Origin of the sequence: Bradyrhizobium shewense (genome assembly GCF_900094605.1) — a bacterium.
In the GTDB taxonomy this organism is placed as follows: Bacteria; Pseudomonadota; Alphaproteobacteria; order Rhizobiales; family Xanthobacteraceae; genus Bradyrhizobium; species Bradyrhizobium shewense.
Genome location: NZ_FMAI01000012.1, coordinates 170,361 through 227,524 on the forward strand (window position 1 = coordinate 170,361; position 57,164 = coordinate 227,524).

General features: G+C 65.6%; 48 protein-coding genes and 1 other RNA gene (1 of these 49 only partly in view). 15 read left to right on the forward strand and 34 right to left on the reverse strand.

The genetic code is table 11. From position 1 onward, the window contains the following. Both GA0061098_RS23200 and GA0061098_RS23205 read right to left on the reverse strand, forming a co-directional pair. Positions 1–333: the 5' end (the start) of an aspartate dehydrogenase gene (locus GA0061098_RS23200; protein ID WP_091961606.1), read on the reverse strand. The gene continues 492 nt to the left of window position 1, outside the view; only the first 333 of its 825 coding nucleotides appear in the window; the start codon lies at positions 331–333; its stop codon lies beyond the left edge, outside the window. Between the two features lie 35 nt (positions 334–368). After that, positions 369–1,286, reverse strand: coding sequence for a LysR substrate-binding domain-containing protein (locus GA0061098_RS23205; protein ID WP_091961609.1), 918 nt, complete (start codon positions 1,284–1,286; stop codon positions 369–371). Between the two features lie 155 nt (positions 1,287–1,441). Between GA0061098_RS23205 and GA0061098_RS23210 the strand changes: the two genes are divergently transcribed. Beyond that, a complete protein-coding gene (locus tag GA0061098_RS23210) occupies positions 1,442–2,740 on the forward strand; it encodes an MFS transporter (protein ID WP_091961613.1) in 1,299 nt (432 codons plus the stop codon). A gap of 21 nt (positions 2,741–2,761) precedes the next feature. Further along, positions 2,762–3,835 (forward strand): tartrate dehydrogenase, encoded by a 1,074-nt coding sequence (locus tag GA0061098_RS23215; protein WP_091961617.1) that lies wholly within the window; start codon positions 2,762–2,764, stop codon positions 3,833–3,835. Positions 3,836–3,880: 45 nt separating this feature from the next. On the opposite strand, the gene GA0061098_RS23220 is transcribed toward GA0061098_RS23215, so the two are convergent. Then, positions 3,881–4,822 carry a LysM peptidoglycan-binding domain-containing protein gene (locus tag GA0061098_RS23220; protein WP_091961621.1) on the reverse strand — a complete coding sequence of 314 codons (942 nt, stop codon included), beginning with the start codon at positions 4,820–4,822 and terminating at the stop codon, positions 3,881–3,883. 179 nt (positions 4,823–5,001) lie between these two features. Further along, on the reverse strand, positions 5,002–5,496 hold the full coding sequence (locus GA0061098_RS23225; protein WP_091961624.1) for a MarR family winged helix-turn-helix transcriptional regulator: 495 nt from the start codon (positions 5,494–5,496) through the stop codon (positions 5,002–5,004). 100 nt (positions 5,497–5,596) lie between these two features. On the opposite strand from GA0061098_RS23225, the gene GA0061098_RS23230 reads away from it, so the two are divergent. Then, positions 5,597–6,805, forward strand: a complete 1,209-nt coding sequence (locus tag GA0061098_RS23230) for an ABC transporter substrate-binding protein (protein ID WP_091961627.1) — start codon at positions 5,597–5,599, stop codon at positions 6,803–6,805. 14 nt (positions 6,806–6,819) lie between these two features. Continuing rightward, positions 6,820–7,998, forward strand: coding sequence for a cytochrome P450 (locus GA0061098_RS23235; protein ID WP_091961916.1), 1,179 nt, complete (start codon positions 6,820–6,822; stop codon positions 7,996–7,998). 28 nt (positions 7,999–8,026) lie between these two features. Here the strand turns inward: GA0061098_RS23235 and GA0061098_RS23240 are convergent, their stop codons facing one another. Next, positions 8,027–8,746, reverse strand: a complete 720-nt coding sequence (locus GA0061098_RS23240) for a hypothetical protein (protein WP_091961630.1) — start codon at positions 8,744–8,746, stop codon at positions 8,027–8,029. A gap of 276 nt (positions 8,747–9,022) precedes the next feature. Between GA0061098_RS23240 and GA0061098_RS23245 the strand changes: the two genes are divergently transcribed. Beyond that, on the forward strand, positions 9,023–9,946 hold the full coding sequence (locus GA0061098_RS23245; RefSeq protein WP_091961634.1) for an ABC transporter ATP-binding protein: 924 nt from the start codon (positions 9,023–9,025) through the stop codon (positions 9,944–9,946). Next, positions 9,943–10,704 carry an ABC transporter permease gene (locus GA0061098_RS23250; protein ID WP_018322533.1) on the forward strand — a complete coding sequence of 254 codons (762 nt, stop codon included), beginning with the start codon at positions 9,943–9,945 and terminating at the stop codon, positions 10,702–10,704. Before GA0061098_RS23245 ends, GA0061098_RS23250 begins: the two co-directional genes overlap by 4 nt. Positions 10,705–10,807: 103 nt before the next feature. Here the strand turns inward: GA0061098_RS23250 and GA0061098_RS23255 are convergent, their stop codons facing one another. Further along, positions 10,808–11,134 (reverse strand): hypothetical protein, encoded by a 327-nt coding sequence (locus GA0061098_RS23255; protein WP_091961637.1) that lies wholly within the window; start codon positions 11,132–11,134, stop codon positions 10,808–10,810. 304 nt (positions 11,135–11,438) lie between these two features. Here GA0061098_RS23255 and GA0061098_RS23265 point away from each other — a divergent pair, with 304 nt between their 5' ends. Then, positions 11,439–12,233 (forward strand): L,D-transpeptidase, encoded by a 795-nt coding sequence (locus GA0061098_RS23265; protein WP_208610672.1) that lies wholly within the window; start codon positions 11,439–11,441, stop codon positions 12,231–12,233. 2 nt (positions 12,234–12,235) lie between these two features. Here GA0061098_RS23265 and GA0061098_RS23270 read toward each other — a convergent pair whose 3' ends face one another. Then, positions 12,236–13,498 (reverse strand): hypothetical protein, encoded by a 1,263-nt coding sequence (locus tag GA0061098_RS23270; protein WP_165637547.1) that lies wholly within the window; start codon positions 13,496–13,498, stop codon positions 12,236–12,238. 130 nt (positions 13,499–13,628) lie between these two features. Between GA0061098_RS23270 and GA0061098_RS23275 the strand changes: the two genes are divergently transcribed. Beyond that, the gene (locus GA0061098_RS23275; RefSeq protein WP_091961651.1) at positions 13,629–14,624 is read left to right on the forward strand and encodes a glycerophosphodiester phosphodiesterase; all 996 of its coding nucleotides are present in this window, start codon (positions 13,629–13,631) and stop codon (positions 14,622–14,624) included. A gap of 145 nt (positions 14,625–14,769) precedes the next feature. Here the strand turns inward: GA0061098_RS23275 and GA0061098_RS23280 are convergent, their stop codons facing one another. Beyond that, the gene (locus GA0061098_RS23280) at positions 14,770–17,049 is read right to left on the reverse strand and encodes a fused MFS/spermidine synthase (RefSeq protein ID WP_091961655.1); all 2,280 of its coding nucleotides are present in this window, start codon (positions 17,047–17,049) and stop codon (positions 14,770–14,772) included. Positions 17,050–17,277: 228 nt separating this feature from the next. Here GA0061098_RS23280 and GA0061098_RS23285 point away from each other — a divergent pair, with 228 nt between their 5' ends. Further along, the gene (locus tag GA0061098_RS23285; RefSeq protein ID WP_091961657.1) at positions 17,278–18,888 is read left to right on the forward strand and encodes a phytoene desaturase family protein; all 1,611 of its coding nucleotides are present in this window, start codon (positions 17,278–17,280) and stop codon (positions 18,886–18,888) included. A gap of 275 nt (positions 18,889–19,163) precedes the next feature. On the opposite strand, the gene GA0061098_RS23290 is transcribed toward GA0061098_RS23285, so the two are convergent. Further along, positions 19,164–19,319 (reverse strand): Flp family type IVb pilin, encoded by a 156-nt coding sequence (locus GA0061098_RS23290; protein ID WP_091961919.1) that lies wholly within the window; start codon positions 19,317–19,319, stop codon positions 19,164–19,166. Between the two features lie 162 nt (positions 19,320–19,481). Between GA0061098_RS23290 and GA0061098_RS23295 the strand changes: the two genes are divergently transcribed. Further along, the gene (locus GA0061098_RS23295) at positions 19,482–20,369 is read left to right on the forward strand and encodes a 50S ribosomal protein L11 methyltransferase (protein WP_091961660.1); all 888 of its coding nucleotides are present in this window, start codon (positions 19,482–19,484) and stop codon (positions 20,367–20,369) included. A 120-nt stretch (positions 20,370–20,489) separates the two neighbouring features. On the opposite strand, the gene GA0061098_RS23300 is transcribed toward GA0061098_RS23295, so the two are convergent. After that, positions 20,490–20,669 carry a hypothetical protein gene (locus GA0061098_RS23300; protein WP_091961663.1) on the reverse strand — a complete coding sequence of 60 codons (180 nt, stop codon included), beginning with the start codon at positions 20,667–20,669 and terminating at the stop codon, positions 20,490–20,492. 186 nt (positions 20,670–20,855) lie between these two features. On the opposite strand from GA0061098_RS23300, the gene GA0061098_RS23305 reads away from it, so the two are divergent. Next, a complete protein-coding gene (locus GA0061098_RS23305; RefSeq protein WP_091961666.1) occupies positions 20,856–22,685 on the forward strand; it encodes an aminopeptidase P family protein in 1,830 nt (609 codons plus the stop codon). A 319-nt stretch (positions 22,686–23,004) separates the two neighbouring features. Continuing rightward, positions 23,005–24,279: a multidrug effflux MFS transporter gene (locus GA0061098_RS23310; protein WP_091961670.1), complete on the forward strand. Its 1,275-nt coding sequence runs from the start codon at positions 23,005–23,007 to the stop codon at positions 24,277–24,279. 166 nt (positions 24,280–24,445) lie between these two features. Here the strand turns inward: GA0061098_RS23310 and ligA are convergent, their stop codons facing one another. The 20 genes from ligA to rsmH all read right to left on the reverse strand — a co-directional run bounded on the left by ligA (position 24,446) and on the right by rsmH (position 51,064). Continuing rightward, a complete protein-coding gene (gene ligA, locus GA0061098_RS23315) occupies positions 24,446–26,599 on the reverse strand; it encodes an NAD-dependent DNA ligase LigA (RefSeq protein WP_091961673.1) in 2,154 nt (717 codons plus the stop codon). Positions 26,600–26,791: 192 nt separating this feature from the next. Continuing rightward, positions 26,792–28,465, reverse strand: a complete 1,674-nt coding sequence (recN, locus tag GA0061098_RS23320) for a DNA repair protein RecN (RefSeq protein ID WP_091961676.1) — start codon at positions 28,463–28,465, stop codon at positions 26,792–26,794. Positions 28,466–28,478: 13 nt separating this feature from the next. Next, positions 28,479–29,369 carry an outer membrane protein assembly factor BamD gene (locus tag GA0061098_RS23325; RefSeq protein WP_091961679.1) on the reverse strand — a complete coding sequence of 297 codons (891 nt, stop codon included), beginning with the start codon at positions 29,367–29,369 and terminating at the stop codon, positions 28,479–28,481. Between the two features lie 245 nt (positions 29,370–29,614). Further along, positions 29,615–30,577, reverse strand: coding sequence for a UDP-3-O-acyl-N-acetylglucosamine deacetylase (gene lpxC, locus GA0061098_RS23330; protein WP_091961682.1), 963 nt, complete (start codon positions 30,575–30,577; stop codon positions 29,615–29,617). Positions 30,578–30,940: 363 nt separating this feature from the next. Continuing rightward, entirely contained in the window at positions 30,941–32,740 is a 1,800-nt protein-coding gene (ftsZ, locus tag GA0061098_RS23335) for a cell division protein FtsZ (protein ID WP_091961685.1), read from the reverse strand. A gap of 87 nt (positions 32,741–32,827) precedes the next feature. Further along, entirely contained in the window at positions 32,828–34,150 is a 1,323-nt protein-coding gene (gene ftsA, locus GA0061098_RS23340) for a cell division protein FtsA (protein WP_091961690.1), read from the reverse strand. Further along, entirely contained in the window at positions 34,147–35,169 is a 1,023-nt protein-coding gene (locus tag GA0061098_RS23345; protein ID WP_091961695.1) for a cell division protein FtsQ/DivIB, read from the reverse strand. The genes ftsA and GA0061098_RS23345 overlap by 4 nt, the downstream gene beginning before the upstream one ends. A 349-nt stretch (positions 35,170–35,518) precedes the next feature. Then, positions 35,519–36,505 (reverse strand): D-alanine--D-alanine ligase family protein, encoded by a 987-nt coding sequence (locus GA0061098_RS23350; protein ID WP_165637560.1) that lies wholly within the window; start codon positions 36,503–36,505, stop codon positions 35,519–35,521. Between the two features lie 128 nt (positions 36,506–36,633). Next, a complete protein-coding gene (murB, locus tag GA0061098_RS23355) occupies positions 36,634–37,554 on the reverse strand; it encodes a UDP-N-acetylmuramate dehydrogenase (RefSeq protein WP_091961701.1) in 921 nt (306 codons plus the stop codon). Positions 37,555–37,739: 185 nt separating this feature from the next. Next, positions 37,740–39,143: a UDP-N-acetylmuramate--L-alanine ligase gene (murC, locus tag GA0061098_RS23360; protein ID WP_091961706.1), complete on the reverse strand. Its 1,404-nt coding sequence runs from the start codon at positions 39,141–39,143 to the stop codon at positions 37,740–37,742. A gap of 166 nt (positions 39,144–39,309) precedes the next feature. Beyond that, positions 39,310–40,410, reverse strand: coding sequence for an undecaprenyldiphospho-muramoylpentapeptide beta-N-acetylglucosaminyltransferase (gene murG / locus GA0061098_RS23365; RefSeq protein WP_091961710.1), 1,101 nt, complete (start codon positions 40,408–40,410; stop codon positions 39,310–39,312). 178 nt (positions 40,411–40,588) lie between these two features. Continuing rightward, positions 40,589–41,740 carry a putative lipid II flippase FtsW gene (gene ftsW, locus GA0061098_RS23370; protein WP_091961714.1) on the reverse strand — a complete coding sequence of 384 codons (1,152 nt, stop codon included), beginning with the start codon at positions 41,738–41,740 and terminating at the stop codon, positions 40,589–40,591. 194 nt (positions 41,741–41,934) lie between these two features. Next, positions 41,935–42,336, reverse strand: a complete 402-nt coding sequence (locus tag GA0061098_RS23375) for a hypothetical protein (protein ID WP_091961717.1) — start codon at positions 42,334–42,336, stop codon at positions 41,935–41,937. A 1-nt stretch (position 42,337) separates the two neighbouring features. Next, the gene (gene murD, locus GA0061098_RS23380) at positions 42,338–43,738 is read right to left on the reverse strand and encodes a UDP-N-acetylmuramoyl-L-alanine--D-glutamate ligase (RefSeq protein ID WP_091961722.1); all 1,401 of its coding nucleotides are present in this window, start codon (positions 43,736–43,738) and stop codon (positions 42,338–42,340) included. A gap of 7 nt (positions 43,739–43,745) precedes the next feature. Next, positions 43,746–44,849, reverse strand: coding sequence for a phospho-N-acetylmuramoyl-pentapeptide-transferase (gene mraY, locus GA0061098_RS23385; RefSeq protein WP_018318673.1), 1,104 nt, complete (start codon positions 44,847–44,849; stop codon positions 43,746–43,748). 176 nt (positions 44,850–45,025) lie between these two features. Further along, positions 45,026–46,405, reverse strand: a complete 1,380-nt coding sequence (locus tag GA0061098_RS23390; protein ID WP_091961725.1) for a UDP-N-acetylmuramoyl-tripeptide--D-alanyl-D-alanine ligase — start codon at positions 46,403–46,405, stop codon at positions 45,026–45,028. Then, positions 46,402–47,859 (reverse strand): UDP-N-acetylmuramoyl-L-alanyl-D-glutamate--2,6-diaminopimelate ligase, encoded by a 1,458-nt coding sequence (locus GA0061098_RS23395; RefSeq protein ID WP_091961729.1) that lies wholly within the window; start codon positions 47,857–47,859, stop codon positions 46,402–46,404. The genes GA0061098_RS23390 and GA0061098_RS23395 overlap by 4 nt, the downstream gene beginning before the upstream one ends. An 80-nt stretch (positions 47,860–47,939) precedes the next feature. Then, positions 47,940–49,682, reverse strand: coding sequence for a peptidoglycan D,D-transpeptidase FtsI family protein (locus tag GA0061098_RS23400; protein ID WP_091961734.1), 1,743 nt, complete (start codon positions 49,680–49,682; stop codon positions 47,940–47,942). Further along, entirely contained in the window at positions 49,679–50,071 is a 393-nt protein-coding gene (gene ftsL / locus GA0061098_RS23405; protein WP_091961738.1) for a cell division protein FtsL, read from the reverse strand. Before ftsL ends, GA0061098_RS23400 begins: the two co-directional genes overlap by 4 nt. Positions 50,072–50,074: 3 nt before the next feature. Beyond that, a complete protein-coding gene (gene rsmH, locus GA0061098_RS23410; protein WP_165637549.1) occupies positions 50,075–51,064 on the reverse strand; it encodes a 16S rRNA (cytosine(1402)-N(4))-methyltransferase RsmH in 990 nt (329 codons plus the stop codon). A gap of 525 nt (positions 51,065–51,589) precedes the next feature. Here rsmH and GA0061098_RS23415 point away from each other — a divergent pair. Next, positions 51,590–52,372, forward strand: coding sequence for an N-acetylmuramoyl-L-alanine amidase (locus GA0061098_RS23415; RefSeq protein WP_091961747.1), 783 nt, complete (start codon positions 51,590–51,592; stop codon positions 52,370–52,372). Positions 52,373–52,483: 111 nt separating this feature from the next. Here GA0061098_RS23415 and GA0061098_RS23420 read toward each other — a convergent pair whose 3' ends face one another. Further along, on the reverse strand, positions 52,484–53,719 hold the full coding sequence (locus GA0061098_RS23420) for an RNA polymerase sigma factor (protein ID WP_091961753.1): 1,236 nt from the start codon (positions 53,717–53,719) through the stop codon (positions 52,484–52,486). A 22-nt stretch (positions 53,720–53,741) separates the two neighbouring features. Then, positions 53,742–54,095 carry a YciI family protein gene (locus GA0061098_RS23425; protein ID WP_026202052.1) on the reverse strand — a complete coding sequence of 118 codons (354 nt, stop codon included), beginning with the start codon at positions 54,093–54,095 and terminating at the stop codon, positions 53,742–53,744. A gap of 150 nt (positions 54,096–54,245) precedes the next feature. Here GA0061098_RS23425 and rnpB point away from each other — a divergent pair. After that, an RNA gene (gene rnpB, locus GA0061098_RS23430) (RNase P RNA component class A) lies at positions 54,246–54,725 on the forward strand. Positions 54,726–54,799: 74 nt separating this feature from the next. On the opposite strand, the gene GA0061098_RS23435 is transcribed toward rnpB, so the two are convergent. Continuing rightward, on the reverse strand, positions 54,800–55,264 hold the full coding sequence (locus GA0061098_RS23435) for a DUF983 domain-containing protein (RefSeq protein ID WP_165637550.1): 465 nt from the start codon (positions 55,262–55,264) through the stop codon (positions 54,800–54,802). Between the two features lie 48 nt (positions 55,265–55,312). Here GA0061098_RS23435 and GA0061098_RS23440 point away from each other — a divergent pair, with 48 nt between their 5' ends. After that, a complete protein-coding gene (locus GA0061098_RS23440; RefSeq protein ID WP_091961762.1) occupies positions 55,313–56,683 on the forward strand; it encodes an aminotransferase-like domain-containing protein in 1,371 nt (456 codons plus the stop codon). A 1-nt stretch (position 56,684) separates the two neighbouring features. On the opposite strand, the gene GA0061098_RS23445 is transcribed toward GA0061098_RS23440, so the two are convergent. Continuing rightward, positions 56,685–56,948: a hypothetical protein gene (locus tag GA0061098_RS23445; protein WP_165637551.1), complete on the reverse strand. Its 264-nt coding sequence runs from the start codon at positions 56,946–56,948 to the stop codon at positions 56,685–56,687. Positions 56,949–57,164: the final 216 nt, after the last annotated feature.

The following is a 57,164-nucleotide window of genomic DNA, read 5'->3' on the forward strand; positions in this document are numbered from 1 at the left end:
GAGATCGAAATTGTCGAGCAATCCGCCGACGCTGACGACGACCGCCGCCTTGCCGCGCTTCACCGCAGGCTCGACGATAGCGCGCAACTGGCTGCTCGGTGCGCACTCGACCACGATATCGGCGACCTCGCCGAGCTGATCGATCGGCAGGATCTTTGGCGGATGACGCAGACCGCCGATGAAGGTCTGATGCTTGGCGGGATCGCGCACGGCCACGGCCGACAGCGCCAGCCCCTCGATGCCCTGATCGAGCGCGGTCGCGATCTTCGTGCCGATAGAGCCCAGCCCGGCAATGGCGACCCGCAACTCGCTCGAAGCTCTCTGTTCAGTCATCGCACTCGCCTTTCCCGGGCTTCCGTCATAGCGCCTCACGCCTCACGCGCATAGCTGCGCAGCCGCGCCTCGAGCACCGCCAGCATGGCATCGCGGGCCGGATCGCGCGAGCCGCACAGCCACGCGGCGGCGAGCGGCAGCCGGCCGACCGGCCCGCTCTGCCTTGGCCGCAACGGCACAAAGCGCACGCCCGTGACCGCCATGCGCGTGGTCCAGCGCGGCACGATCGCAACGCCGAGCTTCGTGGCCACCAGGTTGATGATGGTCTGCTTCTCGTCGGCGACCTGCACGATGCGCGGCGTCAGGCCTGCCTGCTCGAACAGCTTGATCGTGAGATCATGGCTATGCGGCCGCGAGCGGCGGTCCGGCACCAGCATCGCCTCGTCGGCGATGTCGGCCAGCGTGACCCACTTGCGCGCCGCCAGCGCGTGCCGCTGCGGGAACGCCACGATCGCGGTCTCCTGGAGCAGATCGCGGAATTCGAGCCGCTTGTCCGCACGATCGGGCGGGCGAACGAAGGCGAGATCGAGCGCGCCGGTCAGGATCTTCGGCAGCAGCCGGACGGTCTTGTCCTCGAGCAGCTGCACCCCGATGTCAGGATGCTTGGCGCGTAAATCGCGCAAGAGCGTCGGCAGCAACCCGGCGGCTGCGCTGTCGATGGCGCCGATCCGGAGCCGCCGCGCGGTCCCCGACCGGGAGCGGTTGCGCAGATTGCTCTCGACCGCCTCGACCCGGGCAAGGATGGCGCGGGCATCACGCAGCAGGGTTGCGCCGTCCTCGGTGAGCGACACCGCACGCGTCGTCCGCGCGAACAGCCGCGTTCCCAGATCCTCCTCCAGCAGCCTGATCTGGCGGCCCAGCGCGGAAGGCAGCATCTGGAGCTGCTGCGCCGCGCGGCCGAAATGCAGCTGCTCGGCCGTCGCCACGAAGCATCGCAACTGATGCAATTCCATATACCGTCCTCTCGTCTCGCACCGACCTGATTATATCATTTTTTTGTATAAACCAGCGCCGATTGAGTATGCCTCCTCCCCCAACCTAGGCTCATGGCCGGCGTGGACCTTTCGGTCCGCCTCACAACAACAACCGGAACTCGAGGGAGGCAGGGATGACAAGCGAGATTCAGACGCGCGTGCTGCGCAAGATCACTTGGCGCATCGTTCCCTTCATCATGCTGCTGTACTTTGTGGCCTTCATCGACCGCGTCAACATCGGCTTCGCTTCGCTGACGATGAACAAAGACATCGGCCTGTCGCCCGCGGTCTACGGCTTCGGCGCCGGCATTTTCTTCTGGGGCTATTTCCTGTTCGAGGTGCCCTCCAACATCATCCTGCACAAGCTCGGCGCGCGGATCTGGATCGCGCGGGTCATGATCACCTGGGGCCTCGTCTCGGCCGCGATGGCCTTCGTGCAGGGCGCAACCAGTTTCTACATCCTTCGCTTCCTGCTCGGTGTCGCCGAAGCCGGTTTCTTCCCGGGCATCATCCTCTATCTCTCCTACTGGTTCCCGGCGCGCCAGCGCGCCGCGGTGACCGCACTGTTCATGGCGGCTGCGCCGCTTTCCACCGTGCTGGGCTCACCGATATCAGGTGCGCTGCTGGAGATGGACGGACTGCTCGGCTTCAAGGGCTGGCAATGGCTGTTCGTGCTGGAGGCGCTCCCGGCCGTGGTGCTCGGCTTCGTCGTGCTCGGCTTCCTCACCGACCGCCCCGAGAAGGCGAAATGGCTTGCCGAGGACGAGCGGCGCTGGCTGGTCGAGACCATGAATTTGGAGACCACCAGCAAGGCCGCGACCGCGAGCCACAGCATCTGGCGCGGGCTTGCCGATCCGCGCGTGCTGGCACTGTCGCTGATCTATTTCGGCACCTCGGCCGGGCTCTACACGCTCGGCGTCTGGGCGCCGCAAATCATCAAGCAGTTCGGCCTGTCCTCGCTCCAGGTTGGCTTCCTCAATGCGCTGCCGGCAACGGCAGCCGTCATCGCCATGATCCTGTGGGCGCGGCATTCGGATCGCACCGGCGAGCGCACCTGGCACGTGGTGTGGGCCTGCCTGATCGCTGCCGCGGGCCTTGCCTATGCCGGACTTGCGACCGGCGTGGTCGCGGTGCTGCTCGCGCTCGCTCTCGTCAATATCGGCATCTCCTCTGCCAAGCCGCCGCTCTGGAGCATGCCGACGCTGTTCCTGTCCGGCCCCGCCGCCGCGGCCGGCATCGCCACCATCAACTCGATCGGCAATCTCGGCGGTTTCGTCGGCCCCGCCATGATCGGCTGGATCAAGGACCAGACCGGCAGCTTCGTCGGCGGGCTTTACTTCGTTTCCGGCCTGCTCGTTCTCTCCGCGGCCCTCACTTTGCTATTGTCACGGGTGAAAATCGCGCCCGTCGAACCCGTCCCGCAAACCCACTGACATCCCAAACGGAGCATTCTCATGCGCACCCATTCGATCGCAGCCATTCCCGCCGACGGCATCGGCCCCGAGGTGATCTCGGCCGGCGTCCGCGTGCTGGAGGCGCTGGCCAAACGCAGCGGCGATCTTGCCTTCAACGTCAGGACGTTCGACTGGGGCTCGGACTATTACAAGAAGCACGGCGTGATGATGCCGGCGGACGGCCTCACCGAGCTGAAGAAGTTCGACGCGATCTATTTCGGTGCGGTCGGCGCGCCCGATGTGCCCGACCACATCACACTGTGGGGCCTGCGGCTGCCGATCTGCCAGGGCTTTGACCAATACGCCAATGTGCGCCCCACGAAGATCCTGCCCGGCGTCGCCTCGCCGCTGCGCAATGTCGGTGTCGGCGATCTCGACTGGGTGATCGTGCGCGAGAACTCGGAAGGCGAATATGCCGGCATGGGCGGCCGCGCCCACAAGGGCCTGCCGGAAGAGGTCGGCACCGAAGTCGCGGTCTTTACCCGCGTCGGCGTCACCAGGATCATGCGCTATGCGTTCCAGCTCGCACAATCGCGCCCGCGTAAATTCCTGACCGTCGTGACCAAGTCGAACGCGCAGCGCCACGGCATGGTGATGTGGGACGAGATCGCGGCCGAGGTCGCCGGCGAATACCCCGATGTGACCTGGGACAAGATGCTGGTCGATGCCATGACGGTGCGCATGACGCTGCATCCGAGGAGCCTCGACACCATCGTCGCGACCAATCTCCATGCCGACATCCTCTCCGACCTCGCCGGCGCGCTGGCCGGCAGCCTCGGCGTGGCGCCGACCGGCAACATCGATCCGCAGCGCCGCTTCCCCTCGATGTTCGAGCCGATCCACGGCTCGGCCTTCGACATCACCGGCAAGGGCATCGCCAATCCGGTCGCGACGTTCTGGACCGGCGCGCAGATGCTCGAGCATCTCGGCGAGAAGGACGCCGCTTCAAGGCTGATGGCGGCGGTCGAGCGCGTCTGCGCAGCGGGCGTGCTGACGCCTGATGTCGGCGGCAAGGCGACGACGAAGGAAGTGACGGACGCCGTGATCGACGCGATCAACGGGTCGAACCTGTAGCTCTCCCCCTCTCTCCCCGCACGCGGGGAGAGGCGGAGAACGTCCCTACTTCCGCTTCGCCGGAGCCGGCGGCGGCGTCACCATCGCGGCCGCAGGCTCGGGCGGTGTCAGATGCCGGGGCACGATGATGGTCTGGCCGGGCGTAAGCTGCGCGTTCTCTGCAAGCGAGTTGCTCTGCGCGAGCGTCCACAGCGGCACGCGATTGGCTGCAGCGATGCTCTCCATGGTGTCGCCGCGGCGCACCGGCACCCGCACGCCGCTATCCCACAATTCGACCAGCGTATCCGGAGGCACCAGATAACGCAGCGGCACGGCACCGGCCTGGGTCTGCGGCGGAATGCGCGGCAACTGCGTCACCATCTCGACGATCTGGCGATGGATATCGTCGGACTTCTCGATGTTGATGTGGGAGACGCGCGCGTTTTCCTTGAGGTCGTAGCTCGCATAATGGCCGCGAAAGCCGGGGACCGCGACGACGTCGCCGCCGCCGAGCACGCTATCGGACAGGAAGATGTTGATGAAGCGCTCGACATTGAGCGGCACGTCGCCGGTCGCATGCGCGGGATCGATGGCGATGACGAGGCTGATCGGGATGCTCTCCTTGGCCGCCATCTCGGAGATGACGATCGAGCACAGACCACCCATGGAGTGCCCGATCAGCACGATCGGCGCCGCCTTCTCCTTGTAGCTGGCGATGACGCGGCTGCCGATGAACCGGCATAGGGTGAATTCATAGACATCGGCGGAAAAGCCGGCTTGTGTCAGCTTCTCGCCGAGCCGGTCCATGCCGGTCGAGAAGATAGGCCCCATGGCGCCGCGGAACAGGTAGATTTTCGGCGGCGGCAACGGCTCGAACGGCGGCGGCGGCGGCGCGGCGGGTGCGGCCGCGGTGGCCTTGGACTTGGCAGGTGAGGCGGCGGCCATGCCGGGGCTCAGGACGAGCAGCGCAACGGCTGCCAGCGCGACTAGTCGCCTCAAATCAATCATCAGTCCAGCAGTCCCGCCACGGGAGGCGATCACCTCCCTCGCGGGCTTAGTGACGGCCGATTGGGTGGAATTTGGGGCACGGAACCGGCCTCCATCCCCTCCGGGCGCGATCTCCCACCGCACGCCTGCCGGCGCGACCGGGCTTTGCGACGATTGGCCTCATCCTCGCTCGCGAATGGCTAAAATGGCAGCATCCGGTTCAACAATTCGAGCAGCGTGCGCTGCTCGGCCTCGCTGAGCGGCGCCAGCATCTTCCGATTATAGGGCTCCGTCAGCCTTGCACCCTCCGCAATGAGCTTTGCGCCCTTTGGCGTGAGCATGAGCTCGACGGCGCGGCGATCGGACTTCGAGCGGTTGCGCCTGATGAAGCCGGATGATTCCAGCTCGTTCAGGATCTTGATCAGGTTCGGCAGCCGCAGCCGCAGCAGGCTGGCGAGGCTGCTCGGCGGCACGCCGGGGTTGTCACGAATGACGGCGAAGATCGCATAGGTCGCGGGCGTCAGGCCCAAGGCGGCGAACTCCTCGTAGAAACCCTCGAAGAATTTCAGCTGCGCCAGGCGCAGCATGAAGCCGGGGGTGCGCTGGAGCGCGCGCAGGTCCAGGGATTTCTCCGTCTGCTGAGCGGACTTTTGCGGAGCGGATTTGGCCCCGGGTCTTAGAGGCTTCGGGCTCATGATTCTCAATCCCAGGGACGGCCGAATTGACACTCTCAAAAATAGCTATAAAATATAACTATTATTCAGCGGCACCAAGACCGCCTATCGGAGGGACACAATGAACAGCAAATTCCTGCACAAATTGTGCATTTTGGCCGCAACGCTCGCCACGGCGCCGGCGTTTGCCCAGGACGTCGTGAAGATCGGCATCCTGAACGACCAGTCCGGTCCGTTCGCGAGCTACCAGGGCATCGGCTCGGTCGTTGCCGCCAAAATGGCCGTCGAAGACTACGGCGGAAAAGCCGCGGGCAAGCCGGTGGAGGTCGTCGCAGCCGATCACCAGAACAAGACCGACATCGGGATCGGCATCGCTCGCCGCTGGTACGAGAACGAGAGCGTCGATGCGATCTTCGACCTTCCGAACTCCTCGATCGCGCTCGCGGTGGCCGGCATGAGCGCCGAGAAGAACAAGGTGTTCGTCGGATCGGGTGCCGGAACGGTGCTGCTGACCGGCGAGAAGTGCACGCCGAACACCGTGCACTGGACCTACGACACCTATGCCTACGGACGCGGTCTCGGCAAAGCGATCGTGCAGCAGGGCGGCAAGAAATGGTTCTTCATCACCGCCGACTACGCCTTCGGTCACGATCTGGAAAAGCAGGCTGCGGAGGCGGTGAAAGCGTCCGGCGGCGAGGTGCTCGGCAGCGTGAGGCATCCGCTGGGAACGGCCGATTACGCCTCCTTCCTGCTACAGGCCCAGGCGTCGGGCGCGAACGTCGTCGGCTTCGCCAATGCCGGTGACGACACCATCACGTCGATGAAGCAAGCCGCCGAGTTCGGGCTGACCAAGGACCACAAGCTGGTCGGATTGATCCTCGGCATGAACGGGCTTCCCGCCCTCGGCCTGAAATTCGCGCAAGGCGCGCAGATCATGAACCCGTTCTACTGGGATCTGAACGACGGCACGCGCGCTTTCGCCAAACGCTTCGCCGAGCGCATTCCGTCAAAAGCCTATCCGAACGACATGCAGGCCGGCGTCTATGCCTCGGTCATTCACTATCTCAAGGCGGTCGACAAGGTCGGAGGCGCCAAGGATGGCAAGACCGTCGTCGCCGCGATGAAGGAGATGCCGACCGACGATGTTCTGTTCGGCAAAGGCTATATCCGCAAGGACGGTCGCAAGATCCACCCGCTCTACCTGTTGCAGGTCAAGTCGCCGGAGGAATCGACCTCGGCGTGGGATCTGCTGAAGGTCGTCGCCACCATCAAGGGCGAGGACGCGTTCCGCTCGGAGAGCGATGGCCAGTGCCCGCTCAGCAAGCCATAGAAGCGGAGCTGACCATGAGCGGCATCGCCTCCAGTCAGGTCGACCCGTTTGCACCTGACTTCCTGTTGAACCCCTATCCTGCCTATGAGGCGCTCCGCGCGCTCGGGCCCGTGTTCGCGCTGGAGCGTTACGGCGTGTGGGCGATGGCCGGCTATGGCGAGGTCGAGCCGGCCTTGAAGGACTGGAAGACGTTCATCAGTGGCGAGGGCGTCGGGCTCAACGGGATGAACCCTGCGCTGCCAAAGCCGCTGACGCTCCAGATCGATCCGCCCGATCACGACAAAGGCCGGCGGGTCCTCGGCCGCACGCTGTCTCCGGGTATCGCGAGGAAGCTGCGCGAGACGTTTCAGCAGGAGGCGGAGAAGAAAGTCTCGGAGTTGATCGACAAAGGCACGTTCGATGCCGTCACCGATCTTGCCGAAGCCTATCCGATGAAGGTGTTTCCCGATGCGATCGGCATCCGGCCGGACGGCCGCGAGAAGCTCTTGGCCTGGAGCACATTCGTGTTCGACAGCTTTGGCCCCGAGAACGAGATGCTGGCGGCATCGCGCAAGGCCGGCCTCGCCGCCCAGAGCTGGATCATGGACTGCTGCGCACGCGATGCGTTGCGGCCCGACAGCCTCGGCATGATGATCTACCAGGCGGCCGACGACGGCGAGATTACCGAGCACGAGGCGACGCATCTGGTGCGGCCGTTCCTCACCGCCGGGATCGACACCACCGTCAACGGCATCGGCAACACCCTGCTCGCGCTCGCCACCCATCCGGATGAATACCGCAAGCTCCACCACAGGCCGGAGTTGGCGCGCAACGCTTTCGAGGAAGGCCTGCGCTACGATTCACCGGTGCAGACGTTCTTTCGCACCACCTCGCGCGACGTCGAGATCGGCGGCGGCGTGATCCCGGCACAACGCAAGGTGCTGCTGTTCATGGCCTCCGCCAACCGCGATCCGGCCCGATGGGACGGAGCCGATCGCTTCGAGGTCGAACGGACCGCGACCGGCCATGTCGGCTTCGGCGCAGGCATCCACGCCTGCGTCGGTCAGATGATCGCGCGTCTGGAAGGCGAATTGATCTTCAGCGAGCTTGCGAGGCGCGTGAAGACCATCGAGCTCACCGCGGAGCCGAAACGCAGGCTCAACAATTCCCTGCGCGGGCTGGAGAGCATGCCGGTCCGCGTGACGCCCGCTTAGGCGGCATCACGCGGGAGGATGCGACGGCTCAGTTCCTTGCCGGCGCCGTTGCGGCCGCCGAGCGCGCCTGCCGCGGTGCGCCGGGTTCGGCGACCGGGACCGCCGGCGCGCGCGAGCGCATGATGGCGGCGTCGATTTCGGCGATGACGCGGCGCTGGATCGCCTCGTTCTTGTCGATCGAGATGTGGCCGACGCCGGTGCCGCGCACGTCGACATTGTCGAGCTTGCCGCGGAAACCATCGGCACGCTTGACCGGCTCGCCGGGGCCGTCGCCGATATAGATGTTGATGTAACGCTCGGCGCCGGTCGAGAGCTTGGTCTTGAACACGGAATCGAGGCCGATCGCGAGCTTCACGGGCACGCCGAGCCGGTTGAGTTTCGCGATCATGTCCGGCAGCGCGGTCGCGCCGGAGGAATGGCCGACCAGGACGATGGTCTTGAGCCGGCCGGCCCTGTAGGCGGTCGCGGCTTCATCGGCGAGCGAGGACCACGAGACGAAGTTGGCGACCGTCACCGGGATGCCCTGCGCCTGGAGCCGCGCGCCGATCGTGTCGAGGCCGAGCGAGAAGATGTTGAGCACGCCGCGGAGCAGATAGACATGCGTGGTCGCGACCTGGGCCTGGCTCGGGGCCGCCCGTGCCGTGGTCGGGCTGATGGCAACAGCTGACAGCAGGAGCAGGCAGATCGCCCATACACGGAGGGCGGACAACTGGCTGGCGCCGGCGGTGTGACGGCCGTTCGGTCTCATCGGTGTTTTCCCTGGGGACAATACGCTTTGCGATTGGCCGGAATCGTAGCCATGGCCTGCTCGCAGACGCAACAAAGAGCCGCGTGAATGGCAATCTTAGCCACAGTCCGTGACCATCGCGCAACACCTGCCCGAAACCTGCCACCGAAGGGCCTGTTTTGAGACCATTTTTCTCTCGCCAATTGCGGCCCGGCAAAGGCATCCCTATCTCAGGGCTCCGCTGACCCGCCGTTCCCGGCAGGTTCCAGCCTCCCCTCCCCAGCCCTACCGGCCCTCATGTCCTCCATCATTTCCGTCGCCAACCTGTCGAAAACCTATGGGTCCGGCTTCAAGGCGCTCAAGAACGTCAATCTCGACATCAAGCGGGGCGAGATCTTCGCGTTGCTCGGCCCGAACGGTGCCGGCAAGACCACGCTGATCTCGATCATCTGCGGCATCGCCAACCCGAGCGAAGGCAAGGTTCTGGTCGGCGGCGAGAACATCCAGACCTCCTACCGCAAGGCGCGCTCGCTGATCGGCCTCGTGCCGCAGGAGCTGCATACCGACGCCTTCGAGAGCGTGTGGGCGACCGTGAGCTTCTCCCGCGGCCTGTTCGGCAAGCCGAAGAATCCTGACCATATCGAGAAGGTGCTGAAGGACCTCTCGCTGTGGGACAAGAAGGACAACAAGATCATCACGCTCTCCGGCGGGATGAAGCGCCGCGTGATGATCGCGAAAGCGCTATCGCACGAGCCGCAGATCCTGTTCCTGGACGAGCCCACTGCCGGCGTCGACGTCGAGCTGCGCAAGGGCATGTGGGAAGTGGTGCGCACCCTCCAGCAGTCCGGCGTCACCATCATCCTCACCACGCATTACATCGAGGAAGCCGAGGAGATGGCCGACCGCATCGGCGTCATCAACAAGGGCGAGATCGTGCTGATCGAGGACAAGGCGACGTTGATGCAGAAGCTCGGCAAGAAGCGGCTGACGCTGCATCTGCAGGGCAAGCTCGACGCGCTGCCGGAGAGCCTTGGGCATTACGAGCTGGAGCTCTGCGATGCCGGCGCGACGCTGGTCTACGATTACGACACCAAGGGCGAGCGCACCGGCATCACCAGCCTGCTCGGCGATCTCCGCACCGCCGGCATCCGCTTCAACGATCTCGACACGACACAATCGTCGCTCGAGGACATCTTCGTCGATCTCGTGAGGACGTCATGAACCACCGCGCCATCCGCGCCATCTATCTGTTCGAAATGGCACGCACCTGGCGCACGCTGCTGCAAAGCATCGTCTCGCCGGTCGTCTCGACCTCACTTTATTTCGTGGTGTTCGGCGCCGCGATCGGCTCGCGCATCAGCCAGGTCGAGGGCGTCAGCTACGGCACCTTCATCGTGCCGGGCCTGATCATGCTCTCGGTGCTGACCCAGAGCATCGCTAACGCCTCGTTCGGCATCTACTTCCCGAAATTTACCGGCACGATCTACGAGATCCTGTCGGCACCGATCTCCTATTTCGAGATTGTGCTCGGCTATGTCGGCGCCGCCGCGACCAAGTCGATCATTTTGGGCCTGATCATCCTCGCGACAGCCGGATTATTCGTGCCGCTGCATATCCATCATCCGGTCTGGATGTTGGCCTTCCTGGTGCTGACGGCGGTGACGTTCAGCCTGTTCGGCTTCATCATCGGCATCTGGGCCGACGGCTTCGAGAAGCTGCAGATGATCCCGATGCTGGTGGTGACGCCGCTGACTTTCCTCGGCGGCAGCTTCTATTCTATCGACATGCTGCCGCCCACCTGGCGCACGGTGGCGATGCTCAACCCGGTCGTCTATCTGATCTCCGGCTTCCGCTGGAGCTTTTACGAGATCGCCGACGTCAGCATGTCCGTCAGCGTCGGCATGACGCTGGCGTTCCTGGTGATTTGTCTCGTCGTGATCTGGTGGATTTTTCGGACGGGGTATCGGCTGAAGAATTGATTGGCTTTCGTAGCCCGGATGGAGCGCAAGCGTAATCCGGGACGGCCTTTCCGCAGCATGAAAGGCCCCGGATTGCGCTGCGCTCCATCCGGGCTACGGCACGTTACCGATAGCAATGGAATCGGTGATAGCCGTCGTAATAGCCGTGGCAGCGGTGACGGTAGTGACGATGGGGAATGCCGAGCACGCCCTCGACTGCACCAACGGCGCCGCCGACGCCGGCACCGACGACGCCTCCGACCGCACCGCCCACGGGGCCGGCAATCCGATTGCCCTCGTACGAGCCTTCCTGGGCACCGCGGACGATGCCCTGGGCGTGGCCGGCTTGCGGCAGCGCCAACAGCGCGAGCAGGATGGCGGCGATTGCGAACGCCAGGCGGACGGCTGAACCGGCCGGCGACGGCGCGGCGGCGATGCGGGCTTTGTTCATCTTCGATCCCAAAGGGTGAATGGCGGCGAACGCCGCCTGTCGCGGTAGGTGATCGTCAACGCACCGGAGGGCCAAATGGTTGCGCCTTTGTGACGAATTGTCGGCGTTGTGAACGGCGCACCGCTCGCGAAAATGTCAGCGCCACCGCGCGCGGCGCGGCACAAAGCGGCCTTGCTTACGCCCGGCGCCGCGTTAACGATGGGCAGGCAGGCCGCTGGAACGAAAGCCGGATTCCAGGCATATTGCACGCCGGGGACGGAGAGCCGCGGCGCCTAGCGTGAACAGGCCGGAGGCCAAGATTCAAATGCGTTTCCAGATGCGTTCATTTTTTATCGCTTTCACCTCACTGATGCTTTTGAGCGCAGGCAGCGCGGAGGCCAAGGTCGAGATCACCGTCGACAAGGACAATCAGCAGATGACCGTCGCAGTCGACGGCGTCGCGCGGTATCACTGGCCGGTGTCGACCGGCATCCCCTCGCGCGAAACGCCGAACGGCGCATTCCGCACCTTCCGGATGGAAGAGGATCACTACTCCAAGGAATTCGACGACGCGCCGATGCCGCACGCGATCTTCTTCACCAAGGTCGGCCACGCCATCCACGGCACCGATTCGGTCGGCCGTCTCGGCTCGCCGGCGTCCCATGGCTGCGTGCGGCTGTCGCGCCAGAATGCCACGACGCTCTACGCGCTGGTGCAGCAGCAGGGCGTGCTCAACACCACGGTGACGCTGACCGGCTCGGCGCAGGTGGCGCTGGCGCGCAATCCGCGCGGCCGCACCAACAATGCAGTCGCCCGCGCGCCGCAGCAGCCAGCCGAAGAGCAGTACGCGACCACGGGCGATCCCGTGAACCTGACGCCGCCGGCGCAGCCCGCCCGCCGCTACATGCCGCAGGACGACAATTACATCTATCCGGCCGACGGCAGCGACACCGGCGCACGGTATCCGGCACCGCGCGGCACACGCCCGCTCTATGATGCGCAGGTTTACCAGCAGCAGCCGCGTCCCTATTACGACCAAGGCTCCGGCCAGCAGGGCTATTCCTATCAGCCGCAGCCGCGGCAGGTTTACCAGCCGCGCGGCTATTACTACCAGAACTGACGCTATCTGAACGCGGCGTCGCCGCGTTCCACGATCTTTCGCGCAGCATCGACGAAGGCGCGTGCGACCGGCTCGAGAATCTCGGGCCCGGTCGCTGCGAGATCGTCCGAGGGCGTGTGGAAGGTGCGATGGCGGCCGGCCATGCCGAGGAAGTTGGCGTAGCCCGCCGCGTGCACGTCACGCAGCTCGCCGACCGCCTGCTTCTCCGTCACTAGGCGTTTTGCCGCGACCTTGGCAAAGGCCTCATCGGTGAGCGCAACCGCGGATTTGCTGAGCACGAGATAGCGTTCTTCCTCGGGCCGATCGGTGCGCGCACCTTCCGCAAAGCCGTAGCACGCATTCGACGAGCCGAAGTGGATCCACGCCAGCGTGTCCTTCGGCGCCGGCGCGCCGTGCTTCAGGAACAACTCCATGCCGCCATGGCCGATCTCGTGGCCGGCGGTGGCGACGAAGACGAAATGCGCCGGCCATTTCTCGGCGGCGACGGTGCGCGCCAGCGCGAGGAAGTTGGCAATGCCGGGGCCGCGCTCGCAGACGCAGCTATACCAGCCGGTCATCGGCGTGGAGACCACGACGGTCGGCCCGCGGCCGGCGCCGGTCTCGGCGATGACGTTGCGGCCGGTGACATCGCGTTCGTAGTGGCCCTTGACGTCGAAGCTGACGGCCGCGCCATCGGCGAGCGCGCGCCCGAACGTCGCTTTCGACCTGGCGCCGACCACGATCACGGGCATCGGCCAGGGCACATCCTCCTGCGTGACGTTGTAAGCGAAGCGATCGTCGGCGGGATTGCCGATCATCAGCAGGATCGCTGCCGGCTTCTTCGCCGCCGCTTCAGCGATGGCCGCGCGATGGGCCGGCCCCAGATAGGCGCCGCGATCGAATGGCAGCTCCAACCAGAGGATATTGCCGGCGACATCGCCATCGCGTGCGAGCGGCGCCGACAGGTGGAAGCTCGCCCGGTCCTCCGGCGGCCACCAGAATGGCGTTGCCTCGACAATCGTGCCGACGGCTTCGGCGCTGGCCTGCTCGACGACATATTGCCGGCCTAGCACGACGGGCTGGAAGCTGACATCGAAACCCGCCTGTTTCATCTCGCCGGCAATCCAGTCGGCGGTCGCGTGATCGCCGGTAGAGCCGAAACGGTGCAGACCGAAGGAGGCATAGCGCGCCACGTCTTCATAGAGACTCGCGCCCGAAAGCACATCCTTGGCTGCCGCCTGACCGACCATGAGAACCACCATCGCTCCGATGAAGACAAGCCGCATGTGAGTGGCTCCCGTATCATTGCTTTTTGAGGCGCAGTTTCCGCCTTCCGCAGCCGCCGTCAACCGCGAGACTGGACGAAACGCGCAAAGATTTCATAAGCTCCTGTTTTCACGAGCGCTGTGATCCCCGATGCCGTCACGTGCCGCGACGATCCTGACCGTGCTCTCGGTTCTCACCGCAGGACAAGCCATGGCTCTTGATATGGCCTTTGATATCGAGGCGCATCGCGGCGGGCGAGCGCTGGTGCCGGAAAACACCCTGCCCGCCTTCGCCAACGCGCTGTCGATGGGCGTGGACACGCTGGAGCTCGACGTCGGCGTAACAGCGGACGGCGAGGTCGTCGTCTCGCATGAACGCGGGCTCAATCCGGATCTCGCGCGCAGTGCTGGCGGGACTTACATTACCCCGCCCGGCACGCCCTTGGTAAAACTGCGGCTGGACGAGGTCAGGACCTATGACGTCGGCCAGATCCGGCCGGACAGTGCCTATGCGAAACAATTCCCCGACCAGCGCGCCGTGCCGGGGACACGCATTCCCACCCTGAGCGAGCTGTTCGCGCTGGTACGGAAATCCGGCAACTCGCGTGTGCGCTTTAACATCGAGACCAAGATCGATCCGAATCGCCCGGACGAGACGCTCGATCCGCAAGCCTTTGTCACGAAGCTGCTGGGACTGATCGAGGCCGAAACCTTTTCCGACAGGGTTATGATCCAGTCCTTCGACTGGAGAACCCTGCAGCTCGTCCAGCAGCAGGCGCCGAAGATACCGACGGTGTACCTGACGCTCCAGCGCGGCACAGGCCAGACAGTCGTGCTGGACAAAGCCACCAACTGGACGGCAGGCTTCAGCCCGGCCGATCACGGCAGCTCGCTGCCACGGACGATCAAGGCGGCGGGCGGCGCAGTCTGGTCGCCCTATTTCGGCGATGTCACCGCCGCACTCATCGCCGAAGCCCACGAGCTCGGATTACGCGTCGTGGTGTGGACGGTCAACAAGCGCGAAGACATGGCGCGGATGATGGAGCTCGGCGTCGACGGGATCATTTCCGACAGGCCCGATCTGCTGCGCGAGGTTGCCGGCGAGAAGGGAATTACGCTACCGGCGGGGACGCCGGTCGCGCCGTAACTCCAGTCTCGTGTCCCGGATGTGGCGCAGCGTGCAAACGCTGCTCCGCAGAGCCGGGCCCCAAAGTTTGGGCCCCGGCTCTGCAGCGCACTGCTGAAGAAGCGCTGCGCTGCGTCCGGGGCACGGAGACGGTTGTCGTGTCGCCCTACTCTCCATTCTTCAAACGCCGGTACAACGCGCCCAGGATGTTGGAATAGTCGTCGGTCCAGACCCGCACCCTGTCGTCGGCTTCGGTCTGCTCCCAGACCTTCGAGGACGCGAGCCTGCCGACATCGGCCTCCTCGCGCGCTGAGATGACGACGTCGGTCGAGAAGATGTAGTCGCCATCGCGCCCCGAATCCTCGTTGAAGACCCAGCTCTTGAGATCGTTGGCGTCGGCAATGCCGACCACGACGGTCTCGAGATCGAGATGCCGGTTGGAGACGTGCATCACCACGGCACCGTGCGGGGCGAGCTTGTCCTTGTAGATCTTCATTGCCTCTTCGGTGGCGAGATGGATCGGGATCGCATCCGACGAATAGGCATCGACGATGATGAGGTCGTAGGCGCCGTCGGGCTCCTTTGCGAAGGTGAGGCGCGCATCGCCGATCACCGGCGTCATGTCCGGCAGGCAGCTCGAGATGTAGCGGAAATTTTTGGGGTCACGCGCGGCGTCCACCATCGACTGGTCGATCTCGAAGAATTTCCAGTCCTCGCCAGGTTCGGCGGCGCAGGCGAGCGTGCCCGATCCGACGCCGATCGCGGCGACCTTGAGCGGCCCGCCCTTGCGCTCGCGGATCGCGCTGACGGCCTGACCGATGCCGCCGTCCTTGTGATAGTAGGTGATCGGCTCGGGCCGGCCGGTGACCGGCGTGCCGTCATTGTTGCGGAACCGCTCGGCGCCGTGGATGGTGGTGCCGTGCATCAGCACATGGAAATAACCGCCGGGCGTCACCACGATCTTGTGCACGCCAAAGAAGCTGCGCACCGTCGTGACCCGGCCCTCGTCTGCCGGATAGACACGGATCAATGCCAGCGCGAGCGCGACGGTGGCAAAGATCTTCCAGCGGCCGGCATTGAGCGCCAGCGCCAGCAGCGCGGCGAGCACGCCGACGGCGCCGGCGACCCAGACGCGGTGATCCTCAAGCCAGGTCGAGGGGCTGCCGGTGGTAAAGGACGGCGCGACGAGCGCCACCGCGAGCGCGGCGAGCACCAGCCAATACCATTTGACGATGCCGGCGAGACGCTCGTTCGCGGACGGCCGGCACAGCGCGGCAAACGCGATCAGGATCGGGTATTCGGCGATCCACGAGAAGGTGAAGGGAGCAACGAGGCCAGCAAAGAGACCGCCGACCATGCCGCCGAACGACAGCGCGACATAGAAACCGGTGAGATATTTGGCCGCCGGCCGCGTCCGCGCCAGTTCGCCGTGGCAGGCCATGGCGATGACGAAGAAGCAGAGTTGATGGCCGCCGAGAGTCAGCAGCAAATTCTGCTCGCCGCCGAAGGCGAGCAGGACGATGACGCCCGCGATCGCGACCGGCTGCAGCATCAACATCCATTTGTGCGGCAGCAGCGGCCGCGACTGGAACACCACGACCCAGGTGAGCAGGTACAGCGACAGCGGCAGCACCCACAGCAACGGCGCCGCGGCGACGTCGGTCGAGATGTGCGCGGTGACCGCGATGAGCAGACCCGAAGGCACCGCGGCGAGGAAGATCCAGCGCAGCCGCGTCACGATATCAGGCGCCGGCGCATTGGCATCCTCGGTCCGCGCATCGGCCATCGCGAGCTTCGGCGAGCGCAACAACAGCACGCCGCAGGCGGCGATCAGGAGGATCAACAGGCCATAGCCACCGGTCCAGAACCGATTCTGCGCATGCAGCGTGAACATCGGCTCCAGCAGAAACGGATAGGACAGCAGCGCCAGGAAGCTGCCGATGTTGGAGGAGGCGTAGAGGAAATAGGGATCGTGCCCAGCGGGATGGCCGGTGCGAACGAACCAGGCCTGCAGCAGCGGATTGTTGGCGGCGAGCGCAAAGAACGGCAGGCCGATCGAGACCACGAACAGTCCGAGCAGCCAGAACGCATAGCCGGATGCCGGCGGATCGCCATAGGCCGAGGCAATGCCGAGCGGCAGCGTCACGAAGGCCGCGATCAGCAGCACCAGATGCACCGCCACCGGCACGATGCGGTTCTTCGTCTGCATCAACAGATGCGCATAGGCGTAGCCCGCCAGCAGCAGCGACTGGAAGAACACCATCGCCACCGACCACACCGCCGGCGAGCCGCCGAGCCGCGGCAGCACCATCTTCGTGAACAGCGGCTGCACCGAGAACAGCAGCAGCGCGCTGACGAAGATCGCAGCGGTGTAGACCGTCAGCAGCAGCCGGTTGCGCGAGGACGACGGCTGCTCCGTGGCGGCAGGTTGCACGATCGAATCCATGGAAGCTCCAGCCTACATTCCCCGGCGGGCGCCGGGCGCGCGCAATGGAGCACAAGGCGCCTGAACGGGCAATAAAGGCACTCGTGATGTTGCAGCTAGGAATGCCTGATATAGAGATGTCATTCCGGGGCGCGCGAAGCGCGAACCCGGAACCTCGAAATTCTCCGGTGCGGAGCCCGCACCTTAGTTCGATGCTGCGCATCGCCCCGGAATGACGCCAGGGAAATCATGAACGAAACCGACGTCGTCATCATTGGCGCTGGCCATAACGGCCTCACTTGCGCGGCCTATCTCGCGGGCGCGGGCCTGCGCGTGCGCGTGGTCGAGCGCCGCAAGGTGGTCGGCGGCGCCGCGGTCACCGAAGAGTTTCACCCCGGATTCCGCAATTCGGTCGCGGCCTACACTGTGAGCCTGCTCAATCCGCAGGTGATCCGTGACCTCAAGCTCACCGAGCAGGGCCTGCGGATCGTCGAACGGCGCGCCCAGAACTTTCTGCCCGCGCCTGATGGAAGCTATCTCCTGACCGGCGAGGGACGGACGAAGGCATCAGTCGCGCGGCTGAGCGCGCATGACGCAGGCGCGCTCGACGGATTTTCGCGCGAGCTGGAGGACATCGCCGACGTGCTCAGGCAGTTCGTGCTCCGCGCGCCGCCGAACCTCGTCGACGGCTTTGGCACAGCAGCCGTCCGTGAAGGCGTCAACGCCTGGAAGACCGCCAACATCCTGCGCGGCCTCACGCTGGAACAGAGCCGCAGCCTGCTCGATCTCTTCACCCGCTCGGCCGGCGAGATGCTGGACGAGCGCTTCGAGCATGATCTGGTCAAGGCCCTGTTCGGCTTCGACGCCATCGTCGGCAACTATGCGAGCCCCTACGCCGCCGGCTCCGCCTATGTGATGCTGCATCACGCCTTCGGCGAGGTGAACGGCAAGAAGGGGGTCTGGGGTCACGCCATCGGCGGCATGGGCGCGATCACGCAGGCGATGGCGGGCGCGGCACGCGACCGCGGCGTCGTGATCGAAACGGATGCCGGCGTCCGTGAGATCATCGTCGAGCGCGACCGCGCCGTCGGCGTCGTGCTGGAGAACGGCACGGCCATCCGCGCCAAATATGTCGCAGCCAATGTCAATCCAAAGCTGCTCTACACGCGGCTGGTCGCAGCCGACGCTCTTCCTGCGGACTTCCTCGCCCGCATCCGGCACTGGAAGAACGGCTCCGGCACCTTCCGCATGAACGTTGCGCTGGACCGCCTGCCCTCCTTCATGGCGCTGCCGGGCGAGGGCGATCATCTCAGCTCCGGCATCATCCTGGCGCCAAGCCTCGGCTATATGGACCGCGCTTATCTCGATGCGCGGGCGCAGGGCTGGAGCCGGGAGCCAGTCGTCGAGATGCTGATCCCCTCCACGCTCGACGACACGCTGGCCCCAGCGGGAAAGCACGTCGCCAGCCTGTTCTGCCAGCACGTCGCACCGGAGCTTCCCGACGGACAATCGTGGGACGACCATCGCGACGAGGTCGCCGATCTCATGATCGCGACGGTGGACAAATACGCGCCGGGTTTTGCGACGAGCGTGCTGGGCCGCCAGATCCTGTCCCCTCTCGATCTCGAACGGCAGTTCGGCCTCCTCGGCGGCGATATCTTCCATGGCGCGCTGACGCTGAACCAGCTGTTCTCGGCGCGGCCGATGCTGGGCCATGCCGATTATCGCGGGCCGTTGAAGGGCCTCTATCATTGCGGCTCCGGCGCCCATCCCGGCGGCGGCGTCACCGGCGCGCCCGGCCATAACGCCGCGCAGGCGATCTTGAGAGATCACCGGTCGCTGTTCGGAAACCGTGGATAGGTCTGTGGATGAGCTGTGGACTGGCTGTTGAATGGCCTGTGGTCAGACCGAGGATACATGGGCCAGAACGTCGGGACCGAACTTGGGGAAAGCCGGTGGACAATCGCGGGACAAGCGGGTGGACGGCGTCCCGGCAGGCGGTGGACAATTTGTGAAGATCACTGAGAACGCTCGCCCGAAAACGACCTCGCCCGCCAGGGGGTATCCCCTCGCGGGCGGTGATCAGGAAAAACCTCAAAAGAAAAATAGCCCCCGCTGGGAAATGGAGGCGGAAATTACTTCAAGGAGCTGCTAATCGAAGTGAACTTGTCGTTCAGGGTGACGCCCAGGCTGTTCACCACGGTGATGATCGCCAGAGCGATACCTGCGGCAATCAGGCCGTACTCGATCGCGGTTGCACCGGACTCGTCCGACCAGAACTTTTGAATCATGCGCTTCAAAACTCGCCTCCGTTTCAATTCCAAGCTGTGTTGGTTGGTTTCGACATCCGCAAAGATACGGGGCGCAACCTACAGCCCGGTTAACCGGGAACCGCAACTTATGCGGAAAAATGGCGACGAAAGTTCCAAAAATTGAACTCAACGGAACCCTGAATGCAGCCTTCTCCTACCCATCGCGCCAGCTTTTCGATCGGCAGCGAGGCCGACGCCCGACGCGTCGTCGACGTGCTCACCGAGGTGTTTTTTGACGGCGATGCGGCGGTTGCCGCCTTCGAGCGGCCGGACGGACCGTGGGACGTCACGCTCCATTTCGCCGAGGCGCCCGATCAGGCTTGGCTGCGTGAACTCGTTGCAACTTCAGCAGGAAATGCGATCGCCGCGACTCTTCTCTTCGACACGGTCGAGGCAAAGGACTGGGTCAAGGCCAGCCTGGAAGATCTCGTCCCGGTCCCGGCCGGGCGCTTCGTCGTGCACGGCAGCCATGACCGCGACCGCGTGGCGCCGAACAAGCTCGCCATCGAAATCGAGGCGGCGCTTGCCTTCGGCACCGGCCACCACGGCACCACCCGTGGCTGTTTACTGCTGCTTGACCATGTCCTTAAGAGTTCCCGCCCGAGGAACCTGCTCGACCTCGGCACCGGAACCGGCGTACTCGGCATCGCGGCCGCCAAGGCGCTGCATCGCGCGGTGCTCGCCTCCGACATCGACCCTCCGTCGGTGCGGGTGGCGGCGGAGAACGCGGTGCTGAACGAGGTCGGCAACCAGGTGCGGGTGATTCGCGCCACCGGCTTCGCCGCGCCGGATTTCGAAAAGGCCGGTCAGTTCGACCTGGTGCTCGCCAACATCCTCGCCAACCCGCTCAGGCAATTGGCGGGCCCGATGGCGCGGCATCTTGCGCCCGGCGGACGCGTCATCCTCTCCGGCCTGTTGACGCACCAGGCCCCCGCCGTGATCGCCGCCTACCGCGCGCGCGGTCTCATGCCGTTGAAGCATCTGCGGATCGAGGGGTGGAGCAGCCTGTTGTTGCGGAAGATGGGGTGAGCGAGGTGTCGCAGGGTGGGCAAAGCGCAAGCGTGCCCACCATGCGTCCGCGAAAAAAGGAAAGATGGTGGGCACGGCGCTTTGCGCCTTTGCCCACCCTACGGCATTATCGATGCTGCCCTACTCCGCGGGCTTCTCGTCCCGCCGCATCGGAGGCTCGTCCTGCAAGGTACGCCTCGCGCGGCGCTCGGCGATACGATCGATCATCTGGCGCATGACGCCGCGCGGCTTCTTCGCTGCAGCCGCAGTCGGGACGCGACGCACCGGCGGCGAAATCTTCTCAAACGTGAATGCTGGCATCGTGTGTCCCCTCGCCGTTGAGATGAACCACCTGCTCGAATTTCCCTGTCATCCGGACGAAGCGCAACTGCCGCATCCTTTACTCCACTCAATTCGAATGGAACCATTCAAGCACAGTCCATGCCAGATGCGACGCGAATGCGTCCAGATTGCGGACTCGTCCCCATGATCCTAAAGTGATCCACCATGTTCGAAGCACACTTCCAGACATTCGAGGAGCCGGAAGCCGGCGTCGCATTGACGGCGCGGCTCGCCGCCCTTCGCGAAGAACTCGCCCGCCGCAAGCTGACCGGCTTCGTGATCCCGCGCGCCGATCAGCAGCAGAACGAATATGTGCCGCCCTCGGAAGAACGGCTGGCCTGGCTGACCGGTTTCACGGGGTCGGCGGGACTCTCGGTGGTGCTGACCCAGGAGGCCGCTCTGTTCGTCGATGGCCGCTACACGCTTCAGGCCGCCAAGCAGGTCGATGCAAAGGCCTGGGCCGTGGAATCGCTGATCGACCCGCCGCCGGAGAGCTGGGTGTCCGCGCATCTGAAGGCCGGTGACCGCCTCGGATTTGATCCGTGGCTGCACACTTTTGCGGCAGCCGAGCGCCTGTCTGCCGCCTGCGCCAAGGCCGGCGCCGAGCTGGTCGCCGTCGACAGCAATCCAATCGACGCAATCTGGCAGGACCGCCCGCAGCCGCCGCTCGCCCCCGTCACCGTGCACAGCCCGCAGAATGCCGGCGTCACTGAAGCCGAGAAGCTGACGCAGATCAGGGCCGAGATCGTCAAGCTCGGCGCCGACGCGCTGGTGCTGTCGGACAGCCACGCGGTGGCCTGGACCTTCAACATCCGCGGTGCCGACGTTGCGCACACGCCGCTGCCGTTGTCCTATGCGCTGGTGCCGAAGGACGGTCGCCCCACCATCTTCATCGACCATCGAAAACTCTCCAACCTCACGCGCGACCACCTCGAGCAGTCCGCCGACGTGCGCGAGCCCGATGCGATGGCGCCGACGCTGATGGCGCTGGCCAAAAGCGGCGCTGCGATCGCGCTCGACGGTGCCACAGCCGCCGATGCGCTCAGCCGCCTGATCGCGGGAGCCGGCGGCAAGCCGGTACGCGGCAGCGATCCGATTGCACTGCTCAAGGCGGTCAAGAACGCGACCGAGATCAAGGGCACGCAGACGGCGCATCGGCGCGACGCCGTGGCGCTGGCGCGCTTCCTCGCCTTCATCGACCGCGAGGCCGCAAGCGGCAAGCTCACGGAGATCGACGCGGTCGAGGCGCTGGAGACGTTCCGCCGCGACACCGGCGCGCTGAAGGACGTGTCGTTTCCCACCATCTCGGGCACCGGCCCGAACGGCGCCATCGTGCACTACCGCGTCACCCGCAAGAGCAACCGTCGGATCGCACCCGGCGATCTGCTGCTGATTGATTCCGGCGCGCAGTACGAAGACGGCACCACCGACGTCACGCGCACCATGGCGGTGGGCGAACCCACCGCTGAGATGCGCGACCGCTTCACCCGCGTGCTGCGCGGCCATATCGCGATCGCGCGCGCCGTCTTTCCGGACGGCACCACGGGCGCGCAGCTCGACACGCTGGCACGGCAATATCTCTGGGCCGCCGGCGTCGATTTCGAGCACGGCACCGGTCACGGCGTCGGCAGCTATCTCTCGGTGCACGAAGGGCCGGCGCGGATCTCGAAGCTCGGCACCACGCCGCTGAAGCGCGGCATGATCCTCTCCAACGAGCCCGGCTACTACAAGACCGACGGTTTCGGCATCCGCATCGAGAACCTCGAGCTGGTGGTGGCCGCCGACATCAAGGGCGCCGAGAAGCCGATGAATGCGTTCGAGACGCTGACGTTGGCACCGATCGACCGGCGGCTGATCGATGTGGCGATGCTGAGCCGCGACGAACTCGGCTGGCTCAATGCCTACCACGCGCGTGTAAGGGCCGAGGTGCGGCCGGCGCTGGACGAGGCGACGCAGGCCTGGCTCGATCAGGCGACGGCGGAGCTGAAGGCGTAGCGAGCGAGCCGGAGCGGCGCTGCATGGCGCTAGGCGATTTGCGCAACGCTGCTTCCTCACCTCAGCTGTCATGCCCCGCGCAGGCGGGGCATCCAGTACGCCGCGGCTCCTCGATTCAACCACAACTGCCTCTGGAATACTGGATCGTCCGCCTTCGCGGACGATGACACCACCATTGGGCACGAGCAACGCGGCCAATCGGGCGCCATCGCGCCCTCACCATAACCATCCCGGAATCCGTATAGCCGCATTCCGAAACGCCGATATCCGTCTTGCGCGGGCGCGCTACAGTCGATTCGAACTCGAAAGACGGACACCAATGCACGGCATGATCAGCAAGCCGCCGCGAGCGGCGGCCAACCTCGCGACGTCGCGCCTGGTGCTGCTGTTGCTGGTCGTGATGACCGGGATCGCGCCGATCTCGCTTTATATCCTGGTTCCGGCACTGCCGGTGCTGGCGACGAATTTCGGCAGCGACATCTCGATCGCGCAGATGACGGTGTCGCTCTACATGGTCGGCATCGCGCTGTCGCAGCTCATCATGGGACCGCTGTCGGACCGGTTCGGACGGCGTCCGGTGCTGCTCGGAGGGCTGGCGCTGATGATCGTGGCCAGCGTCGCGTGCATTTTCGCCGAGACCTTGCCGCAATTGATCGCCGCACGCTTTTTCCAGGCGCTCGGCGGCGCCTCCGGCATGGTGATCAGCCGCGCCATCATCCGCGACATCTACGAGCGCGACCGCGTCGCCTCGATGATCAGCCTCGTGGTCGCCGCGCTGATGATCGGGCAGATGGTTTCGCCGCTGACCGGCGGCCTGATCGAGACTGCGTTCGGCTGGCGCGCGATCTTCTACGCCATCACCATCGCCGCGATCATTGTCGCCGTCGGCATCGCGGTGGCGCTGCCCGAAACGCGGCGCAGCCGCGCCGCCGGCAGCGGCTTCCGCGGCGACGTCGGCATCCTGATCCGCAACCGCGCCTTCGTCGGCTATGTGATGTGCCAGGTGCTGGCCTCTCAGATCATCTTCACCTTCGCGGGCGGCGGCCCCTACATCGTGGTGACGCAGATGGGCCGCAGCAGCGCCGAATACGGCGCCTGGTTCGCGACCTCGGGCTTTGCGTTTCTCGTCGGAAATCTGCTCTGCGTACGCTTTGCGCCGCGGCATTCGCTGGAAAAATTGATCTGGTTCGGGCTCGCCCTCCAGCTCGCCGGCAGCCTTGCGAACCTGCTGTGGAGTATCATCGGCTGGAACGAGGCCCCGGCCTGGCTGTTCGGCACGCAGATGATCGTGATGGCCGGCAATGCCTTCGTGATGGCGAATTCGGCCGCCGGCGCCATCAGCATCCGCCCCGAGGCCGCCGGCACCGCCTCCGGCACGATGGGCTTCCTCCAACAGGGCATCGGCGCACTGATGTCGCAATTCGGCGCCTATCTCGGCGGCCACTCCGTAACGACGCTGCCACTCACCGCCGCAGTCCTCGCGATCTCGCTGCTCTGTGCCTGCGTGATGATCTTCGTCGTCCCCCGCCGCGAAGTGGTGGTGAGCGAGGCACTGATCGAGCAGGCGGAAGAGGAAGAGAGCGGGATGATGTAGCTGTCGCTGGGCGCGACGGCGTCACCCTGCATTCGGTGTCATCCCCCGCGAAGGCGGGGGATCCAGTATTCCAGAGACGCTGCGGGGGATACGGATAGGCTGGGGCGTACTGGATTCCCCGCCTTCGCGGGGAATGACGGCGGAGTGGGTGGTACCAGCGTGCCCCTCACTCCCCGATCAGCGTCAGCCACTCGTCCTCGGTCAGCACCTTGACGCCGTGCTTGTTGGCCTCGGCCAGCTTCGAGCCCGCGCCAGGACCGGCAACGACGAGATCGGTCTTCTTCGACACCGAGCCTGAGACCTTGGCGCCCAACCGCTCCGCTGTGGCCTTGGCCTCGTCGCGCGTCATCTTCTCCAGCGAGCCCGTGAACACCACCGTCTTGCCGGCGACGGCCGAGTTGCTCTTCGGCTTCTCGGCGTCGACGATCTCGACTTCCTTGGTCAGCCGCTCAACGATGCCGCGGTTGTGGCTCTCGCCGAAATAATCGGCGATGCTCTTGATCACGGTGTCGCCGATCTGGTCGAGCGCGTCCATCTCGGCCATCGCCTCTTCGTCGCCCTTGGCGACCTTGAGGCAGGCATCGTGGAAGGCGTCCCACGAGCCGTAGCCGCGTGCCAGCGCCAGCGCCGTGGTCTCGCCGACATGACGCATGCCGAGCGCATAAATGAAGCGTTCGAGCGCGATTGTGCGCCGACTCTCGATGGCGCCGAACAGGTTGCGCACCGAGGTGGCACCGTAGCCCTCGATTTCCTCGAGCTTGAGCTTCGCGTTGCGCTTCTCCAGCGTGAAGATGTCGGCGGGCTCCTTGACCCATCCCTCGTCGAAGAAATACTGCAGCTGCTTCTCCCCTAAACCGTCGATGTCGAAAGCACGGCGCGAAACGAACAGCTTGAGGTGTTCGATCTTCTGATAGGGGCAGGCGAACTCGCCGCTGCAGCGAGCACGGGATTCCTCTTCGCCGGCGGCGGTTGCGCCGCGGACAACGTCGGTGTGCAGCGGGCACGGGCACTTCTTCGGGAAGGAGAATTCCTTGGCGCTCTTCGGCCGCTTGTCGAGGACGACGTCGACGATCTGCGGGATCACGTCGCCGGCGCGCTGGACCACGACGGTGTCGCCGATCCTGATATCACGCCCCTCGCGCAGCACCTCGCCCTTGTTGCCGATGCCCTTGATATAGTCCTCGTTATGCAGCGTGACGTTCTGCACGATCACGCCGCCGACGCCGATCGGCTCGAGCTTGCCGACCGGCGTGAACGAGCCGGTGCGACCAACCTGGATCTCGATGTCGCGCAGCAAGGTCATGGCCCGCTCGGCCGGGAACTTGTGCGCGATGCCCCAGCGCGGCGTGCGCGAGACGAAGCCGAGACGCTCCTGCCAGTCGATGCGGTCGACCTTGTAGACGACGCCATCGATATCGTAGTCGAGCTCGGCGCGCTCTTCCTCGATGCTCCGGTGGAACGCGACCAACTCCTCGACGGAGTGGCACAGCTTGGTCAACGGATTGGTCTTGAAGCCGCAGCGCTCGAACCAGCCGATCATGCCGCTCTGCGTCCCTTCAGGCATCGCGCTCATCTGCCCCCACGCATAGGCGAAGAAGCCGAGGGGACGCGAGGCGGTGATGGTCGGGTCCTTCTGCCGGAGCGAACCGGCCGCCGAATTGCGTGGATTGGCAAAGATGGTGTCGCCGGCCGCCTTCTGCCGCTCGTTGAGCGCGAGGAACGCCTTCTTGGTCATGTAGACCTCGCCGCGCACCTCGCAGATATCGGGGATGTTCCGGCCCTTCAGCTTCTGCGGCACGTCTTCGAGGGTGCGGATGTTGGCGGTGACATCCTCGCCGACTGCACCGTCCCCGCGCGTCGCCGCGGTGACCAGCTCGCCGCCCTCGTAGCGCAGCGACATCGAGAGGCCGTCGATCTTCGGCTCGGCGGAGAAATTGACCTTGTCGTCGTCGAGCTTCAGGAAGCGCACGATGCGGCCGACGAAGTCGCGCACGTCCTCTTCGGCAAAGGCGTTGTCGAGCGACAGCATCGGAACGGAATGCCGGACCTTCTTGAAGCGGCCTGACGGCGCCGCGCCGACCTTTTGCGAGGGCGAGTCCGAGGTGACGAATTCAGGAAAGCGCTTCTCGATCGCGTTGAAGCGCTGGCGTAGCGCGTCGTACTCGGCGTCGGTGACGGTGGGCGCGTCCTCCTGATAGTAGCGCTCGTTGTGCCCCTCGATCTCCAGCGCCAGCCGCATGTGCTCGACCTTGGCCTGGGCCTTGGTGAGGTCGGCGAGGTCGCGAGGCGGTGTTGCTTTGGATTTTGCTGCTCTGGCCATGGTGCTTGGATACGACGGAGCGGGTAGCACGGTAAAGGCGTGTAGAAAGCTCGTGCCCCGGACGCAGCGCAGCGCTCCCGGCGATGCGGAGCATTGTCCCGTGCGCTGCAGAGCCGGGGCCCACGTGGCAGAAATCTGGGTCCCGGCTCTGCGGAGCAGCGCTGCGCGCTGCGCCGCGTCCGGGACACACAATCAAGCCGTGGCCGCCTTGAGCAGCCGTTCCGCGGCCGCCCTCGCCTCGGCCGTGATCTCGGCGCCGGCCAGCATGCGGGCGATTTCCTCGCGGCGGTGGTCGGCCGCCAGCGCATTGACGCGGGTGGCGACACGCTTGCCCTTGTCGAGGGCATCCTTGGAGATCAGCAGGTGCTGGTCGGCGCGGGCGGCGACCTGCGGGGCGTGGGTCACGGCCATCACCTGCACCTTGCCGGCAAGCCGCGCCAGGCGCCCGCCGATGGCGTCGGCGACCGCACCGCCCACGCCGGTGTCGATTTCGTCGAACACCAGCGTCGGCGCCGAGCCGCGGTCGGACAGCACGACCTTGAGCGCGAGCAGGAAGCGCGACAGCTCGCCGCCGGAGGCGACCTTCATCATCGGTCCTGGCTTGGTGCCCGGATTGGTCTGCACCCAGAACTCGACGCGGTCGAAGCCTTGCGGGCCTGGAGCTGCCTCATCGGTCGCGACCTGGGTCATGAACTTGGCGCGTTCGAGCTTCAGCGGCGCGAGCTCGGCATTGACCGCCTTGTTGAGCTTCTCCGCCGATTTCTGCCGCACCAGCGACAGCTTCTTGGCGGCGGCGGCATAGCGGCTATCTGCCTCGATCGCGGCCTGCTCCAGCTTCTTCAGCCGCGAGGCGCCGGCATCGATCAGCACGACGTCGGCGGCGTATTTGGCGGCCAGCGCGGCGAGCCCGTCGACCGGCGTCGAATATTTGCGCGAGGCGGCCCTCAGCGCGAACAGGCGCTCCTCGATGCGTTCGAGCTCGGCCGGATCGAAATCGGTCGCGGCGAGCGCCGCCTGCAGATGCTGGTCGGCTTCCTCCAGCGCGTTGATCGCCGCGTCGATCGCCTTCACGGCGGGCTCGACCAGCGCGGGCGAATTGACGGCGCGGCGTTCCAGCCGGCGTACCGCCGCCGACAGAGTCGAGACCGGCGAATGGTGGCCACCGACAGCCTCCTGCGCCTCGCGCAAATCGGAGGCGATCTTCTCGCCCTGCATCATGGTGGTGCGGCGGCTGGCGAGCGAGGTTTCCTCGCCGTCCTTGGGCGCGAGCTGCTTCAGCTCGGCGGAGGCGTGGCGCAGATAGTCGGCTTCCCGCGCGGCGCGCTCCATGGCGGCGCGATGCTCCTCCAGCGCGGTATTGGCGGTGCGGCGTGCGTCCCAGAGCGTTTCGACCGCGGCAACGTCCTTCTCCAGGCCGGCGAACGCGTCGAGCAGGCGGCGGTGGGTGGCGGCATCGACCAGCGCACGCTCGTCATGCTGGCCGTGGATCTCGACCAGGGCGGCGCCGACCGCCTTCAGTGTCTGCACGCTGATCGACTGGTCGTTGATGAAGGCCCGGGTGCGGCCGTCGGCGAGCTGCACGCGGCGGAGAATCATCTCGCCGGTGTCCTCCAGGCCATTCTCGGCAAGGATCTTCGTCGCGGGGTGATTCTTGGGGACATCGAACACGGCAGTCACCTGCCCCTGCTCCACGCCGTGGCGCACGAGGCCGGCGTCGCCGCGGCCGCCGAGTGCCAGCGCAAAGGCATCGAGCAGGATGGATTTGCCCGCACCGGTCTCGCCGGTCAAAACCGCGAGGCCGGTGGCGAATTCGATATCGAGCCGTTCGATCAGGACGATGTCACGGATCGACAGACGCGCCAGCATGGAACCAAATTTCCTAGCCGAGACCCATCTTCTTGAAAGTCCGGCTGATCCAGGACCCCTGATTCTCGCTCGGTTCGAGACCGCCGGATTTTACAAGATTATAGGCGTCCTTGTACCAGCGGCTGTCAGGAAAATTGTGCCCAAGCACGGCCGCCGCGGTCTGCGCCTCGCCGACGATGCCGATCGCCATATAGGCCTCGGTCAGCCGGAACAGCGCCTCCTCGACATGGCGGGTGGTCTGATACTGCGTGACAACGGTCTTGTAGCGGTTGATCGCCGCCGTGTAGTCGCGCTTCTGCGCGTAATAGCGGCCGACATTCATTTCCTTGCCGGCAAGCTGGTCGCGCGCACCCTCGATCTTGGCCTTGGCGGATGTCGCGTATTCCGAGCTCGGATATTTGCGCACCACCTCTTCAAGGGCGGCGATCGCCTTCTCGGTGCGGGCCTGGTCGCGGCTGGTGTCCGGGATCTGGTCGTAATGGGAGGCGGCGATCAGATATTGCGCATAGGCTGCATCCGGGCTGCCGGGATGCAGCGTGACGTAGCGGGTGGCGGCGCCGATGCAGCCGTCGAAGTCGCCGCCCTGGTAGGACGCATAGGCCGACATCAGCAGCGATTTGCGGGCCCAGTCGGAATAAGGATGCTGGCGGTCGACCTCTTCGAACTTCTTGTTCGCCGCCTTCATGTCCTTCTTCTCGTTCATGAGGTACAGGCCCTCATTGTAGATCTTGTCGGCGGGCTCCTCGACGAAGGTGTCGTCCTTGGCGGTGAACTTGTCCCAGAGCGAACCGGTGCCGCAGCCGGCCAGCGGCAGTGCGAGCATCATGAAGGTGACGGCCTGCAGCAGCCCACGGGCCCGCGACGAGACCGAGAAATATCCGCGCGTCGTACGCTGTGCCGACATGAGTTTAAGCCCTGACGCCCTGTGATGCGGTGCCGCCAGCCCATGAACCCCGTCATGGGCGCGAAATGTAACCGTGGTGCCTGCCATGCGACCACGCCGATGTATCCGAAAAGCGATCTTTAACCAACCGGATAGGCAGGCATTTCGCCCGGATTAAGGCGAACGTGCCGCAATCCTAGCCGATCGTGGTTACCAGGAGTTTCCCGGGGTAAGCCGCTGCCTGAGGCCGGCGGCAACAGCTTTGTTCAGGACACGTCCGGCCCGTAGGCCGCAGCGATCCGGCCGCCGACGATACCGCGACCGACCTCGCCCACAGGACGCGTGGTGCGGCGGGCCGCCTCGCCCTCGACCACCCGCCAGGCGGTACGGTCGGCGAGCAGCGCGGTCAGGACAGCGTGGTTGAGCTTGTGGCCGCCACGCACCGAGCGGTAGGCGCCGAGCAGCGGCAGGCCGGCCAGCGACAGGTCGCCGATCACGTCCAGCACCTTGTGGCGGGCGCATTCATCGGCGTAGCGCAGGCCCTCGGTGTTGAGCAGCCGCTCGTCGTCGAACACGACGGTGTTGTCGAAGGAGGCGCCGAGGGCATAGCCCGCGCTCCAGAGCCGCGCCACGTCGCTCATCAGACCGAAGGTCCGGGCCCGGCCGACTTCGCGGCGGAAACGCTCCGGGTTGAGGTCGAAGGCGTAGCTCTGCTGGCCGATGACGGGATTGGTGAAATCGATCTCGACCTCGACGCAGAACCCGTTGGCGTAGGGCCTGATCTCGCCGAAGGAGTCGCCGATCTTGACCGAGATCGGCTTCAAAATCTGAATGAAGCGGCGCTGTGCCGGCTGGGTCACGATGCCGGCCTGGTCGATCGCCGCAATGAAGGCCGCGGCGCTGCCGTCCATGATCGGCACTTCGGGACCATCGATCTCGATGGTGGCGTTGTCGACACCCATACCCCGCAGTGCAGCAAGCACGTGCTCCGCGGTGGACACCAGCGGACCGTTGCGATCGCCGAGGACGGTGGCGAAGTCGGTCGCGATCACCTGCTCGGCGGTCGCCTGAACTTCGCGATCACTTCCCTCGAGGCCGGTGCGGACAAAAATAAAACCGGCGTCGACAGGCGCAGGCCCAAGGGTGAGAGTGACGGGAAGACCGGAATGAACGCCCACGCCTGCCACGGAGGCTTGCGCACGAAGCGTTGTTTGCCGGCTAAATTTCATCAGGAACCCGCCCCACTACGACCCACTGCGACTTATACTGGACTCACTTGGCCGGCCAGTGCCGAGCTCCTGCGAATCCGTATCCCCAAGTCACGGCAAACCATAGTCACTGCCTCAAACAGCGCCAACTCACGCTTTTTTACCGATTGTTACCCCAAACCTGCCGTATTCGCGCCAAGGCTTAACCAAATTGCGCCGAGGTTTTGGGTCGCTTTCGGCAGTTTGACTGAACACCCAAACACGTAATTAATTATTTAAAATCAGTTGCTTGTCTGCGCAATCCGGATATGCACGGGACAAAAGGAAAGGTCCCGGCAAGCTTGTTGCCGGGACCTTTTTTCGTCTGCCTTATTGTAACAATCCTCAGGTCGCCTGCCGCCGCAGGAAGGCCGGGATATCAAGATGGTCGTCACCCTGTGGCGCCGGCGCAACAGGCGCCGGACGGCCGTGCATGTCCAGCCCCTGCGGCGCGGGACGGCGGGCGTACTCAGATACCGGCTCGGTCGACGCGATCTGCTGCGCCACGGTCTTCTGCTGGCGGCGCTCGGGCAGCGGCGGCATCGCGGGACCGGCGGTGCGGGCCGCGACCGGCGGCTCGCTTTCCTCGTCGCGACGGCCGAGGCCGACATTGGCGAGGCGCTGCAGCAGCGACAGGCGGGTCTTCTGCGGGGTCTCCTCCTCGACCTCGCCACGGGCCTGGCGAATCTCGGCCTGGGCCGGCATCGGCAGCTCATCGAGGCGCGGCATCCGCGGCGCACGGGCCGGCGCACGCTCGGCTTGCGGCGGAATGAAGTTTTCCGGCGTCATCGGCTCCTGCATCGCGACCGGGGCCATGTCGGGCTCCGGAAACAGCGTCGGCTTCTGCGCAATCGGGCGCACGGTGACGTCGCCATAGGTCTGCATCGGCGCGGGCGCCTGCGGGACCTCCGCAACGGCGGCGGCGATGGCGGCGAGCGCGGCGCGCTCGACATTCGGACGGGGCGCCATCGGCGCGGCAGCGACCGGGGCTGCGGCCGGAATCTGGCCTTCTAGCTTCTGGGCGCGCTCAGCCATACGCTGATTGTCGGCGCGGAGCCGCGCGGTCAGGTCGGCAAGACGGCTCTCGGCGGCGACGGCCGGAGCTGCGGGAGCTTGCTGCGCCTGCGGCGCCGCATTCGCAACCGGAGCGGAGGTCGCCTGGCTGTTGCGGGCGATCGCGGCCTGCTCGATGCCGGTGGCAACGACGGAGACGCGGATCAGACCGTCGAGGGCTTCGTCGAAGGTGGCGCCGACGATGATGTTGGCGTCCTGGTCGACTTCCTCGCGGATACGGGTCGCGGCTTCGTCGACCTCGAACAGGGTGAGATCCTTGCCGCCGGTGATGGAGATGAGGAGGCCCTTGGCGCCCTTCATCGAGCTGTCGTCGATCAGCGGGTTGGCGATCGCGGCTTCGGCGGCGGTCAGCGCGCGCTTGTCGCCGGAGGCTTCGCCGGTGCCCATCATCGCCTTGCCCATCTCACGCATGACGGCGCGGACGTCGGCGAAGTCGAGGTTGATCAGTCCTTCCTTGACCATCAGGTCGGTGATGCAGGCAACGCCCGAGTACAGCACCTGGTCGGCCATCGCGAAGGCGTCGGCGAAGGTGGTCTTCTCGTTGGCGACCCGGAACAGGTTCTGGTTCGGGATGATCAGCAGCGTATCCACGACCTTGTGAAGCTCGTTGATGCCGGCTTCGGCCGTGCGCATGCGGCGGCCGCCCTCGAAGTGGAAGGGCTTTGTCACGACGCCGACGGTGAGGATGCCCATGTCGCGCGCGGTCTTGGCGATCACGGGAGCTGCACCGGTTCCGGTGCCACCGCCCATGCCCGCGGTGACGAACACCATGTTGGCGCCCGAGAGATGGTCGCGCAGCTCGTCGATCACTTCTTCCGCCGCCGCCGCGCCGACGTTCGGCTGCGAGCCGGCGCCGAGGCCTTGCGTGACCGCCGTGCCCATCTGCACGATGCGCTGCGCCTTCGACATCGTCAGCGCTTGCGCATCGGTGTTGGCGACGACGAAGTCGACGCCCTGAAGGCCCGCCGTGATCATGTTGTTGACGGCGTTGCCACCGGCGCCGCCGACGCCGAACACGGTGATCCGGGGCTTCAACTCGTGAATATCAGGAACGTTGATGCTGATGGTCATGTTTGCCTCTCGATCACGTGCGCGTGGGTTCGCCCCGGCCGGCGGCCGCGGGAGTTGGTGAAAGTCGGGAATTGCGGAAATGAATCATCAGAAGCCCTCGCGTAGCCATCGTCCGACCTTTCCGAAATAACCGCCGGTCCCTGTCTTGACCTGCTGCCGCGTATGCCGCGGTTCGACATGTTCGTGGTGAACATATTGCGGGTAGACGAGAAGTCCGGCCGGCACCGCGAACGCGGCGTTCTTCGCCTCGTTGGGCAGCCGGCCGAAGCCGAGCGGACGTCCGACCCGCACGGGCCGGCCGAGAATCTGGGTGCCGAGTTCGACGAGGCCGGTCAGCTGCGAGGCGCCGCCCGAGAGCACGACCCGGCCGTTGGGCTCTGAGGCGAAGGGCGAATCCTTCAGCTTGTCCCGAACCATTTCGAAGACTTCCTCGGCACGGTGCTTGACGATGTTGGCGATGGTGGCGCGGGAGACGATCTGCGGCAGATCCTGCTCGTCACCGGCTGTCGGCACAGACATCAGCTCACGCGAGTCCGATCCGCCGGTGATGACGGTCCCGTATAACGTCTTGATTCGCTCGGCATCGGCAATGGTCGCGGAGAGTCCGCGCGCCAGATCCATCGTGATGTGTTGCCCGCCGACCGCAAAACCCGCCGCATGAACGAAACGGCCGCCGGAATAGACCGCGATCGTGGTGGTGCCGGCGCCCATCTCGACGACGGCAGCTCCCAGATCGGCCTCGTCGTCGGTCAGCACCGACAATCCGGCGACATAGGGGCTCGCCGCCATGGCTTCGACATTGATGTGGCAGCGTTCCACCGCCAGCATCAGGTTCCGCGCCACGGTGGCGTCGCAAGTAACGACGTTCATGTCGACGCCGAATTGATGCGCGACCATGCCACGGGCGTCGCGGATACCCTTGACGCCGTCGAGTGTGTAGCCGACCGGCAGCGCGTGCAGCACGGTGCGGCCTTCGCCGGTGGCGTGACGCATGCCGGTCGAGGTGACGCGGCTGACATCGGCCTGCGTCACGGCGCCACCACGGATATCTGCGGCGGCTTCGACCAGCTGGCCGGAAAGCCGGCCGCCGGAGACCGAGAGCAGCACGGACTCGACCCGCACCTTGGCCATTTTCTCCGCGAGCGCGACGGCCTGGCGCACGGCCTGCTCGCATTCGGTGAGGTCGATCACCGCGCCGCCCTTCATGCCGCGCGACTGGATCTGGCTGTATCCGATCAGTTCCACCGCATGGGTGCGGCCGCGCAGCGCCTCGCTCGGCGCCGACGGCTTCAGCCGCGCAATCATGCAGGCGATCTTGCTGGTGCCGATGTCGAGACAGGCGACGAGGCCGCCGCGCTTGTGCGGCATCGGGCGCGTCTTCGGCGTCTGGGTGCGATCAAGACCGGTCATGCGGCGTCCCCGGCCTTCTTTTTCTTCTTGTCCTTGAACAGCTCCTCGCGCGCCTTGGCGGCGTCCTCGGACAGCTGCACCACCAGACGATCAGGCAGGCGCATGTCGACGGCGACGATGTCGCGCGAGAACAGCCGGTCCTCCTTGTCGAGCTTGGACAGCATCGCCAGCGCGTTGCCGACGTCCTGCTCGGGCAGACGGATGTCGAGACCGTCCTTGAGCCTCAGGTTCCAGCGCCGCTCGCCGACGAAGATCGCGGCCTTGGTGATCGAATTGACCTGCGGATAGCGCGCCAGCAGCGCGAGGAAATCGCGGGCCTGACTCTCGGCGCCCTTGCCGACCACGAGCGGCAGCGACAGGAAGCGCCGAGAAACGTAGGGTTCGAGCACGGCGCCGTCATCGGCGATGACCGAGAGCCGGCCCGCCTCCTGCCACAGCGCGAATGCCTTGCGCTCGGTGAGCTCGATCATCAGCTGGCCCGGATAAAGCTTCAGCACGGTCGCATCGGCGATCCACGGATTGGCCTTGAGCTTGTCGCGCACCGCGTCAGCATCGAGGAACAGCAGCGAGGAACGGCCGCTGACGCCGCCAATGGCCAGGATCTCGTCTTGGGTGAGGTGCTTGCGGCCGTTGATCACGACGGAGGTGATGCGGAAGCCGGCGGAATTGGCCAGCGCGTTGCGGGCATCGCTGACCGCGGTGATGAAATCCTGGAGATGGCCGCCCTTGACGATGCCGAAACCGCAGCTTCCGATCAGCAGCAGCACGGTCATGCTGATCCCGACCCGGCGCGGCAGATAGCGCTCGATCAGCGCGACCACGCGCGGCGGCGGCTCACGCTCGACGATGGCCTTGGCCTTGATCTTGGCGGCAGCACGCGCGGCGTGAAGTCTTTCCTGGCGCTTGTCCTGCAGCCACTCGCGCAGAAGCACGACCGCTCCGACAGCGGCCGCCTTCAGGTCAGCTTGGGGCCTCAGCGATCTGAAAAGCGACCGGGTGAGGCTTCCTGCTCCATCCATTGCACGAGCTCGTCAACAGTTTGCCCGCGACATCGCGCGGATCCTGGCGAACATGACGTCTTCGACGTGCCGGGCCGGGTGCTGGTCTTCAGCAGAAGAAGCCTCTCCCCTTCAAAGCGTTCGCTGGAGGTGACGTCACCCCCGAGAGCTCACGCGCCGGCAGCCAAAGCGCCATATGCGCCGCCAGCGTTAACCTTCGGACGTCCTGGTAAACAAAAGGTAAAGTTCGTTAACGTCCGGCGCATTTTGCCCCGCGATGTGAGGCATTTATGCCGCGATGTCCGGCATTTTACCGGTTTTGGACCCCAAACCGGCCCGTTTCGCCGATTCGGCCGTTAACCAGTCCTAATTATTTCCGCACGCGCTGCCCGGCGAGCTCCACCAGACCGCGCAGGAAGTCGACGAACTCGATGCCTTCGGCTTTCAGCGCCTTGGGGTAGAGCGAGGACTTGGTCAGCCCGGGCAGCGTGTTGGTCTCGAGATAGATGAGGCCCCTGTCCGAGACGATGAAGTCCGAGCGGGAATAGCCGGTGCAGGACATCGCGCGGTGCGCCAGCATCGCCTGCGCCTTCAGCGCGGCGGTGATCTCGGGCGCGAAACGACCGGGGCAGATCTCCTGGGTCGACTTCAGGAGATATTTTGCAGCGTAATCGAAATTGCCCTCGCCCGGAATGATCTCGATCGGCGGCAGCGACATGATCGAACCATCGGTGCGCTCCAGCACGCCGCAGGTCGCCTCGACGCCGGCGATGTAGGGCTCGATGACGTACTCCTCGTGCTTGGCCGCGTTGCGGACGGCGACAAGGTCCTGCTTGGCGTTGACGAAGATCAGGCCGTAGCTCGATCCGTCGCGCGCCGGCTTTGCGATCAGCCTGCCGTATTCGGCGAAGGCCTCGTCGATCTCGTCGAGCGCTACGTTTGCCGGCGGTGTGACGCCGCCGAGCGCGGCGAAATGCTTGGCCGCGATCTTGTCGAAGGCCAGATGCGAGGAGGCCGAGCCGGAGCCGGTGAAGGGCACGCCGCGCGCCTCGCACATCACCTGCAATTCGCCGTTCTCGGCGCGCCCGCCATGCAGGCCGAGCACCAGCACCCGATCCTCGGCCTTGGCCTGATCGAGCGCCCGTGCCAGTGGGATGCCTGATGTGCCGGGCTTGAACTCGTCCTCGAAGGGGCGCTCATGTTCGAGCAACTGCTTCGACTGGACGGTGTGCACCTTGTCTTCGACGTCCCACCACCACAGATCGGCCTCGGGCAATGCCTGATGCAGGGCCTGGGCCGAGGCGACCGAAACCAGACGCTCGCGGTTGGAGCCGCCGAAGAGGATGGTGATGCGCATGTTCATAGTCCGCAATCTCTCCAGTTCGTCATTCCGGGGCGCGCAAAGCGCGAACCCGGAATCTCGAGGTTCTCAGGTGCGCAATTGCGCACCATAGTTCGGCGCTTCGCACCGCCCCGGAACGACAATTATGTGGAAACCCCGATCCGCTTGATTTCCCAGTGTAGCTCAATTCCGGAATTTGCCTTCACGCGTTCGCGCACGGTCTCGCCCAGCGTCTCGATGTCGTGCGCCGTGGCATCGCCCGTGTTGATCAGGAAATTGCAGTGCATCTCCGAGACCTGCGCGCCGCCGACGCGCAAACCGCGGCAGCCGGCGGCGTCGACCAGCTTCCAGGCGGAATGGCCCGGCGGATTCTTGAAGGTGGAGCCGCCGGTCTTTTCGCGGATCGGCTGCGCGGTCTCGCGATGGGACTGCACCTCCGCCATGCGCGCGCGGATCGCGTCAGCATTCCCGATCTCGCCGCGGAAGCGCGCGGAGGTGAAGATGATGGAGGGATCGAGGCCGCTGTTGCGGTAGACGAATTTCATCTCGGCTTTGGAGAAGACGTGCTTGGTGCCGTCGCGACTGACGCCGCGCGCCTCGATCAGTACGTCCTTGGTCTCGCCGCCATTGGCACCCGCATTCATGCGCAGCGCACCGCCGATGGTGCCGGGAATGCCGAAGTAGAATTCGAGCCCGCCGACATTGGCGGATGCAGCCACTTCTGCCACGCGCTTGTCGAGCGTGGCAGCACCGGCAGTGACGATATCGCCGCTGGCGCTGGCCTCGCCGAAGGCGCGCGGCGCCAGGCGGATCACGACGCCCGCAATGCCGCCGTCGCGCACGATCAGATTGGAGCCGACACCGACGACGTAGACGGGAACGTCGGGAGAAAGATGCGCGAGGAAGTAAGCGAGATCGTCCTCATCCGCCGGCGTGAACAGCACCTGCGCGGGACCGCCGACGCGAAACCAGGTGAGCTCGGCCAGCGACTGGTTGACGAGCAGCCGGCCGCGCAGCTCCGGCATCGCGGCTTTGAGCGAAGGGGTGATGTCGGGGAAAGTCATGCAGCGTCCTCAAGTAAGGGACGCACATTCTCGCTGTTCCCTCCCCCCTTGTGGGGGAGGGTCAGGGAGGGGGGTAGCCCCAAGCGAGATCGGAGTGTGTGGCGACCCCTCTCCCCCGCCCTCCCCCACAAGGGGGGAGGGAGCGCAGTGTGCCGTGCTGCGAGCGATTCACTCCGCATCAGCATTTATCCCAGCGCCTTCAGTTGGTCCGGCAGCGCATATGCCCATTGCGTGATGTTACCGGCGCCAAGGCACACGACGAGATCGCCGGACTTCGCCAATCCCTTGACGATGCCCGCGAGCTCCGGCGCCGCCGGCAAGGGGATCACCTCGCGGTGGCCGTGGGCGCGCAGGCCCGTGACGAAATGGTCGCGATCGATGCCTTCGATCGGCGCTTCGCCGGCGGCATAGACGTCGGCGACAACGACCGCATCGGCATCGTTGAAGCAGGTGCAGAATTCCTCGAACAGCGATTGCAGGCGGGTGTAGCGATGCGGCTGCACCACGGCGATGATCTTGCCATTGGTGGATTCCCGCGCCGCCTTCAGCACCGCCGCGATCTCGACGGGATGGTGGCCGTAATCGTCGATCACGGTGACGCCGTTCCATTCGCCGGTCTTGGTGAAGCGGCGCTTGACGCCGCCGAAGCCGGCGATCGCCTTGCGGATCGCTTCGTCGGAGACGCCGAGCTCGCGCGCGACAGCAATGGCCGCCGTCGCATTGGAGGCATTGTGGCGTCCCGGCATCGGCAGCATCAAATCGGAAATCTCGTGCACGGCCCCGGTCTTGCGGTCCCGGAACGCAACCTTGAACTTCGATCCGCCGCCCATCGGGGTCAGATCGACGAGCCGCGCATCCGCTTGCGGATTTTCACCGTAGGTGATGATGCGGCGGTCCTCGATCTTGCCGACGAGGCTCTGCACCACGGGATGATCGATGCACATCACGGCAAAGCCGTAGAACGGCAGGTTCTCAACGAAATGACGGAAGGCGTCCTGCACGGCCTCGAAGGTCTTGAAGTGATCGAGATGCTCGGGGTCGACATTGGTGACGATCGCAACATCCGTCGGCAGCTTCAGGAACGTGCCGTCGCTCTCGTCGGCTTCCACCACCATCCAGTCGCCCGCGCCTAGGCGCGCGTTGGAGCCATAGGCATTGATGATGCCGCCGTTGATCACGGTGGGATCGAGCTCGCCGGCATCGAGCAGCGTCGCGACCATCGTGGTCGTCGTGGTCTTGCCATGGGTGCCGGCGATCGCGACGCAGCTCTTCAACCGCATCAGCTCGGCGAGCATCTCGGCGCGGCGCACCACGGGAATGCGCCGTTCGCGCGCCGCCATCAGTTCCGGATTGTCGCGCTTGATCGCGGTGGACACGACCACGACCTCGGCACCGTCGACATTCTCGGCCTTGTGGCCGACCGAGACTTTTGCGCCCTTCTTGCGAAGGCGGTCGAGATTGTAATTGTCGGAGGCGTCCGAGCCCTGCACGGCATAGCCGAGATTGACCAGCACCTCGGCGATGCCGCTCATGCCGATCCCGCCGATCCCGACGAAGTGGATGGGTCCGATCTCGCGCGGCAGTCTCATGGCTTATCCCGTGGTTCCATCGTCATGGCCGGGCATAAGCGCAAAGCGCGTCTTTGCGCAAGGCTTGCCGGCCATCCACGAATCCCAAGCTACTTCATGCAAGACGTGGATGGCCGGGACAAGCCCGGCCATGACGGCAAAAATACGAAAATCGGTCCGCTTAGGCTCAGATTCCCGCGACTTTGACCACCAGATCGGCCAGTCGCTCGGCGGCGTCGAGCCGGCCGGCGCCGCGGGCGGCCTCGGCCATGGCGGCGAGGCGCGCGGGCTCGGCGGCGAAGGCGGAGATTTCGGACGCCAACCGGTCGGAGGTGAACTCGGTCTGTGGGATGCGGATCGCGCCGTCGACCTTGACCAGCACGCCGGCGTTGGCGAACTGGTCCTGGTCGATCGAGCCGGGCAGCGGCACCAGGATCGAGGGCCGGCCAATCGCGGCGAGCTCGGCCACCGTGCCGGCGCCGGAGCGCGATACCACGAGATGATTTGAAGCGAGCCGCGCCGGTAAATCGGTGAAGAACGGCGCCAGCTCCACCTTGATCTTGAGCTTGTCGTAGACCGCGCGCACACGCGCCATGTCCTCGTCCCGCACCTGCTGGGTCAGGATGAGCCGGCCCCACAGCGCCGGCTCGAGCCGCTCGATCGCACCGGGCACGATATCGGCCATGATGCGCGCGCCCTGGCTGCCGCCGACGACGAGCAGCCGCAGCGGGCCGTTCACCTCGGGCGCGGCGTAAGGCACGGCAGCCGCGGCGAGCACCGCCGGGCGCATCGGCGTGCCGACCGTCGTGGTCTTGCCGGAGAGTGCCGGATCGCGATCGAGCACGCCGGGCAACGACGTCGCGATGGCGCGCACGCGGCTCGACAGGAACCGGTTGGCGCGGCCGAGCACCGCGTTGGCGTCGTGGATGATGCCGGGTACGCCGGCGAATTTCGCAGCGACCAGCGGCGGCAGCGTCGGATAGCCGCCGAAGCCCACGACGGCGACCGGCTTCAAGCGCTTGATCAGGGCGTAGGCCGACAGCGTGCCGGCAGCGAGCGTGAGGCCGGCATAGGCGAGCTGGAGCGGATTGCGGCCCCGCGCGGTCTCGCTCGCGACAACGTCGATCATGTCCTTGGTGAACAGCCCGCTGTAACGCAGCGCGCGCTCGTCCGTGACGAGACGAACGCGAAAGCCGCGCCGGATCAATTCGACGCCGAGTGCCTCGGCCGGAAACAGATGGCCGCCGGTGCCGCCCGCGGCGAGAAGAATCAGGGGGGAAGTGTCCATGGTGGAAGGTTTTACAGGGACTTTTTCGCCATTGCGAGCCGGCTACGCGGCGCTCGTGCCCCGGGCGCAGCGCAGCGCGTCGCTCTTGGCGACGTGGTGCGCCGCTGAACCGGGGCCCATTGGTTGCGGCATTCTGGGTCCCGGCTCTGCGCTTCGCTTGTCCGGGACACGAGAGCGGCTAAGCGTAACTCCGCATCGCGTCGGCGCGGCCGCTGGCTTCGACCTCGGTGCGTGGGCGCAGGCGCGTCAGCGCCAGCATCATGCCGACGCCATAGGCGAGCGACACGATCGAGGAGCCGCCATAGGAGATGAACGGCAACGTCATGCCCTTGGCTGGGATCAGTTGGAGGTTCACCGACATATTGATCGCCGCCTGCACGCCGAACAGGATGGCAAGGCCGGAAGCCGCGAAGCGCGAGAACATGTCCTCGTTCGCATAGGCGCGCGACAGCGTGCGGATGACGACGAAGGCGAACAGCGTCAGCATCGCCAGGCACAGGATGATGCCGAACTCTTCGGCCGCGACCGCGAACACGAAGTCGGTGTGACTGTCCGGCAGGCTGCGCTTGGCGATGCCCTCACCCGGCCCGAGCCCGAACCAGCCGCCGTTGTAGAAGGCTTCCATGGCGGTATCGACCTGGAAGGTGTCGCCCGAGGCCGGGTTCATGAAGCGCTTGATGCGTCCGGCCACGTGAGGAACAAAGAGATAGGCGCTGAACAGACCGGCCGCACCAAGACCCGCGAGGCCAAACACCCAGATCATGCGCATGCCCGCGATGAAGAACAGCGAGCCCCACACCATCAGGATCAGCATGGTCTGTCCGAAATCCGGCTCCATCACCAGCAGCGCGACCAGCATCATGAGGAGCACCAGCGCCATCGAGGTCGCCGGCATTTCCGGCCGCTTGGTCGATTCCGCGAACAGCCAGGCGGCAATCACGACAAACGACGGCTTTGCGATTTCGGAGGCCTGGATGTTGACGCCGAGCAGCGTGATCCAGCGCCGCGAGCCCTTCACCTCGGGGCCGATGGCGAGCGTGAGCACGATCAGGATGATGCTGGCCGCGAAGATGATCAGCGCCGAGCGGCGGATCGCGCGCGGCGACAGGAAGGACACCCCGAGCAGCACCAGGCAGGACGGGAGGAGGAACATCACGTGGCGGCTGAAGAAGTGGAAGGGATCGAGCCCGATGCGGGTCGCAACCGGCGGGCTCGCCGCCAACGACAGGATTACCCCGGTCAGCATCAGCGCCAGAATGGCGCCCATCAGCGGCTTGTCGACGGTCCACCACCACTCGGAAAAGGGGGTGCGTTCTTCACGGGAGAGCATGGGCGGCCGCTTTCGGACAGAGGTCGCTCCATTGGTCGCCGAGGTTGGTTACCGGGGGGTTAAGGAAGTGGATGAAGTTGTGCACAGTCTCGTGCCCCGGACGCAGCGCAGCGCACTTGCGGTGCGCTGCAGAGCCGGGGCCTAGCAGCTTCTGGGTCCCGGCTCGCGCTGCGCGCGTCCGGGACACGAGAGCCCTAGTCGTAACTGATCGTGATGTCCCCCGCGCGCTGATCGCGCTTATAGATCTGGGCTGTCCCGGGAATCCCAATCCTGACCGCCCGCTCGCTGCCCCAGGCAACAAGAACGTCCTGATGCTCGCGTACGCTAAGAAAGGTCGGCGTGCTCTCGGGCGAGAACGTCCGGCCGCGCGCGATGATGCTGGCTTGCGTGCTGTCGGGCACCGTCGCTCCGCACGACTTCCAGACCACGACGACCAACTGGCTGCCGTTCGGCGAGGCGAACGCGCGCTGGCGAACGACGCGGCATGCGCCGAATCCGGTCATGACATTGTCGACGATGACAACGAAGATAAAACCCGCGATGACTGGAACAGCAAGAACAGCGACGGCAATTCCAATCCAGCGTCGCCGCGACATCTCACACCACCGGCTTCACACCCGGCAGCGCTTGCACCAACTCGCGGAATTTGGTGCCGCGGATTTCGAAGTTGCGGTACTGGTCGAAGGAGGCGCAGGCCGGCGAGAGCAGCACGACCGCGTCGGCAAGACCCGACGCTTCCGCATCGCGCGCGGCGTGCTCGACGGCAACGTCCAGCGTCTGGCTGATCTCGTGCGCAACCTCGTTGCCCAGCGTTCCCGAAAACTCCAGCGCGGCTTCGCCGATCAGATAGGCCTTGCGGATGCGCGGGAAGAAGCCGGTCAAACTGGTGATGCCACCGGCCTTCGGCTTGCCGCCGGCGATCCAAAAAATATCGGCAAAGGACGACAGTGCGTGCGCCGTGGCATCCGCATTGGTGCCTTTGGAATCGTTGACGAACAGCACGTGGCCGCGGCGGCCGACCTGCTCCATGCGGTGCGCAAGGCCGGGAAAGCTGCGCAGGCCGTTCTGCAGCACATCCTGGCTGATGCCCATCGCGAGCGCGGCGGCGGCGGCGCAGGCCGCGTTCTGCGCATTGTGCAGGCCGCGCAGCGAACCGATGCCGCCGAGCTTTGCGATCTCGCTGCGGGCGCCGCCCGCGGTGCGCACGATATTGCCGTGCTCGACATGGATGCCCGAAGCCAGCGGATTCTTGACGGAGATGCGCACCACGGTCTTGCCGGCGCGATCGAGCCGATCGGCGATGTCGCGGCAGAAGCCGTCGTCGACACCGACGATCGCAGTGCCGCCAGCTTGCACGCCGGCAACGAGGCGCTCCTTCACCGCAGCGTAGTGCGCGATGGTGCCGTGGCGATCGATGTGATCCTCGCTGACATTGAGCAGGATGCCGACGGAGGGATCGAGCGAAGGCGTGAGGTCGATCTGGTAGGACGACATCTCGATGACGTGGACGCGGCCCATGCGCGGCGGCTCCAGCGATAGGATCGCGGTGCCGATATTGCCGCCCATCTGGGTGTCGTAGCCGGCGAATTTCGTCAGATGCGCGATCAGCGCCGTCGTAGTCGACTTGCCGTTGGTGCCGGTGATGGCGACGAACGGCGCATTCGGCGCATGGCGCCGCCGCTCACGGCAGAACAGCTCGATGTCGCCGATCACCTCACAGCCTGACTCGCGCGCCTTCAGCACGCTCCAGTGCGGCACCGGATGAGTCAGCGGCACGCCGGGCGCGAGCACGAGGGCTGCGAAACTCGCCCAGGACACATTGCGCAAATCGGCGGTGATGAAACCGGCCTGCGCGGCCTTGGCGACGTTCTCGGCATTGTCGTCGGCGGCAATCACCTCGGCGCCGCCGGCCTTCAAGGCGTGGCAGGAGGCAAGCCCCGAGCCGCCGAGGCCGAACACCGCGACCGTCTTGCCGGCGAAGGACGTGACGGGGATCATCGATCGATCACCGCAGCTTCAGGGTGGAGAGCCCAGCCAGCGCCAGCATCACCGAGATGATCCAGAAGCGGATCACGATCTGCGGCTCGGTCCAGCCGAGCTGCTCGAAATGGTGATGGATCGGCGCCATCCGGAAGATACGCTTGCCCGTGAGCTTGAACGAGACCACCTGCACGATGACGGAGACCGCCTCCAGCACGAACAGGCCGCCGATCACCGCGAGCACGATCTCGTGCTTCACCGCGACCGCGATGGCGCCGAGCATGCCGCCAAGCGCAAGCGACCCGGTGTCGCCCATGAAGATCGAGGCCGGCGGCGCGTTGAACCAGAGGAAGCCGAGGCCGGCGCCCAATAGCGCGCCGCAGAGCACCGCGAGCTCGCCGGTGCCGGCGACATATTTGATCTGCAGATATTCGGCGAACACGGCGTTGCCGGCGAGATAGGCGATCATCGCAAAGCTCGCGGTCGCGATCATCACGGGAACGATGGCGAGGCCGTCGAGACCGTCGGTGAGGTTCACCGCGTTGCCGGAGCCGACGATGACGAAGGCGCCGAAGATGACGAAGAACCAGCCGAAATGCAGCACGGTGTCCTTGAGGAAGGGAATCGTCAGCGCGGTCGATGCGGGATCGCGGTTCAGCCGCACCAGCGCATAGCAGGCCACCAGCGCGATCGCCGCCTCGATCAGCAGGCGAAGCTTGCTGCCGAACCCGGTCGTGGTCTGCTTGGTCACCTTGAGGTAATCGTCATAGAAGCCGACGAAGCCGAAGCCGAGCGTCACCGCCAGCACGATCCAGACATAGGGGTTGAGCGGATTGGCCCAGAGCACGGTTCCGACGGTGAGGCCGGAAAGGATCATCAGCCCGCCCATGGTGGGCGTGCCCTTCTTGGCGAGATGCGATTGTGGGCCGTCGGTCCGGATCGGCTGACCCTTGCCCTGGCGGATGCGTAAGTGATCGATGATCCAGGGCCCGAACAGGAACACGAACAGCGCACCGGTGACGACGGCGCCGCCGGTGCGGAAGGTGATGTAGCGGAAGACGTTCAGGAAGGTGCGAACGGCACCGAAGCCCGGAAATGTGTTGGAGAGTTCGATCAGCCAGTAAAACATTCAGACGGTCCTATGGCGCCTTTGCGCACGCGGTCTTGGCCTTGATCTTCTGGAGCTTGGCCTCAACGTGCCTCACGCGCATTCGCTGGTCTTCATCATGGGTCGCGCGACCTCCGGGAAACCGGACGCTTCGCGGCGCAAAGGGTGGGATTCGGGAACGGCGCCTTCCAAGCAGTTTACGCCTTTGCCTGCAAGGCGGCCACCAGGCCCGGCACGAACTTGTTGACCCAGAACATCTTCTTGCTGCCCTTGACAACCACGACATCGCCTGCCTTCAGCAGGCTCGCGACCTCACTCGGCTTCAGCGTGGCGGGATCGCCGTGCCAGCCGAGGCCCTTGCCGGCCGGCAGCACATCATAGAGGTGGCGCATCAGAGGGCCGACGCAGTAGATCCCGTCGATCCCGTCGAGATGCTTGGCGAGGCGGGTGTGATAGCCTGGTGCATCATCGCCGAGCTCCAGCATGTCGCCGAGCACCGCAACCCGACGGCCGCCGGTTACATTGCGCGCCTGGAGGCTTTGCAGCGCGGCGGCCACGCTGGCCGGATTGCCGTTGAAACTGTCGTCGATCACGGTGACACCGCCGACCGCCTGCTCGACGCCGCGGCCGGTCATGATGCCGACCCGGTCGAGCTTGATCGCGAGCGTCGCCGCATCGAGGCTCGCGGCGCGGATGGCGGCGAGCGCGGCCAGCGCATTCTGCACGCGGTGCGGCGCGCCCGGCGTCAGGCTGAAGGCGATCTGCTTCTTGCGGATCATGGCCACGACCTGCCAGCTCTCGCCATGCGGCGCGTGCGTGACCTCATGCACCTCGGCATGCTCGCCGAAGCGCACCACCTTGCCCTTCCATTCGGATGCCTTCAGCCCGGCCGGCAGCACCAGCACGCCGTCCTCAGGCAGGCCGAGCGCGATCGACACCTTCTCGCGGCGGATGGCTTCGAGCGAGCCTAGTTTTTCCAGATGCACCGGCTGGACATTGACGACGAGTGCGACGGTGGGCCGCGTCAATTCGCTGAGCCGCGCGATCTCGCCTTGCTGGTTCATGCCCATCTCGACGACCCAGAGACTGGCATCGGGCCTGGCATTGCACAGCGTCAGCGGCACGCCCCAGAAATTGTTGAAGCTGGACGGACTTGCATAGGCGTTCGGATAGGCCGCCAGAAATTCCTTGGTGCTGGTCTTGCCCGCGCTGCCGGTGAGCCCGATCACAGGCCCGCGGAAGCGGGCGCGAGCGGCGCGCGCGAGGCCCCAGAGGCCGTCGATCAGCGTGTCCTTGACGACGATCTGCGGAATGCGGATGCCCGCGATCTCGTGCGGCACGATCATCGCGACCGCGCCGGAAGCCTCGGCCTTGTCCGCGAACTCCCAGCCGTCGCGCGCGCTGGCGAAGGCCGAGATGAAGCCGCCGCTCGGCGTGCCGCTCAGCGCGACGAACAGGCTGCCCGGTTTCACCAGGCGGCTGTCCTGGGTGACGAAATCGATCGGCGTGTCCGGGAACGATCCGGCAGCGCCCAGTGCGCGCGCGACTTCGGCAACCGTCCATATCGGCGCGCTCATGCAACCCTCGACGCTAATGCGGCGGCGACCGCCTCGTGATCACTGAAGGGCAGCACCTGGCCGCCGACGATCTGTCCGGTCTCGTGTCCCTTGCCGGCGACGAGCAGTGCATCGCCTTCCTGTAGTTCCTCGATCGCGGTTCGGATTGCCGCGGCACGGTCGCCGATCTCGCGGGCGCCCTTTGCGGTGGCGAGGATTTCGGCGCGAATGGTTTCGGGCCTCTCGCTGCGCGGATTGTCGTCGGTGATGATGACGCCGTCGGCATTCTCGGCCGCGATCTCGCCCATGATCGGACGCTTGCCGGCATCGCGATCGCCGCCGGCGCCGAACACGACGACCAGCTTTCGTTTCGCGTAGGGCCGCAGCGCCTGCAGCGCCTTCGCCAGCGCATCGGGCTTGTGCGCGTAGTCGACGAAGATCGGCGCACCGTTGCGCTCGCCGACGCGCTCGAGCCGGCCCTTGGCGCCTTCGAGATGCTCGAGACTCGCAAACACGTTGGCCGCATCGCTGCCGGTGCCGATCGCAAGGCCGGCCGATACCAGGGCGTTCTCGATCTGGAATTCGCCGACCAGCGGCAGCCTAACCGCGTAACGCTTGCCGCGATGCTCGAGCGCGAGCACCTGCGAAAATCCTTCGACCTTGGCCTCGGTGAGACGAATGCCGTCGCCTGCCCCGTCGCCGTTGCGGCCTACCGCCATCACGCGCAGGCCGCGCGATCTCGCCGCCTCGATCGCTCCCGCCGAGCAATCATGATCGGCCGAGATCACCGCTGCGCCGCCCGGAGAAACGAGTTCCCGGAACAGGCGGAGCTTCGCCGCAAGATAATGCGCGACGGTCGGGTGATAATCCATGTGGTCGCGGGAGAGATTGGTGAAGCCGCCGGCGGAGACGCGTACGCCATCGAGGCGATACTGATCGAGCCCGTGCGATGACGCTTCGAAGGCGAGATGCGTCACGCCCTCGCGCGCGATCTCATCGAGCTGCCGGTGCAGCGCGATCGGATCCGGCGTCGTCAGCGAGCCGTAGACGGTGCGCTTGGGCGAGACCAGGCCGATGGTGCCGATGCTGGCGGAGGCGTGCCCCAGCCGCTCCCAGATCTGGCGCGCAAACGCTGCGACCGAGGTCTTGCCGCTGGTGCCGGTCACCGCGGCGATGGTCGCGGGCTGTGACGGGAAGAATCTTGCCGCAGCCAGCGCCAGCGCGCGGCGCGGATTGGCGACAGTGATGAACGGCACCTTGCTCGTATCAGGCGCATGGTCACCGACGACGGCCACGGCGCCCGCGGCCACCGCGGCGTCGATGAAGCGCGCCCCGTCCGTCTTGCTGCCCGCGAGTGCGAAGAAGAGATCGCCGGCCTTGACCACGCGGCTGTCGAGCGCAAGGCCCGTCGCCTCGAGCGCCGCGACGGCGGGCTCGATCGCGGCGTCATTGCCTAAGAGGTCGCGCAGCTTCATGGTCTTCCAGTCGCCGTACCGGAAAGCCGAATCTTGAGGGAATTCCCCGACTCAGCAGCGGCTACGGCCCACCCGATTGATTACTGGGTTGTCCTGGATGCTGCAAGAATAAGGCGCTCAGACGGCGGCAGGTCGAACCGCGGCTCGACGCCGAGAAGCGGCGCGATCCGCTCGATCACCTTGCCGCCGGTCGGCACCGTGTTCCAGCCCGAAGTGATGAAGCCCTTCGTTTCAGGAATCGCCTGCGGCTCGTCCAGCATGATCAGGATCTGATATTTCGGATCGTCGCAGGGCATGATGGCGGTGAACGAGTTGAGCACGCGCTTCTTGGCATAGCGGCCGTTGATGACCTTCTCGGACGTGCCGGTCTTGCCGCCGACATAGTAGCCCTTGACGTCAGCGGTCTTGGCGGTGCCGATTTCGGCATTGAGCCGCATCAGGAACCGCATCTTGTCGCTGGTCTCCGTCTTGATCACGCGCTTGGCCATCGCCGCCGCTTCGGATTCGCTGCGCTTCATGAAGGTCGGCGGAATCAGATAGCCGCCGTTCACCAGCGCGTTGATGCCCATCACCGCCTGCAGCGGCGCCACCGACATGCCCTGGCCGAACGCGATAGTGACCGTGTTCAGCTCACCCCAGCGGCGCGGGATCAGCGGAGCCGCACTCTCCGGCAGTTCGGTGCGCAGCCGCGTCAGCTGGCCCATCTTGGCAAGGAACGCCTTGTGTGCCTCGACCCCCTGGCCGAGCGCGATCCGCGCGGCGCCGATGTTGGACGAGAAGGTAAACACTTCCTTGGTGTTGATGAAGCGCCCCAGCGGGTGGCTGTCGTGAATGGTGAACTTGCCGTAGTGCAGGTTTCCGCGGGCATCCCACGACGTGTTCAGATTGATCTTTCCGGAATCGAGCGCCATCGCCAGCGTGAACGCCTTGAAGGTCGAGCCCATCTCGTAGACGCCGGTGGTCAGGCGGTTGATGCGGTCGGGGTCGTGCGCTTCCTTGGGATTGTTGGGATCGAAATCGGGGAGCGAGACCATCGCCACGATCTCGCCGGTCTTGACGTTCGAGACGATGCCGGACGCGGCCTTGGTGTGGTACTTCTCCTTGGCCTTCAACAGCTCGTCGCGCAGCGCGTGCTCGACGCGCAGATCGATCGAAAGCTCGATCGGCTTTTGCAGCCGGTCGGTGGCAAAGCCGGCGCGGTGGAGATCGGCGAGGCCCTGATTGTCGAGCCACTTCTCCATGCCGGCGATGCCCTGGTTGTCGATGTTGACGAGACCGATGAGGTGGGCAACCTCGTTGCCGGTCGGATAAACGCGCTTGTTCTCGCGCAGGAAGCCGATGCCGGGAATGCCGAGCTTGTGGATGGCCTGCTGCTGCTTGGCCGTGACCTCGCGCTTGAGCCAGACGAAGCCCTTGCGCGTCCTCAGGCGCTCGCGCACCTCGGCCTCGTCGAGGTCGGGCACGGTCGCCGTGAGCAGCTCGATCGCCTCGTCCTTGTCGATGATGCGGCGCGGCTCGCCGAACAGGCTCGCCGCCTTGACGTCGGTCGCAAGGATGGCACCGTTGCGGTCGACGATGTCGGGGCGTGCGGTCGCCACCACCTCCTGCGCCGCGGCGCGGCGTGCGCCATGGGCATCGGCGCCGATGGCAAACATCACGAGCCGGCCGCCGATCAGGGCGTAGACCGAGGCGAAGGCGAGCATGGCGAGGCCAACGCGCGCGCGCGCCTTCGCGGCGCGGTCGACATTGCGCCCGTAGAGCAGGCTGCGGATCAGTCGCTGGCGCCAGGGTTCGGTAGGTTTGGCCGGAGTCGCAGCGCTCATTGCTTGTCCTCGGGCTGAGGCACGGAGCCCGTCACATTGTCAGGATCGCTCGCGGCTTCGATGGTGTTGAGCATGGCGCCGATCGGATCGGGCTCGCCCGGCCTGAACATCCGCGGCGGACGCTCCGGCAGGTTCTTCAGCTGGTCATATTGCGTGCCGTTGACCGGCTTGAGCTGCAGATGCCGGTCGGACAGGCCCTGCAACCGATGGGGCGCATCGAGCTTGGCCCATTCGGATCGCAGCGAAGCGATCGCGTCGCGCTGCTCGCGAATCTCCGCATGCAGCCGCAGCACCCTCTCGGTGCGCGCCGTGGAGTCCATCTTGATCCGGTAGACATAGGCCGCCGCGAAGATCAGCGCGCCGATGACGAAGAGGTGGATGATGCGCATGCGCTAGCCTCCCCTCATCACGTCGGAAAGTTTTGGCCAGGACGATGGCTCGCCATCCTGATGCGCGGGCGCCGAGGTGCGCTCGGCGGCGCGGAGCTTTGCGGAACGCGCGCGCGGGTTATGCGCAACTTCGTCCTCACCGGCGATCACGGGCCGCCGCGTCAGAAGCTGGAAGCTCGGCGGAACCTGCGCCACCTCCGGCAAATGCCGCGAGCCGCCAGCGGTCTTGGAACGCTCGGAGAGGAAATTCTTGACGATGCGATCTTCCAGCGAATGGAAGGAGACCACGACGAGGCGTCCGCCCGGCTTGAGCACGCACTCGGCCGCAGCGAGCGCGGATTGAAGTTCCTCGAGCTCTTCGTTGACGAAGATGCGCAGGGCCTGGAACGTCCGCGTCGCCGGATGAATGTCGCCGGGCTTGGAGCGCACCACCCTACCGATGAGGTCGGCGAGCGCGCGCGTGGTCGTGAACGGCGTCTCCTGCCGGTCCGCGACGATGGCGCGGGCGACGCGGCGCGAATGCCGCTCCTCGCCGAGGAGATAGATGATGTCGGCGAGATCGGCTTCCGAGGCGCGGGCGACGACGTCGGCCGCGGTCGGCCCCGCCTGCCCCATCCGCATGTCGAGCGGACCGTCGAGCCGGAACGAGAAACCGCGACCGGCCTGGTCGAGCTGCATCGAAGACACCCCGACATCCATCACGACACCGTCCACGGCCTCGACGCCCTGCGCCGCGCAGACCTCACCGAGGTTGGAGAATCGGTCCTCGACCAGCGTCAACCGGCCCGCGGAGCGTTCGACCAGCTCGGCACCGCCCACGATTGCGGTGCGGTCGCGGTCAATGGCAATGAGCCGGCTTCCCGGCACGTCGAGGATGGCGCGGCTATAGCCGCCGGCGCCGAAGGTGGCATCGACATAGATACCGCCATCGCGCGGGGCGAGATGGGCGATGGCCTCACGGCCAAGAACGGGAATGTGCGGAGCCGAGCTCATGCGCCAGGCCTGCTGGAGGCCCAGCCTGACGTCCAAGCGAGATTGGGGACGAACAAGCCCATGACGCCTCGAATGACTCCGTATCGCGGCGGTTCCACGACCGCACCGTCCAGCATGGTTACCGAGCCCGGTCGTCCCGGGCGGCAAACCCAGTGTTCCCAGCGGAATTTGTCGGGCAGCCATGGGATTTCGAGCCAAAATACGCTTTGGCCGCCTCCGGACGCGGGTCGGCTCTTCATCCCTCAGTAACGGCCCTTAGCGTTAAGAAAGCGTTGCTCGGCTCGTGACAAGTCGAAAAGCTGATGAGGCGGTGATGCTTCATCCACACACTTGCGCCAAAATGCATCCGTTAACCGCGCCGCGCGATTGCGTACGGTGGAGGGTAAAGGAATAGTAAAGAGAAGGGCTTGGCCCAACTCTCCGTCCGACCTTGGTTTGTCTATGCCGCCGTCCGGTTCGTCCACACCGTCTGGATCTGATTCGAAGCGTCAACGCGTTCTCCCGGTTCCCAAGGCCGCGGCGAGCATGAGGGCGTTCGAGCCGGATTCCTCGATCGTGTCCGACATCATCCCCTCGCCGAACTATGGCGAGCGCAACAAGACACGGCAGCCCGATATGATCGTGCTGCACTACACCGGCATGCCCGATGTCGAGGGCGCGCTGGCGCGGCTGTGCACGGCGGGGACCGAAGTCTCGGCACATTACGTCGTGCTGGAGGACGGCCGCATCGTGCAATGCGTGCCCGAAACCAGGCGCGCCTGGCACGCCGGCGTCTCGTCCTGGGCCGGCGAGGACGACATCAACTCCTGCTCGATCGGCATCGAGATCATCAATCGCGGCCACGACTGGGGCTATCCGGAATATCCGCTGCGCCAGATCGCCGCCGTGATCGCGCTGTGCCGCGGCATCATGCTTCGCCGCAAGGTGCCGGCTCACCGGGTGCTCGGCCATTCCGACGTCGCGCCCGCGCGCAAGAAAGACCCCGGCGAAAAGTTTCCGTGGCACTCACTGGCCAATTCCGGCGTCGGTCACTGGGTGACGCCGGCCCCGGTCGTGCGCGGCGAGACCCTGATGCTCGGGACCATCAGCGACGAGGTGCTAAGCCTGCAGCAGGCGCTCGCCAGATACGGCTACGGCGTGCCGCTGACCGGCAAATACGACGCCGCGACCATGGAAGTCGTCACCGCCTTCCAGCGCCACTTCCGCCCCGCGCGGCTGGATGGTGTCGCGGACCACTCGACGCTGTCGACATTGCAGGCGCTGCTGGCGAGCCTGCCGGCAGAGGGGACGGCCGTCGCGTCGAAGTGACGGCAGCGGTCATTCCGGGGCGCACGAAGTGCGAACTTTTGTGCGCAATTGCGCACCTGAGAATCTCGAGATTCCGGGTTCGATGCTTCGCATCGCCCCGGAATGACGGCGCTAGTTATCCATCTCCCTCACCCGCCGCGCATAGAGCCGCCGCAACGGCTCGAGCTGTGTCGCCGCGGTCGCTGCGTGATATGCCTCGCACGCTTCATCCTTGCGCCCCATTCGCCGCAACAGATCCGCGCGCACTGCGGGCAGCAGCTCATAGCCGCGGAGCCCGCCTCGGGCGCTGATCGCATCGACGAGATCGAGCGCACGTGCCGGCCCATCGACCATCGACAGCGCGGCAGCGTGGTTGAGCTCGATCACCGGAGAGGGACTGATGCGCAACAGCACCTCATAGAGCCCGGCGATCTGCCGCCAGTCGGTCTGCTCGAAGCTCGGCGCACGCGCATGCAGCGCGGCGATCGCGGCCTGCACAGCATAAGGCTGCGGCCGTCCCGGCACGCGCAGCGCATCCTCGACCAGGCGCAGGCCCTCCTCGATCTGCCCGCGATCCCACAGCATGCGATCCTGCTCCTCGAGCAGAACGATATCGCCGGCCGCGGTCTCGCGTCCGGCGCGGCGCGCATCGTGCAGCAGCATCAGGGCCAGCAGGCCCTTGATGCCGCCGCGATCCGGCATCAGCCGATCGAGCAAGCGGCCGAGCCGGATGGCTTCGGCCGCAAGATCAGGCCGCATCAGATCCGCGCCCTCGGTCGCGACATAGCCCTCGGTGAAGACGAGATAGATCACGGCGAGCACGCCATCGAGCCGCGGCGCCAGCGTGTCGCGCTCGGGTACCTCGTAGGGGATGCCGGCGAGCCTGATCTTCTGCTTGGCGCGGACCAGGCGCTGCGCCATTGCCTCCTCGCCCACGAGAAAGGCGCGCGCGACCTGCGTGGTCGAGAGTCCGCAGACGGTGCGCAGCGTCAGCGCGACCCGGACTTCGGGCGCGAAGGCCGGATGGCAACAGGTGAAGATCAGCCGCAGCATATCGTCGTCGAGCATTGTCGCCGGCTCGTCGACCGTTTGCGCATTGAGCTCGATCTCGTGCAGGAGCACCTGCTGCTTGCCGCGGAAGATAGCCTGGCGCCTGACACGATCGATCGCCTTGTGCCTGGCGACATTGACCAGCCAGGCGCGCGGATTGTCGGGGACCTCGCACGCCGCCCAGCGTTCCAGCGCGACGGCAAAAGCGTCCTGAAGCGCGTCCTCGGCGAGATCGAAATCGCCGACGAGGCGGATCAGCGTGGCCAGCGCCCGCCCCGCCTCGTCGCGGAAGATTTTGTCGATCTCGCCAGGGGTCATGCGGCGACGCGCGGCCCGGCCGTCACTTGTCGTAGACCCAGATCGGCCGCACCTCGATCGAACCGACGCGCGCGCTCGGAATGCGCGCCGCGATCTCGATTGCGGCGTCGAGATCCTTGGCCTCGATCAGATAGTAGCCGCCGAGCTGCTCGCGGGTCTCCGCAAACGGTCCATCGGTCGTCAGCATCTTGCCGTCGCGCACACGCACCGTCGTCGCGGTCGTGGTCGGCCGCAGCCGATCGCCGGCCTTGAAATTGCCGTTCCGGATGATGGATTGCGTGAAGGCTTCATACTCCGCCGACATCTTCTGACTGGTTCCCGTGTCAATCTTCGCGTACTCGGCCTCGTTCTGGTAGATCATCAGCAGATATTGCATCGCTTCACTCCTGTTGTTCGGCTGTGTCGCCGACATCCAGTCGATCGGGGCACGCAGCAAACGACATCTTCAGGATAAATTATTTCGGGCGGATCGTGGGCCGCGATATCGGCTTGACGAAACCGTCACAAATGCCCCATGCGTTGTCAGTCAGTCGGCCGGACGGCCGCTCCGGCAGGTGCCGAAAGGCCGCCGGGGAGGAAAGTCCGGGCTCCCTTGACATACGGTGCCGGATAACGTCCGGCGGGGGCGACCCCAGGGAAAGTGCCACAGAGAACGAACCGCCCGCCTTCGCCCCTACGGGGCTTTGGCGCGGCAAGCCCTCGGGCCTGCCGCGTCGTAGCAGCGAACGCTGCGTAGACGGGTAAGGGTGAAAAGGTGCGGTAAGAGCGCACCGCGGGTCCGGCAACGGAGCCGGCATGGCAAACCCCACCGGGAGCAAAACCGAATAGGGACGGCGTAGCGGGCTGTTCGCGCAAGCGATAACGCCGCGGGGCGATGTCAGGCCCGCCGTCCGGGTAGGTTGCTCGAGGCCATGTGTAAACATGGTCCCAGAGGAATGGCCGTCACGTATCGTTCGCGCAAGCGGACGGTGCCTTACAGAACCCGGCTTACAGGCCGGCTGATATCTTGCAACGAGGGGTTCGATGCTGACCGCATCGAACCCCTCACCATTTTCAGGAACGCCTCAACGTCGCCGCGCTTCAGGCCGCGCGCGTGTCCGCTTTTACCAGCACCGGCGCAAGCTCGTCCGCCTCACGCCGCTGCTTGCTCACTTCAAAACCGTGCATGCCGATCTGCCATTGCAGCCCGACGATGGCGCCCTTGGTCGGCTGCAGCAACGCGAGCGAGGCGAACAGCGTCACCGGCAACCACACCACGAGTTGCAGCCAGACCGCCGGCGCATATGCGGTCTCGACCGCGAGGATGGCGGGGACCACGAGATGGCCGACCACGACGATCACGAGATAGGCGGGAAAGTCATCGGCGCGCTGGTGGAACAGCTCCTCGCCGCAATGATCGCAGCTGTTTGCGACCTTCAGGAAACGGCCGAACAGATGGCCTTCGCCGCAGTTCGGGCATTTGCCGCGAAAGCCGCGCCACATCGCCTTCGCCAGAGAGACTGAACCTGCCGCCATGACCCCACCTCTTCCTTTTCGACAATCCATACAATAATATCTTGCATCCATACATTCAAAGGATAAGGGCTTAATTGCATGGATTGGAGCCCGACAATCTCGGAGCTATCAGGGCCGCGCTACCAGCGCATCGTCGAGGCCATGGAGGCCGACATCGCCGCCGGCCGGCTCGTGCGTGGCCAGCAACTGCCGACGCAGCGCGCGCTTGCAAAGGTGCTCGACGTCGACCTCACCACGGTGACGCGCGCCTACACCGAGGCGCGGCGTCGCGGAATCATGGAGGCGCGGGTCGGACAGGGCTCGTTCGTGTCGGAGACCAGCGCGCGCCGCGCGGTCGATCTGCCGCATCCCGTCGCGATCGATCTTTCGATGAACGTGCCGCCGCATCCGCTGGAGGCGCAGCTCGACGAGCGCATCATCGCCGGGATGGAAGCGATCCGCGCGCAATCGGGCCTGACAGCGTATCTCAACTATCAGCCGCCCGGCGGCAGCGCGCATGAGCGCGAGGTCGCCGCGCGCTGGATGCGCGCACGGGTACCGCACGCGCATGCCGACAGGCTGGTGATCTTTCCCGGCACGCAGACGATCCTGTTCAACTTGCTCGCCCATCTGGCGCGGCCCGGCGACATCGTGCTGACGGAGGCGCTCACATTCCCCGGCGTCAAGGCCGCAGCAGCGCGGCTCGGCATCAAGCTCGTCGGCGTCGCCATGGATGATGGCGGCATCCTGCCCGATGCGCTGGCGAAGGCCTGCCGCACGCACAAGCCGAAGGCCGTCTATCTCATTCCGACGCTGCACAATCCGACCACGGCGACGCTTGCCGCCGAGCGGCGCAGTGCGATCGCAAAGATCATCGGCGATACCGACACGATCCTGATCGAGGACGACGCCTACGGCCTGCTCGACCGCTCGGCATCGCCGATCGCCAATCTCATTCCGGAGCGGACTTATCTTGCGACCACGCTGTCAAAATGCATCGCGCCGGCGCTCCGCGTTGCCCATCTGGTGACGCCCGACAGCGAGGCGCAGCGGGAGGTGCGGACGTATTTGCAGGCGACCGTGCAGATGCCGGCGCCGCTGATGGTCGCGCTGGTGACGCATTGGATCGAAAGCGGCATTGCCGATCGCATCATCACCGCCATCCGCAGCGAGGCGGTCGGCCGTCAGCAGCTCGCGCAGCGCGCATTGAAAGGCTTCCAGTTCCTGGCCAAGCCCGCGGCGCATCATCTGTGGCTGCGGCTGCCTGAGGACCGGCCCGATGTCGCGGCGCATCTGTTGCGAAACGGACTTGCGGTCGTCGCCGGCAATGCCTTCACAGTCGATGGGACACCGCCGCATGCGGCGCGCGTCTCCCTGGGCGCGGCACGCAACAGGTCAGAATTGACGGAAGCGCTACGCATCCTGGTCGGCGCGCTGCAGAAGCCCGCCGACACCAGACAGATCGTCTAGATCATCGACGATGACGGCGATGGGTCGAGCGCACGACCGGTGCCCCAGGCGACGGATAGGCCTGCAAAGCATATGCATCGCTGGGCGTGCCCTGCTGGCCGAGAGCCGCACGCGCCGCAGGCGTGAGCTGGCCGCCGTTCAGCACGTCGCGGTCGGGATGAGCGGCCTGATAGGCCGCAGGCTCGGAAAGCTGCGCCTGGGCCATTGTCGGCATCAGCGCCGCCGCCAACAGCGCGGCCGCAGCGGCGATTTCAGTGCGGGTCATGATCATTCTCCATCATCGCATTCGGGACCGACCGATCCGAGCGCAGGATGGCGGCGGGGCCCCCGATTTGAAGTACGACCGTCATGTAGGCGTGTCTTTCGCGAACGCCCGGCGCCGCAGATCACGCTTGCGTGCAGGGCGGATTGACTTGCACAGCAGCAAGCATGCTATGCGGGCGACGGCGATCAACAGTTCGAGATCGCCCCGGCGACGAGG

Coding starts and splice junctions, on each gene's coding strand:
- GA0061098_RS23265 (WP_208610672.1), top strand. CDS start 11,439: ATGCGTTTCCAGATGCGTTCATTTTTTATCGCTTTCACCTCACTGATG.
- GA0061098_RS23235 (WP_091961916.1), top strand. CDS start 6,820: ATGAGCGGCATCGCCTCCAGTCAGGTCGACCCGTTTGCACCTGACTTC.
- GA0061098_RS23305 (WP_091961666.1), top strand. CDS start 20,856: ATGTTCGAAGCACACTTCCAGACATTCGAGGAGCCGGAAGCCGGCGTC.
- GA0061098_RS23250 (WP_018322533.1), top strand. CDS start 9,943: ATGAACCACCGCGCCATCCGCGCCATCTATCTGTTCGAAATGGCACGC.
- GA0061098_RS23300 (WP_091961663.1), bottom strand. CDS start 20,669: ATGCCAGCATTCACGTTTGAGAAGATTTCGCCGCCGGTGCGTCGCGTC.
- ftsL (WP_091961738.1), bottom strand. CDS start 50,071: ATGCGCATCATCCACCTCTTCGTCATCGGCGCGCTGATCTTCGCGGCG.
- GA0061098_RS23220 (WP_091961621.1), bottom strand. CDS start 4,822: ATGATTGATTTGAGGCGACTAGTCGCGCTGGCAGCCGTTGCGCTGCTC.
- GA0061098_RS23205 (WP_091961609.1), bottom strand. CDS start 1,286: ATGGAATTGCATCAGTTGCGATGCTTCGTGGCGACGGCCGAGCAGCTG.
- GA0061098_RS23400 (WP_091961734.1), bottom strand. CDS start 49,682: ATGAGCGCTGCGACTCCGGCCAAACCTACCGAACCCTGGCGCCAGCGA.
- GA0061098_RS23255 (WP_091961637.1), bottom strand. CDS start 11,134: ATGAACAAAGCCCGCATCGCCGCCGCGCCGTCGCCGGCCGGTTCAGCC.
- GA0061098_RS23425 (WP_026202052.1), bottom strand. CDS start 54,095: ATGCAATATCTGCTGATGATCTACCAGAACGAGGCCGAGTACGCGAAG.
- ligA (WP_091961673.1), bottom strand. CDS start 26,599: ATGGCCAGAGCAGCAAAATCCAAAGCAACACCGCCTCGCGACCTCGCC.
- GA0061098_RS23435 (WP_165637550.1), bottom strand. CDS start 55,264: ATGGATTGTCGAAAAGGAAGAGGTGGGGTCATGGCGGCAGGTTCAGTC.
- GA0061098_RS23230 (WP_091961627.1), top strand. CDS start 5,597: ATGAACAGCAAATTCCTGCACAAATTGTGCATTTTGGCCGCAACGCTC.
- GA0061098_RS23445 (WP_165637551.1), bottom strand. CDS start 56,948: ATGACCCGCACTGAAATCGCCGCTGCGGCCGCGCTGTTGGCGGCGGCG.
- recN (WP_091961676.1), bottom strand. CDS start 28,465: ATGCTGGCGCGTCTGTCGATCCGTGACATCGTCCTGATCGAACGGCTC.
- GA0061098_RS23280 (WP_091961655.1), bottom strand. CDS start 17,049: ATGGATTCGATCGTGCAACCTGCCGCCACGGAGCAGCCGTCGTCCTCG.
- GA0061098_RS23375 (WP_091961717.1), bottom strand. CDS start 42,336: ATGTCGCGGCGACGCTGGATTGGAATTGCCGTCGCTGTTCTTGCTGTT.
- murB (WP_091961701.1), bottom strand. CDS start 37,554: ATGACTTTCCCCGACATCACCCCTTCGCTCAAAGCCGCGATGCCGGAG.
- ftsA (WP_091961690.1), bottom strand. CDS start 34,150: ATGACCGGTCTTGATCGCACCCAGACGCCGAAGACGCGCCCGATGCCG.
- mraY (WP_018318673.1), bottom strand. CDS start 44,849: ATGTTTTACTGGCTGATCGAACTCTCCAACACATTTCCGGGCTTCGGT.
- GA0061098_RS23350 (WP_165637560.1), bottom strand. CDS start 36,505: ATGCGCATCACCATCCTCTTCGGCGGCTCCAACCGCGAGCGTCTGGTT.
- GA0061098_RS23415 (WP_091961747.1), top strand. CDS start 51,590: ATGAGGGCGTTCGAGCCGGATTCCTCGATCGTGTCCGACATCATCCCC.
- GA0061098_RS23245 (WP_091961634.1), top strand. CDS start 9,023: ATGTCCTCCATCATTTCCGTCGCCAACCTGTCGAAAACCTATGGGTCC.
- rsmH (WP_165637549.1), bottom strand. CDS start 51,064: ATGAGCTCGGCTCCGCACATTCCCGTTCTTGGCCGTGAGGCCATCGCC.
- GA0061098_RS23270 (WP_165637547.1), bottom strand. CDS start 13,498: ATGCGGCTTGTCTTCATCGGAGCGATGGTGGTTCTCATGGTCGGTCAG.
- GA0061098_RS23210 (WP_091961613.1), top strand. CDS start 1,442: ATGACAAGCGAGATTCAGACGCGCGTGCTGCGCAAGATCACTTGGCGC.
- ftsZ (WP_091961685.1), bottom strand. CDS start 32,740: ATGACCATCAGCATCAACGTTCCTGATATTCACGAGTTGAAGCCCCGG.
- GA0061098_RS23225 (WP_091961624.1), bottom strand. CDS start 5,496: ATGAGCCCGAAGCCTCTAAGACCCGGGGCCAAATCCGCTCCGCAAAAG.
- GA0061098_RS23215 (WP_091961617.1), top strand. CDS start 2,762: ATGCGCACCCATTCGATCGCAGCCATTCCCGCCGACGGCATCGGCCCC.
- GA0061098_RS23440 (WP_091961762.1), top strand. CDS start 55,313: ATGGATTGGAGCCCGACAATCTCGGAGCTATCAGGGCCGCGCTACCAG.
- murG (WP_091961710.1), bottom strand. CDS start 40,410: ATGGACACTTCCCCCCTGATTCTTCTCGCCGCGGGCGGCACCGGCGGC.
- GA0061098_RS23390 (WP_091961725.1), bottom strand. CDS start 46,405: ATGAGCGCGCCGATATGGACGGTTGCCGAAGTCGCGCGCGCACTGGGC.
- GA0061098_RS23290 (WP_091961919.1), bottom strand. CDS start 19,319: ATGATTCAAAAGTTCTGGTCGGACGAGTCCGGTGCAACCGCGATCGAG.
- GA0061098_RS23275 (WP_091961651.1), top strand. CDS start 13,629: ATGCCGTCACGTGCCGCGACGATCCTGACCGTGCTCTCGGTTCTCACC.
- GA0061098_RS23310 (WP_091961670.1), top strand. CDS start 23,005: ATGCACGGCATGATCAGCAAGCCGCCGCGAGCGGCGGCCAACCTCGCG.
- GA0061098_RS23240 (WP_091961630.1), bottom strand. CDS start 8,746: ATGAGACCGAACGGCCGTCACACCGCCGGCGCCAGCCAGTTGTCCGCC.
- lpxC (WP_091961682.1), bottom strand. CDS start 30,577: ATGAAATTTAGCCGGCAAACAACGCTTCGTGCGCAAGCCTCCGTGGCA.
- GA0061098_RS23420 (WP_091961753.1), bottom strand. CDS start 53,719: ATGACCCCTGGCGAGATCGACAAAATCTTCCGCGACGAGGCGGGGCGG.
- GA0061098_RS23285 (WP_091961657.1), top strand. CDS start 17,278: ATGAACGAAACCGACGTCGTCATCATTGGCGCTGGCCATAACGGCCTC.
- GA0061098_RS23345 (WP_091961695.1), bottom strand. CDS start 35,169: ATGGATGGAGCAGGAAGCCTCACCCGGTCGCTTTTCAGATCGCTGAGG.
- GA0061098_RS23295 (WP_091961660.1), top strand. CDS start 19,482: ATGCAGCCTTCTCCTACCCATCGCGCCAGCTTTTCGATCGGCAGCGAG.
- GA0061098_RS23325 (WP_091961679.1), bottom strand. CDS start 29,369: ATGTCGGCACAGCGTACGACGCGCGGATATTTCTCGGTCTCGTCGCGG.
- GA0061098_RS23395 (WP_091961729.1), bottom strand. CDS start 47,859: ATGAAGCTGCGCGACCTCTTAGGCAATGACGCCGCGATCGAGCCCGCC.
- ftsW (WP_091961714.1), bottom strand. CDS start 41,740: ATGCTCTCCCGTGAAGAACGCACCCCCTTTTCCGAGTGGTGGTGGACC.
- murC (WP_091961706.1), bottom strand. CDS start 39,143: ATGAGACTGCCGCGCGAGATCGGACCCATCCACTTCGTCGGGATCGGC.
- murD (WP_091961722.1), bottom strand. CDS start 43,738: ATGATCCCCGTCACGTCCTTCGCCGGCAAGACGGTCGCGGTGTTCGGC.